The 57,671-nt window shown below is 71.3% G+C and carries 49 protein-coding genes and 1 pseudogene (1 of these 50 running past the window's edge); 30 read left to right on the top strand and 20 right to left on the bottom strand.

Annotated features, from left to right (window positions below; genetic code table 11):
• Positions 1-4,105: the 5' portion of an NACHT and WD repeat domain-containing protein gene (locus IQ251_RS15715; protein ID WP_193929342.1), read on the bottom strand. The gene continues 188 nt to the left of window position 1, outside the view; 4,105 of the gene's 4,293 nt are visible here — the first part of the coding sequence; it begins with the start codon at positions 4,103-4,105; its stop codon lies off the left edge, out of view.
• Positions 4,106-4,521: 416 nt separating this feature from the next.
• Between IQ251_RS15715 and IQ251_RS15710 the strand changes: the two genes are divergently transcribed.
• The 12 genes from IQ251_RS15710 (at position 4,522) to IQ251_RS15655 (ending at position 14,650) form a co-directional block, all read left to right on the top strand.
• Positions 4,522-5,337, top strand: coding sequence for an SGNH/GDSL hydrolase family protein (locus IQ251_RS15710; protein ID WP_193929341.1), 816 nt, complete (start codon positions 4,522-4,524; stop codon positions 5,335-5,337).
• A gap of 364 nt (positions 5,338-5,701) precedes the next feature.
• Positions 5,702-6,031, top strand: a complete 330-nt coding sequence (locus tag IQ251_RS15705; RefSeq protein WP_193929340.1) for a hypothetical protein — start codon at positions 5,702-5,704, stop codon at positions 6,029-6,031.
• Positions 6,032-6,136: 105 nt separating this feature from the next.
• Entirely contained in the window at positions 6,137-7,210 is a 1,074-nt protein-coding gene (locus tag IQ251_RS15700; RefSeq protein ID WP_193929339.1) for a J domain-containing protein, read from the top strand.
• Positions 7,211-7,302: 92 nt separating this feature from the next.
• Complete coding sequence (locus IQ251_RS15695; protein WP_193929338.1) at positions 7,303-7,704, top strand: VOC family protein; 402 nt, start codon at positions 7,303-7,305, stop codon at positions 7,702-7,704.
• Positions 7,705-7,825: 121 nt separating this feature from the next.
• Positions 7,826-8,524 (top strand): dienelactone hydrolase family protein, encoded by a 699-nt coding sequence (locus IQ251_RS15690; RefSeq protein WP_193929337.1) that lies wholly within the window; start codon positions 7,826-7,828, stop codon positions 8,522-8,524.
• A 165-nt stretch (positions 8,525-8,689) separates the two neighbouring features.
• Positions 8,690-9,847: a CaiB/BaiF CoA transferase family protein gene (locus IQ251_RS15685; protein WP_193929336.1), complete on the top strand. Its 1,158-nt coding sequence runs from the start codon at positions 8,690-8,692 to the stop codon at positions 9,845-9,847.
• Between the two features lie 571 nt (positions 9,848-10,418).
• Complete coding sequence (locus IQ251_RS15680) at positions 10,419-11,531, top strand: hypothetical protein (protein WP_193929335.1); 1,113 nt, start codon at positions 10,419-10,421, stop codon at positions 11,529-11,531.
• Positions 11,532-11,600: 69 nt separating this feature from the next.
• Complete coding sequence (locus tag IQ251_RS15675) at positions 11,601-11,900, top strand: hypothetical protein (RefSeq protein WP_441007487.1); 300 nt, start codon at positions 11,601-11,603, stop codon at positions 11,898-11,900.
• 2 nt (positions 11,901-11,902) lie between these two features.
• On the top strand, positions 11,903-12,712 hold the full coding sequence (locus IQ251_RS15670) for an ESX secretion-associated protein EspG (protein WP_193929383.1): 810 nt from the start codon (positions 11,903-11,905) through the stop codon (positions 12,710-12,712).
• A 56-nt stretch (positions 12,713-12,768) separates the two neighbouring features.
• Positions 12,769-13,155 carry a YbaB/EbfC family nucleoid-associated protein gene (locus tag IQ251_RS15665; protein ID WP_228047112.1) on the top strand — a complete coding sequence of 129 codons (387 nt, stop codon included), beginning with the start codon at positions 12,769-12,771 and terminating at the stop codon, positions 13,153-13,155.
• Positions 13,152-13,469, top strand: a complete 318-nt coding sequence (locus IQ251_RS15660) for a WXG100 family type VII secretion target (protein ID WP_193929332.1) — start codon at positions 13,152-13,154, stop codon at positions 13,467-13,469. Before IQ251_RS15665 ends, IQ251_RS15660 begins: the two co-directional genes overlap by 4 nt.
• Entirely contained in the window at positions 13,466-14,650 is a 1,185-nt protein-coding gene (locus IQ251_RS15655; protein WP_193929331.1) for a hypothetical protein, read from the top strand. Before IQ251_RS15660 ends, IQ251_RS15655 begins: the two co-directional genes overlap by 4 nt.
• A 107-nt stretch (positions 14,651-14,757) precedes the next feature.
• On the opposite strand, the gene fabG is transcribed toward IQ251_RS15655, so the two are convergent.
• The 6 genes from fabG to IQ251_RS15625 form a co-directional block, all read right to left on the bottom strand.
• Positions 14,758-15,492, bottom strand: a complete 735-nt coding sequence (fabG, locus tag IQ251_RS15650; protein WP_193929330.1) for a 3-oxoacyl-ACP reductase FabG — start codon at positions 15,490-15,492, stop codon at positions 14,758-14,760.
• A 155-nt stretch (positions 15,493-15,647) separates the two neighbouring features.
• The gene (locus IQ251_RS15645; protein ID WP_193929329.1) at positions 15,648-16,796 is read right to left on the bottom strand and encodes a thiolase family protein; all 1,149 of its coding nucleotides are present in this window, start codon (positions 16,794-16,796) and stop codon (positions 15,648-15,650) included.
• Positions 16,793-17,170, bottom strand: coding sequence for a Zn-ribbon domain-containing OB-fold protein (locus tag IQ251_RS15640; RefSeq protein ID WP_193929328.1), 378 nt, complete (start codon positions 17,168-17,170; stop codon positions 16,793-16,795). The genes IQ251_RS15645 and IQ251_RS15640 overlap by 4 nt, the downstream gene beginning before the upstream one ends.
• Before the next feature lie 34 nt (positions 17,171-17,204).
• Entirely contained in the window at positions 17,205-19,331 is a 2,127-nt protein-coding gene (locus IQ251_RS15635) for an acetate--CoA ligase family protein (protein WP_193929327.1), read from the bottom strand.
• A 21-nt stretch (positions 19,332-19,352) separates the two neighbouring features.
• The gene (locus tag IQ251_RS15630; RefSeq protein ID WP_193929326.1) at positions 19,353-20,495 is read right to left on the bottom strand and encodes an acyl-CoA dehydrogenase family protein; all 1,143 of its coding nucleotides are present in this window, start codon (positions 20,493-20,495) and stop codon (positions 19,353-19,355) included.
• Between the two features lie 13 nt (positions 20,496-20,508).
• Positions 20,509-21,810, bottom strand: a complete 1,302-nt coding sequence (locus tag IQ251_RS15625; protein WP_193929325.1) for an MFS transporter — start codon at positions 21,808-21,810, stop codon at positions 20,509-20,511.
• Positions 21,811-22,100: 290 nt separating this feature from the next.
• Here IQ251_RS15625 and IQ251_RS15620 point away from each other — a divergent pair, with 290 nt between their 5' ends.
• Both IQ251_RS15620 and IQ251_RS15615 read left to right on the top strand, forming a co-directional pair.
• Positions 22,101-22,997, top strand: coding sequence for a LysR substrate-binding domain-containing protein (locus IQ251_RS15620; RefSeq protein ID WP_193929324.1), 897 nt, complete (start codon positions 22,101-22,103; stop codon positions 22,995-22,997).
• Positions 22,998-23,136: 139 nt separating this feature from the next.
• Positions 23,137-24,456, top strand: coding sequence for an MFS transporter (locus IQ251_RS15615; RefSeq protein ID WP_193929323.1), 1,320 nt, complete (start codon positions 23,137-23,139; stop codon positions 24,454-24,456).
• Here the strand turns inward: IQ251_RS15615 and IQ251_RS15610 are convergent.
• Positions 24,408-25,952, bottom strand: a complete 1,545-nt coding sequence (locus tag IQ251_RS15610) for a UxaA family hydrolase (RefSeq protein ID WP_193929322.1) — start codon at positions 25,950-25,952, stop codon at positions 24,408-24,410. The two genes, IQ251_RS15615 and IQ251_RS15610, sit on opposite strands and share 49 nt — an antisense overlap.
• A 331-nt stretch (positions 25,953-26,283) precedes the next feature.
• Here IQ251_RS15610 and IQ251_RS15605 point away from each other — a divergent pair, with 331 nt between their 5' ends.
• Genes IQ251_RS15605 through IQ251_RS15595 form a run of 3 tightly spaced genes read left to right on the top strand, consistent with a single transcriptional unit; the run spans position 26,284 to position 28,994 of the window.
• Positions 26,284-27,600 (top strand): MFS transporter, encoded by a 1,317-nt coding sequence (locus IQ251_RS15605; protein WP_193929321.1) that lies wholly within the window; start codon positions 26,284-26,286, stop codon positions 27,598-27,600.
• Positions 27,597-28,550, top strand: coding sequence for a ribonucleotide-diphosphate reductase subunit beta (locus tag IQ251_RS15600; protein WP_193929320.1), 954 nt, complete (start codon positions 27,597-27,599; stop codon positions 28,548-28,550). Before IQ251_RS15605 ends, IQ251_RS15600 begins: the two co-directional genes overlap by 4 nt.
• A gap of 3 nt (positions 28,551-28,553) precedes the next feature.
• Positions 28,554-28,994, top strand: a complete 441-nt coding sequence (locus IQ251_RS15595; RefSeq protein ID WP_193929319.1) for a hypothetical protein — start codon at positions 28,554-28,556, stop codon at positions 28,992-28,994.
• Positions 28,995-29,003: 9 nt separating this feature from the next.
• Here IQ251_RS15595 and IQ251_RS15590 read toward each other — a convergent pair whose 3' ends face one another.
• Positions 29,004-30,488 (bottom strand): MFS transporter, encoded by a 1,485-nt coding sequence (locus IQ251_RS15590; protein ID WP_193929318.1) that lies wholly within the window; start codon positions 30,486-30,488, stop codon positions 29,004-29,006.
• 231 nt (positions 30,489-30,719) lie between these two features.
• Here IQ251_RS15590 and IQ251_RS15585 point away from each other — a divergent pair, with 231 nt between their 5' ends.
• Positions 30,720-31,631: an SDR family oxidoreductase gene (locus IQ251_RS15585; protein WP_193929317.1), complete on the top strand. Its 912-nt coding sequence runs from the start codon at positions 30,720-30,722 to the stop codon at positions 31,629-31,631.
• The gene (locus IQ251_RS15580; protein ID WP_193929316.1) at positions 31,628-32,290 is read left to right on the top strand and encodes a PHP domain-containing protein; all 663 of its coding nucleotides are present in this window, start codon (positions 31,628-31,630) and stop codon (positions 32,288-32,290) included. The genes IQ251_RS15585 and IQ251_RS15580 overlap by 4 nt, the downstream gene beginning before the upstream one ends.
• On the opposite strand, the gene IQ251_RS15575 is transcribed toward IQ251_RS15580, so the two are convergent.
• Together IQ251_RS15575 and IQ251_RS15570 are read right to left on the bottom strand one after the other, a co-directional pair.
• Positions 32,282-33,088, bottom strand: a complete 807-nt coding sequence (locus IQ251_RS15575; protein ID WP_370591428.1) for a thioesterase family protein — start codon at positions 33,086-33,088, stop codon at positions 32,282-32,284. The two genes, IQ251_RS15580 and IQ251_RS15575, sit on opposite strands and share 9 nt — an antisense overlap.
• Entirely contained in the window at positions 33,088-33,750 is a 663-nt protein-coding gene (locus IQ251_RS15570) for a TetR/AcrR family transcriptional regulator (RefSeq protein WP_228047110.1), read from the bottom strand. The genes IQ251_RS15575 and IQ251_RS15570 overlap by 1 nt, the downstream gene beginning before the upstream one ends.
• A 202-nt stretch (positions 33,751-33,952) precedes the next feature.
• Here IQ251_RS15570 and IQ251_RS15565 point away from each other — a divergent pair, with 202 nt between their 5' ends.
• From IQ251_RS15565 to IQ251_RS15555, 3 genes are read left to right on the top strand one after another with little or no spacing between them, the layout of a single operon-like run.
• Positions 33,953-35,101, top strand: a complete 1,149-nt coding sequence (locus tag IQ251_RS15565; RefSeq protein ID WP_193929315.1) for an acetyl-CoA acetyltransferase — start codon at positions 33,953-33,955, stop codon at positions 35,099-35,101.
• A 1-nt stretch (position 35,102) separates the two neighbouring features.
• Positions 35,103-35,495 (top strand): Zn-ribbon domain-containing OB-fold protein, encoded by a 393-nt coding sequence (locus tag IQ251_RS15560; RefSeq protein WP_193929314.1) that lies wholly within the window; start codon positions 35,103-35,105, stop codon positions 35,493-35,495.
• Positions 35,492-37,615 carry an acetate--CoA ligase family protein gene (locus tag IQ251_RS15555; RefSeq protein ID WP_193929313.1) on the top strand — a complete coding sequence of 708 codons (2,124 nt, stop codon included), beginning with the start codon at positions 35,492-35,494 and terminating at the stop codon, positions 37,613-37,615. Before IQ251_RS15560 ends, IQ251_RS15555 begins: the two co-directional genes overlap by 4 nt.
• Here the strand turns inward: IQ251_RS15555 and IQ251_RS15550 are convergent, their stop codons facing one another.
• Positions 37,616-38,125: a SixA phosphatase family protein gene (locus IQ251_RS15550; RefSeq protein WP_370591427.1), complete on the bottom strand. Its 510-nt coding sequence runs from the start codon at positions 38,123-38,125 to the stop codon at positions 37,616-37,618.
• A gap of 48 nt (positions 38,126-38,173) precedes the next feature.
• Entirely contained in the window at positions 38,174-38,398 is a 225-nt protein-coding gene (locus IQ251_RS15545; protein ID WP_193929312.1) for a hypothetical protein, read from the bottom strand.
• A 344-nt stretch (positions 38,399-38,742) separates the two neighbouring features.
• Between IQ251_RS15545 and IQ251_RS15540 the strand changes: the two genes are divergently transcribed.
• Together IQ251_RS15540 and IQ251_RS15535 are read left to right on the top strand one after the other, a co-directional pair.
• A complete protein-coding gene (locus IQ251_RS15540; protein ID WP_370591426.1) occupies positions 38,743-40,416 on the top strand; it encodes an acyl-CoA dehydrogenase family protein in 1,674 nt (557 codons plus the stop codon).
• A gap of 234 nt (positions 40,417-40,650) precedes the next feature.
• Positions 40,651-41,415: an SDR family NAD(P)-dependent oxidoreductase gene (locus IQ251_RS15535; protein ID WP_193929311.1), complete on the top strand. Its 765-nt coding sequence runs from the start codon at positions 40,651-40,653 to the stop codon at positions 41,413-41,415.
• 49 nt (positions 41,416-41,464) lie between these two features.
• Here IQ251_RS15535 and IQ251_RS15530 read toward each other — a convergent pair whose 3' ends face one another.
• Positions 41,465-42,865, bottom strand: a complete 1,401-nt coding sequence (locus tag IQ251_RS15530) for an Nramp family divalent metal transporter (protein ID WP_193929310.1) — start codon at positions 42,863-42,865, stop codon at positions 41,465-41,467.
• A gap of 208 nt (positions 42,866-43,073) precedes the next feature.
• Between IQ251_RS15530 and IQ251_RS15525 the strand changes: the two genes are divergently transcribed.
• Complete coding sequence (locus IQ251_RS15525) at positions 43,074-45,446, top strand: xanthine dehydrogenase family protein molybdopterin-binding subunit (RefSeq protein WP_193929309.1); 2,373 nt, start codon at positions 43,074-43,076, stop codon at positions 45,444-45,446.
• A gap of 93 nt (positions 45,447-45,539) precedes the next feature.
• Here IQ251_RS15525 and IQ251_RS15520 read toward each other — a convergent pair whose 3' ends face one another.
• Together IQ251_RS15520 and IQ251_RS15515 are read right to left on the bottom strand one after the other, a co-directional pair.
• Positions 45,540-46,910 (bottom strand): glycosyltransferase, encoded by a 1,371-nt coding sequence (locus IQ251_RS15520; RefSeq protein WP_193929308.1) that lies wholly within the window; start codon positions 46,908-46,910, stop codon positions 45,540-45,542.
• 69 nt (positions 46,911-46,979) lie between these two features.
• Entirely contained in the window at positions 46,980-47,231 is a 252-nt protein-coding gene (locus IQ251_RS15515) for a hypothetical protein (protein WP_193929307.1), read from the bottom strand.
• A gap of 697 nt (positions 47,232-47,928) precedes the next feature.
• Here IQ251_RS15515 and IQ251_RS15510 point away from each other — a divergent pair.
• Positions 47,929-48,746 (top strand): annotated as a pseudogene (locus IQ251_RS15510) (alpha/beta fold hydrolase).
• A 27-nt stretch (positions 48,747-48,773) separates the two neighbouring features.
• Here IQ251_RS15510 and IQ251_RS15505 read toward each other — a convergent pair.
• Complete coding sequence (locus tag IQ251_RS15505; RefSeq protein WP_193929306.1) at positions 48,774-49,142, bottom strand: VOC family protein; 369 nt, start codon at positions 49,140-49,142, stop codon at positions 48,774-48,776.
• A 312-nt stretch (positions 49,143-49,454) separates the two neighbouring features.
• Here IQ251_RS15505 and IQ251_RS15500 point away from each other — a divergent pair, with 312 nt between their 5' ends.
• On the top strand, positions 49,455-50,786 hold the full coding sequence (locus IQ251_RS15500; protein WP_193929305.1) for an MFS transporter: 1,332 nt from the start codon (positions 49,455-49,457) through the stop codon (positions 50,784-50,786).
• On the opposite strand, the gene IQ251_RS15495 is transcribed toward IQ251_RS15500, so the two are convergent.
• Positions 50,783-51,265 carry an NUDIX hydrolase gene (locus IQ251_RS15495; RefSeq protein ID WP_193929304.1) on the bottom strand — a complete coding sequence of 161 codons (483 nt, stop codon included), beginning with the start codon at positions 51,263-51,265 and terminating at the stop codon, positions 50,783-50,785. The genes IQ251_RS15500 and IQ251_RS15495 overlap by 4 nt on opposite strands.
• A gap of 45 nt (positions 51,266-51,310) precedes the next feature.
• Here IQ251_RS15495 and IQ251_RS15490 point away from each other — a divergent pair, with 45 nt between their 5' ends.
• A complete protein-coding gene (locus tag IQ251_RS15490; protein ID WP_193929378.1) occupies positions 51,311-52,342 on the top strand; it encodes a DNA polymerase IV in 1,032 nt (343 codons plus the stop codon).
• A 451-nt stretch (positions 52,343-52,793) separates the two neighbouring features.
• On the opposite strand, the gene IQ251_RS15485 is transcribed toward IQ251_RS15490, so the two are convergent.
• Positions 52,794-53,171: a VOC family protein gene (locus IQ251_RS15485; RefSeq protein WP_193929303.1), complete on the bottom strand. Its 378-nt coding sequence runs from the start codon at positions 53,169-53,171 to the stop codon at positions 52,794-52,796.
• Positions 53,172-53,432: 261 nt separating this feature from the next.
• Here IQ251_RS15485 and IQ251_RS15480 point away from each other — a divergent pair, with 261 nt between their 5' ends.
• Together IQ251_RS15480 and gad are read left to right on the top strand one after the other, a co-directional pair.
• Positions 53,433-54,929: a hypothetical protein gene (locus IQ251_RS15480; RefSeq protein WP_193929302.1), complete on the top strand. Its 1,497-nt coding sequence runs from the start codon at positions 53,433-53,435 to the stop codon at positions 54,927-54,929.
• Between the two features lie 45 nt (positions 54,930-54,974).
• Positions 54,975-56,384, top strand: coding sequence for a glutamate decarboxylase (gene gad / locus IQ251_RS15475; RefSeq protein WP_193929301.1), 1,410 nt, complete (start codon positions 54,975-54,977; stop codon positions 56,382-56,384).
• Between the two features lie 52 nt (positions 56,385-56,436).
• Here gad and IQ251_RS15470 read toward each other — a convergent pair.
• On the bottom strand, positions 56,437-57,671 hold a 1,235-nt coding region (locus IQ251_RS15470), incomplete at its 5' end, for a M20 family metallo-hydrolase (protein WP_228047108.1).

Here is a 57,671-nt window from a genome sequence, read left to right as displayed (position 1 = left end):
AGACGCTCGTGTTCTCCGCTCCGGGCAGGAAGTGCTGCAGGAATGGTGCGTTCGGGGTGGACACGTCCCAGATCTCGGGGCGAGTGGTGTAGCTCGGATCGCCGTCATGGTGGGCGACCAGCGCCAATCGCGTCCCGTCGGGGCTGAACACCGGTGCCTCGCCGCCGAAACCGTCGCCGATCTGCACCTTCACGGGGCTGCCGGACGGCTGGTGGCCCACGACCGGCCACAGCCGGAGCAGGCCCGTGTTGTCGTAGGCGGCGAAGAGCTTCCCGTCCGGCCGGTAGGCGAACGAGGCGCTCAGCCCGCCTGGTAGGGGAACCCTCCACTCCTCGGCCGGATGTGCGGGGTCGGTGATGTCCCACCCGCGCAACTGCTTCGGGGCATCCGGATCGTCGGCAGCCGTGGCGTCCGCACCGTGCAGCATGGCGGTGAGCGATCGTCCGTCCGGGGTGAAGTCGATCTGCCACGCTTCCACCGGGAGCTGAGCGATCTCTTCCGGGTGCGCGGGATCGGTGAGGTCGAACAACCGCACGGAGCTCGGAGCGGAGTTCATGGTGGCCAAACCGTGGTGGTCGGATACCGCCAGAATCGGCTTGGTGGGGTGGAAGGCCAGCGCACCGATGCCGTTGTCCAGGTCTTCGATCATGCCGAGCGGCTCGCCGGCGGGATGGGAGGTGCTGCGCAGGCTCACCCCGACCAGCCTGCCGTTGTCGTAGAGCTCGGGGGAGGCGAGGATCTCGCCGTCGGGGGCGAGTGCGATGGCCTCGCCGGTGAACATGTCCGGCGCCGGTGTGGTGGCCAGTTTTCGCGGCCGCGCGCGGTCGGTCACGTCCCACAGCGAGTTCGTGCCCACGTTGCGCATGGCGATGAGCTGCTTCTTCCCCGCTGCCCGGTACGCGAACTGGCTTCCCGTTCCGGGTGTTGCGGGCAGGAAACCGCTGGCTCCGGGCTCGCCGGGGCCGGCGACGTCCCAGACCTGGATGCCGCGATCAGTGGCTTGCCGCAGTCGTTGGCCGGTCGGGTCGAATACCGCTGATCCGCGGTCGTCGACTCCGTCGATCCACGCCGTCGCAGCAAGGGTCCCGGTGCCCGGCTCGGTCGGGTAGTCCACCAGGTGCCACTGGCCATCGCAGACCGCGGCGAGGTTGCCCCGCTTCGGGTTGAACGCCACGGAGGTCACGTCACCGCTAGTGCACGGGCCCGATGACGTGCCTTCGAGAGGCGTCTCGTCCGCGAAGGGAATCCGCCGCGGGACGCGGGGGTCCTCGATCCGCCACACGCTCGGCGCTCCACCGCCACTCACTCCGGGAGTCGCCAGCACTCGTCCGGTCGGGTCGAACGCCACCCGGTGCGGGGTGTGCTCGCCCCACGTTTCCACGTGGGGCGCGCCGTCGAACGTGGCCAGAGGAACGGGGTTCGCGGGGTTCCAGAGCACGACCTTCCCGTCGGCACTGGTGCTGGCGACCAGGTTTCGGCGCGGCGAGGTGGCGATCGAGTCGACACCCGCGTCGTGCGCGTCGAACGCAGGTCGGGGTTTCGGCGCATCGTGATCCGTGATGTCCCAGGCAAGAATGCTGCCCGAGGACGTGCCCGCGTGGAGCGTGGTCCCGTCCGCGCTGATGGCCAGCGCGGTGGCCTCGTTGGTCAACGGAGCGGCGGTGATCTTCCCCGGGTGCGCAGGATCCGTGACATCCCACAGGAGCAATGCGTCCCGCGTGTCGTTGTCGACCGCAGCGAGCAAGTTCCCGTCCGGGCTCACGGCGACCGGTCCGGCTCCCAAGCCGTTGATCCGCCCCGATCCGCTGGGGCCGCGCAATGTGACCCCGTCACCGGTGGAGATCGCGAGCGTCCGGCCATCGGCGCCGGATGCGACATCGACAGCGGGTTGCTGGTCGTTGATGCTCCCGGGGGTTTTCTGGCTGTCGAGCATCGCGCGGCGTCCGATGCCCTGGTCCATCTGGTAGGCGAGCAGGCTGAGCTGCTTGGCCAGACCAGGTCGGTGCGCGCGGAGCTCGTCCGCTTCGGAAGCCAGCAGTCGGGCCCGTTCGCGATCCTTCGCCTGCTGGGCCTCGTGGTGGAAGGCCATGGCGCCGGCCAAGCCGGCCGGTGCCAACAAGGCCAGGACCGCCAGGAAGACGACCGCCAGCTCGCGGCGACGGCGACGACGGTGTGCGCGTCGCCACGACGCGTCCACGAACGTCGCCGTCCCCGATTCGAGATCCGCGGCACGGGTCGGCGACTCGGCGGCCCGCGCAGTTGCTTCTCTCAATCGGGATGCCCCGTACAACAGGGCAGGATCGCGCTGGGCCTCCTGCCACGCGGCGGCGTCGTCGTCGAGTTGCCTGCGGGTGCGCTGCCAATTCCTGTCCGCCTCGATCCATTCCCGCAGCCGGGGCCAGTTGTGCTGCACCACCTCGTGGCTGATCCGCGCGGTGGCCCGGTCACGGGTCACCAGCCGCGCGTCGGTGAACGCCTCGATCGCGCGTTGCGCGGCAGCTGGGTCGGGCGCGCCGTCCAGCAGCTCCGCGAGCTCGACGGCGCGCACCATCCGGGGCAGCGCGCGCCGGGCGGCCTCGCGGGCGGATCCGTCCAGCGACAGGTACACCTGCTCGGCGGAGGTGGCGATGGCGCTCCGGATCCCGCCGGTGGCGAGATATCCGGAGATGGTCAGGCGCGTACCGGCGCGCCGGCCCCAGGTAGCCCGCAGCACGTGCGCCAGCAGGGGGAGCGAGCCGGCATCGCTCAGGTCGTGCACGATCAGCTCGGCCAGGCCCGCCTGCAGCTCCCACCCGGTCGCGGCCGCGGGCTCCTCGATCGCCGCTCGTTGCTCGTCCGGCGACATGGGCGAAACGATCACCTGGTTGTCGCGCAGCGCGGCGAACAGCTCCGGGTGGGCAGCGGCGTGACCGTAGAAGTCGGCCCGCAGCGCCAGCACGACCACCGCCTTGTCCGCCACGGCCGTGACCGCCCGCACGAATGCGGCGCGTTCCGCGGGATCCGGGCAGAGCGTGAACAACTCTTCGAGCTGGTCGATCAGCACGACCGAACACCGGTCGGGCACCATGTCGCCGGCTCTGCGCGGAACGTCGCGCAACAGCTCCGCGGCCTCCGGGGCGGCGAGGTGGGCGGCCAGATTCCGCAGCGGGCTCGCGCCAGGGGTCAGGGACACGTGCGTCCGGTCTGCTGATCCGTCCTCGTCGGGCCGGACGAGGAATGCCGCGTTGAGCAACGAGGTCTTCCCCGAACCCGCCGGTCCGACCAGGATGAGCGGGCCGGCGCCGCTCGTGGCCGCGCTGAGCAGCCGTTCGGTCATCCGCTCGCGCCCGAAGAACAGCTCGGCGTCGTCGGCACCGAACGCGGGGAGCCCGGGGTAGGGGCATGGGCCCGCCGCGGGGTCCTGCTGGCCAACTATGGCCGCGTACCCGGGATCTTCGGCGTTCAGCGCGACGACCGAGTTCCCGTCGCCGTCATCGGTGTACCGGCGGGGCAATGGCCCGTTGTGCTCCCGCATGGCGTGGAAGAGCGCCTCGTACACCGCGTCCAAGGTCAGGGCTCGTGGTTGTCGGGGGTCGCCGTGGCGCAGCAGGTCGATCAACGCCCCGGTGAGCGGGGTGCGGCTGCTGTCTGCGATCTGGCTTGCGGTCCCGATGACGTAGAACCCGCGCCCCGGCGCGACGGTGAACGCTCCGGTGACACCGACGTCGAGCAGGACCACAACCGAGGACGCCCGACTGATGCCCACTGCGCGCTGCAACGCGGACAGCGAAAGTGTCTGGTGCTCTGCTGCACCGGGAGCCGGTTCGTCGGTGCCACCGACGGCCAGGTGCAGCTCGCCGCCAGGACCGATCACGGCCTGCCCGATGAAGTGGACGAGCAGCACGGACCGCGCTTGTCGTGCCTGTTCGCGGATGGTCCGCGCCACGGTCTGCGCATCGGGCGGGTCGAGCAGGGAGCGCAATCGATCAGGACGTACGCCGCACCGATGAACCAGGACCGCCTGCAGGTCGTGGTAGCTCTCGGCCACTGGCGACAGCTGTTGACCGCGGTGGGCGGTGGTGGCGATGACCAGAACTCGCGCGCCCGCACCGGACAAGTCAGTCATCAGTATCGAGGCTCCCCGGATCAGCTGACCGTGGAAGGACTGTAGCGAGGCCGGTGCGTGTTCGGGGGCGAGTTCTGCCAACCGGCGCCTCGACGATCGAGTCCCGCGCCGCCCGGTCCGCTGGTCTGGACGGGTGGTGTTGTGGTGCGCGGGAATTTCCGCGACGCGCGGCCGTTCGGTGGCCGGTTCCGTGCTGCGGTGCGCCGTCCGGTCGAGTGCGCGGCGGTGGGTGCGCGGGTTCGCCGACCGAATGCAGCAGCCGGCGGTGTCCGCGCGCTGAACGTGCGGACGATGCGGGAAGAATCCGCGTGCGCGATGCCAATGCCGTTTCACCTGTCGGTTAGTCGCCATGCCGGCGGAGGTGCGGATGAATATTCCTTCAATGGGGGAGTTCTCGCTCTCCGATCGGAGGATGCATGCGCCGCAGACGCCCCCTCTCCGCCATGGTCGCGTTGACCGCGCTCGCGCTGTCCGGCACGGTGTTCGCCGCGCCCGGATCGGCTGCTCCGCCCGCGCAGCAGGTTTCGGATGATTACGTCGCGCTGGGCGATTCCTACTCGTCCGGGGTCGGCACCCGGGAGTACTTCGACGACAGCGGTGACTGCCGGCGCGGCCCGCACGCCTACCCGCAGCTCTACGCCGATGCCGCCGGTGTCACCGAGTTCGCGTTCGTGGCCTGCTCGGGGGCCGTCACCGACGACGTCGACGCCGAGCAGCTCGACGCGCTAGACGAGAGCACCACGCTGGTGACCGTCTCGATCGGCGGCAACGACGTCGGATTCGCCGATGTGATCCAGAGCTGCCTGCTCGGGGACGACGCCGGGTGCGACGAGGCGGTCAGCACTGCCGAGCAGGAGATGCGCTCCGAGTTGCCCGACAAGCTCGACGACACCTACGACGGCATCAGCGGGGCCGCTCCGGCGGCCGAGGTGGTGGTGCTGGGTTATCCGAAGCTCGCCGAGCTCGGCGACTGCGGTGTGCCCGGTTTCAGCGAGACCAAGCGCGAGCGGATCAACGCCGGTGCCGATGTGCTGGCCGGTGTGCTCCGGGAGCGGGCCGAGGCGGCCGGGTTCACCTTCGCCGATCCGCGCTCGCAGTTCGACGGGCACGGTGTCTGCGGCGAGGACGAGTGGGTCAACGGCCCCAGCGCGCCGCTGGTCGAGTCGTTCCACCCGAACATCGACGGGCACGCGGCGGGCTATCTGCGGGTGTTGGAGGACGCGCTCGCCTGATCTCGGGCCGGGGCGCGCGCCCGTTTCCCGATTCGTGACGAGCCGTTGGTCACGGTGTTGCCCGTCACCGCGGGTGCTCGGCTACGATGGGTGGCGACTTCGGTGGTCATCGTGGAGTGGTCCGGGCGCCCTGCCCGGTCGGCAATCCCGGTGGCCACTACCTGGAGAAACGAGCCGTGCCGATCCCGGGGGCGCCACCCGCGGTCGGACCGGCTGTCCCGGGTGGCCTCAAGGGAGGGACGGCTCGGTCGTCTCGGTCATCCGCGTGGAAGAGCCCGCTGGCCTCAGGTCAGCGGGTTTTTTCGTTTCGGGCGGGATGCAGCCCGGGCTGCGCGGGCGGACGAGCTCGGGCATAATAGAACGCGTGTTCGATAGCGTTGCCGCGCAGCCCCCGGACCGCCCGGACCACGGGGACCGGACCGTGCGCCCGCCGCGTCCGGTGTGGGTCGACCTGGCGCGCCTGTACCCGCTGGAGGTCTGGCCGCAGCGGTCGAACCCCGCGGGCTGGGACCTCCAGGACGAGGTGGCGGGGGAGCTGTCGGCGTGGCGCCGGGACACCGCGGGCCGGTGGCTGGCCCAGGTCCGGTTCCGGATCCGGCGCGGCGACGGGTCGCACGGCGTCTGGTTGACGAGCTGGTTGCCGCCTGCGGCGGTCCGCCCGCGTGAGGACGCGCCGGCCCGGCCGCCGGGGTGAGCTGCGGCGGATCCGGCGAGCGGGGCGAACCGGGCATGCGGTTGATCTTGGAACGCGGCCGCGTCTTATCATGTCCGCGCATCTGTGGGAGGTGGAGCGGTTCCTGTGCGCGGCATCGACTACTACCGGCTCCTCGGGGTCAGCCGGGAGGCAGGGACCGCCGAGATCAAGTCGGCATACCGCTCGCTCGCCCGCACCATGCATCCGGACGTCGGCGGGACCGCGCGCACGTTCCGCCTGCTGCGCGAGGCGTACGAAACGCTCAACGACCCGGTCCGCCGCGCCGCCTACGACCGGGAGAACGCCGCGCCGCCGCGTTCCTCGGCGCCGCAGCGCAAGCGCCGCAGGCAGTTCGGCGACGATCCGGATTTCGTGGTGCGGCTGCCGCGCCTGGGGCCGGACGACATCGCCTGGTGGGATGCGGTCGATCCGTCCGCGCGGGTGCGCTACCTGCCGCTGACCGGGCCGGAACGCCGGACGGTGCTGGCGCTGGTGACCGGCTGGTCCGGGCTGCTGGGTGCCGGGTTGACCGTGCAGCTGGGCACGCTGCTGCTGGGGATCTGGCTGTCGGTGCTGATCACCTCCGGTGCCGCGGTCGTCGTCGTGCTGCGCAGGCATCTGCTGGCCGGCCGCGCTGAGCGCACCTTCGTCGCCGAGTTCGACCGGCGGCGGGTCTTCGGGCTGCCCGGTGTGCACGACGAGCGTTCCCGCCAGCTCACCGCGGACCTGTGCGCCCGGTACCTCACCCGGCTGCCGGGGCTGCGGGTCTTCCACGGGTTGTCACGGCCGGATGCGCCGGATGAGGAGATCCACCACGCCGTGCTGTGCGGCAGGCGGCTGGTGCTGGTGGAGTCCAAGAGCTGGCTGCCCGGGCATTACACCACCGACGAGCGCGGCGAGCTCTGGCGCAACGGCCACCCGTTCCGCGGCGGGATCACGCGCCTGCCGGACGGCATCGCGGCCTTCGGCGAGTTGCTTCCGGACGTCGAGGTCTGCGGTGTGGTGCTGATCTACCCGAGCCGGTCGGGTGCGGTGACCACCGGTAGGCAGAGCGGCCCGGTCTTTCCGATGGAGCCGGCGCAGTTCGTCCGCGACGTGGGGACCTGGTTCGCGCAGGATCCCGCTTCGGTGGACCGCGAGGCGTTCACCGCGGTGCTGGAGCGGCTCGCCGCGGCGTGACCGCCGATGAGTGTGCCGCGCGCGGCGAGTCGGTACCGGTGACAATCCCGCTCGGGAGCGATGGGCTCCCCGACCGCGAGTGAGGCGCAACCATGAAGACGTTCATCAACCTTCCGGTCAGCGATCTGGACCGCAGCAAGCGGTTCTTCACCGAACTGGGCTTCGACTTCGACCCGGAGGTCACCGACGAGAACGCGTCCTGCGTGATCCTCGGCCAGGACAGTTACGTGATGCTGCTGACCGAGTCCTTCTTCGGCCGGTTCACCCGGCACGAGGTCGTCGACGCCACCCGGGCCACCGAGGTGATCATCGCGCTGAACGTGGACAGCCGCGGCGAGGTGGACGACCTGGTCGGCAGGGCGTTGGCCGCGGGGGCCGAGCTCGGCATCGACGCGATCGACGAGGGCCCGATGTACTCGCGCAACTTCCACGATCCGGACGGACACCTCTGGGAGGCCTTCTACATGGATCCCTCGGCATTCAGCGCCGACTGATACCGGCGGCTCCGCGGCCGTCCCGGTGTTGGCACTCCGGTGGTGCGCTGGATACGTTGATCTTCGGTCGGCGGGTGCTGCCGCACGACCGCGGCGGCGTCCGCGAGACGGGAGGAGCAGCGTGGCGGAGAAGGCGAACCCGCGGCAGAACGTGAGTTTCCCGAGCAGCGGGGGCCGCGCGCACGGCTATCTGGCGCTGCCCGCCGGGTCCGGACCCGGTGTCGTGGTGATCCAGGAGTGGTGGGGGCTCACCGACCACGTGGCCGAGGTCGCCGACCGGCTGGCTGCCGAGGGCTTCGTCGCGCTGGCCCCGGACCTCTACGGCGGGCCGACCACGCACGACGCGCAGGAAGCCGCGCGGATGATGCAGGAGTTGCCGGTCGAGCGGGCCGCGCGGGATCTGGGCGGTGCCGTCGACCACCTGCTCGGCCACGAAAAGTCCACCGGTTCGGCGGTGGGCGTGGTCGGCTTCTGCATGGGCGGCGGGTTCGCGATCGTGCTCGCCGCGCAGCAGGGCGATCGGGTCGGCGCCACGGTGCCGTTCTACGGGGTGCCGTCCGCGGACGGCACCGACTTCTCCGGGCTGACCTCGCCGATGCTGTGCCACTTCGGCGAGTACGACCGCACGATCAGCGTGGACGCGGTGGAGCAGCTGCGCGACGAGATCGTCCGGCAGTCGCCGGTGGCGCCGCAGGTGCACGTCTACCCGGCTGGGCACGCGTTCTTCAACGACCGCAATCCGGCCGCGTACCAGGAGGAGGCCGCCGAGCTGGCCTGGCGGCGCACGCTGACCTTCCTGCGCGGCAAGCTCGGTTCCTGACTCGCCGCCCGCGGCTCTTCCGGGTCGTGAACCGCCGCGAGATATGTACGGCCAAAGCACCCTCTATGCCCTGTCGCCCGCATTGACAATGCGATGCCGAACGGCAATATTGGTCCGCAATTGGCCGTACAAATCGGCCGGAGGGTTGCGGGAAGGAGCTGCACGATGCTTCCGCTGGACGGTGTGACCGTGGTGTCCCTGGAGCAGGCGGTGGCCGCGCCGTTCGCCACCCGGCAGCTGGCCGATCTGGGCGCCCGGGTGATCAAGATCGAGCGGGACGCCGGGGACTTCGCCCGCGGTTACGACACCGCGGTGCACGGCATGGCCAGCCATTTCGTCTGGCTCAACCGCAGCAAGGAGAGCGTCGTCCTCGACCTCAAGGACCCGGACGGGCAGCGCGCCATGGCCGAGCTGCTCGACCGGGCCGACGTCTTCGTGCAGAACCTGGCCCCCGGGGCGACCGAGCGGCTCGGGTTCGGCGCCGACGCGCTGCGCGCGCGCAACCCGCGGCTCATCGTCTGCGACCTGTCCGGTTACGGCAGTTCCGGGCCGTACCGGGACAAGAAGGCCTACGACCTGCTGATCCAGTGCGAGACGGGGCTCGTGTCCATCACCGGGAGCGAGGACGAGCCCGCCAAGACCGGGATCTCGGCGGCCGACATCGCCGGCGGGATGTACGCCTACAGCGGGGTACTCACCGCGCTCTACGAACGCGAGCGCACCGGCGAGGGGGCCGCGTTCGAGGTCTCGCTGTTCGACGCGCTGGGCGAGTGGATGGGCTACCCGTACTACTACGCCGACTACGGCGGGACCGCGCCGCCGCGCGCGGGAGCCCGGCACGCGGCGATCGCGCCGTACGGGCCGTTCGCCGCCGGGGACGGTGCGCAGGTGTTCCTCGGTGTGCAGAACGAGCGGGAGTGGGCGGTGTTCTGCGCGCAGGTCCTGGGCCAGCCGGATCTGGCCGCCGATGAGCGCTTCGACGCCAACCCGAAGCGGGTGCACAACCAGGAGCAGCTGCGCGCGGTCATCGAGCACGAGTTCGCCGCGCTGAGCAGCGCTGAGATCGTGCAGCGCCTGGAGGGAGCCGGTATCGCCAACGCCCGGATGCGCACCATGGGCGAATTCGCCGAGCACCCGCAGCTGGAGTCCCGCCAGCGGTGGCGGGAGGTGGGTTCGCCCGTCGGTCCGCTGCGCGCCCTGCTGCCGCCGGTGACGGTGGCCGGGCGGGAGCCGCGGATGGATCCGGTCCCGGCGATCGGGGAGCACACCGAATCCGTGCTGGCCGAACTGGATTCGCGCCCGGACGAGACCGCGTCGGCCTGATCGGGCCGGTGTTCCTCGATGGCGTGAGCGCGGCTGTGCGAGAGCAACAGCGGACGGAGACTTCGGCGAAGCGACCGCTGAAGGGAGTCCACTGTGCACAATCGGCCAGCCGCTGCGCTGTCGATCGCCCGCCGGGGATCTCCAGGGCGCAGTCGTCGGTAGACGGGCAGGGTCGATGCCGACGAGCGTGCCGCGGGACCGGCTCTGCTCGCCGGTTTTCCGCGCCGGACCCTGTGCGAGTCGGTCTTTTGCCCGGAGAGTCCGATTCGCCGTCGTGCATTTCCGGGGTGGTGCGGTTTTCACGTCGAGCACGTCGGGCGATAACGAAAAAGTAACGTCGATGGCGTTGTGTTGATCCGCTGACATCGTTCTGGTCCTCTTACTAGGCACCGCCATGGGGGGCGGTTGCGACATCGGAACTGGGGAACCACATGCATGCCCTCCCGACGAGCGCGTTCATCGCCGCCCTATCGGCCCTGGTCGCAGCACATCTCATCCCGCGCGGTCCCGTCATGCCGGCCGGTCGCGCATCGGTGCACCGCGCGCCCGCTGAGGAGGCTGAAGACCGGCGATGACCAACGATTTCGAAGCGACGCACGCGGTCGACATCGCCTCCGCAGGCGTGCAGGAGTTGGCCGCGGCGGCCACTTCCGCACTGGGGCAGGCAGGGCCGGTCGGCGAGCTGGCGCAGCCCGTGGTGGATGCGTTGCGCAATGTGTGGGAGGGCTACTTCGGTTCGCCGATCCCGCCGGACAGCACGAACTGGAACGCCTACAGCCACGAGCAGTTGCACCAGATGCTGTGGGACAACGCCGACGTCGATGACATGAGTGCGCGGGCCACCGAGCTGGGGCGGCACAGCACCGAATTGACCGACCACGCGGACTCGATGCGCCACCAACGCAGTGCCATGCAGGCCAACTGGCACAGCAGCGCCTCCGAGCTGGCGTCGAACCGCCTCGGCATGCTGGAAGAACGAACCACGGATGTCAGCAGTCGGGCGGGGACCGCTCAACAAGCCACCCAGGACGCCGGTGACGCGCTGTCGGTCGCTCGCAACGCGATGCCGCCACCACCCGGTGACCCGATCGGTCCCGCTGTGTCCAGCGCAGCGGCCGGTGCCGGGGCGGGTGCCGTCGTGGGCGGTGTGCTCGGGGCGGGTGCAGGTGGGGTCGGCGCCGGGCCCGGTGCGGCGATGGGGGCCGCCGTCGGCGCCGTGGCCGCGGGCGGGGGAAGCCTGTTCCTGGCCGACGCCAACGCCGCGGAGAAGAAGGCGCAAGCGGTGCACGTGATGCAGCGTTACGAGGCGGCGCTGAGCAACAGCAGCCATGCGCTAGCACCGGGCGGTGCGCGACCCCCCGGGGACGGTGCTCCTGCGGCGACCACGGCTGCCGGGATGGCCGGCGGAGCCGGGGGAGCTGCGGGCGGCGGTGGCGCGCCGTGGGGGCAGCTCATCGGTGCCGACCATCCCGGGGAACGCGGCGGGGTGCCGGGTCGCGGTGGGGTGGTGCCCGCATTCGCCGCACGCGCCGGGGGCGGTACTGGGATGGTGCAGGGCGGCGCGCCCATGGGCAGGCGGGGCGAGGACGAAGAAGAAGTCGTGCACGAAAACCGCCTTCCCACCGTCGACCAGGATCTCTTCGGTGATGAGGGACCGGCCAGCGTTCCGGTCATCGGGCAGTGAGACGATGGGAGCCGAACCTTGGGTGCTGAACCGAATTCCGCATCGGGATACCAGGTCGCGCCGGAAGATCTGACCGCGCAGGTGGCCGCGCTGGGCGAGATCGGCGAGCAGATCAACGGCTTGGTCGGCTCGGTGAGCAGGCTGGCCGAGTCGATGCCGATGCTCGGCACCGCGCCGCCCGCCATGCACCTGGCGATGCGGTTGCGCGAAGCCGCCGGGGAGGCCGGGCTCACCGCGGAGATCGGCACGGCCGACACCGAGCTGAACGGTTTCCACTCGGCGCTGCAGGCGGCCGTGACCGACTACGTGGCCACCGATGAGACCGCTGCGCGAGGTCTGCACAACACCGGTGGCGCGCAGTCGTGCTGACCATGGCGGCGCGTACCGGAGGCACAATCGTCCCCTTCGGACAAATCGAGCTCGACCTGATCGCCACCCACGCGGGAACACCGTTTCCGTACCCGCTCCGGATTCCGTCCTTCGGGCGCATCGCCGGCGAGCGCGAGGTGTTGCTCGCGGTCGCCGGGCAGACCCTGCAGGCTCGCGGGTTGGCTGATGAGGACGGGCCGGGCGGTGCCGCCGCCGAAGTGGTCACCGCATTGCGCAGGCACCGCAGCGCGGTCGATGTCGTGCAGGTGGACGAGGACGGCCCGAAAGCCCTCGTTGCGATGGTCTACGGGGCCTCAGCTCTGATCTGCGCGCAGCGGTTGGACGATGACCCCGCAGGCCAGGTGGAGATCCGCCGGGTGCCCGCTGATGCTGTGTCCGCGGCGCTGTCGGCGGAGATTCCCGATGTGGGACCGGCCAAGGCGATGCCCATCGTGCTGCCCGAGTACGCGATCGACACCGCGTCCCGCGTTCTTGACGGTGTCGAGGACGATGCGGCGAAGATGCGGCTGTTGCGCGACCTCGTCCGGGACTGCGGCGGAAACCCCTCCGCACTCGACGAGCTCGCCGGTTTGCTTCCGGAACTGACCGGCCGCGGGCAGCTCGGTGCCACCCGGCGAACCGGATCCGGTCACGACCGGATGGGCGGTGAACTGTCCTGGTTGGATGGACCTCGCGGGCGCCTCCGGGTGGCACGTGCGGGAAACGGATGGGTGAGCGTGAACCCGCTTCGGCGCGCGGATTTCCGGATCGCAGTGGATGAACTGGCCGCGTTGGCACGCGATCCCCGGTAAGCGGGAACGAGCGACGCCGTCTTCGGGAGGGAAACGTGGAAGCAGCAGCACAGTGGTTGGCGGACTACGACCGCGCGCTCGCGGATGCGGCGGACAACGCCAAGGCAGCCGACGAGACCCTGCAGCGGCTGAGCGCAGGCGCGAGCTCACCACGCGGCGAGGTCACCCTGCGCGTCGGCCCCGGCGGCGCGTTGCAGGACATCACGCTGACGCCCGCCGCTCGCGCGTTGGAAGCCGAGCAGCTCGCCCAGCTCATCCTGACCACCGCCCAGGACGCGCAGCGTTCGATCGGCAACCAGGTGGTCGGGATCATGACCGATTACGTCGGCGATGGCCCCGTGCTCGACTTCGTCAAGCAGAATCTGCCGGAGGCGGCCGATGCCGAGGAGCCTGCGCGCAGCGACGACGACTACTTCGCGAACCCGCCGACGGTGTTCGGATGAGCACCGCGGGAGGTTTCCACGTCGACCCGGCGCAGATCCGGGCACACGCGGACACGGTGGCGGGAATCGCCGACGGGCTGTCCGCGGCCACGAGCGGCCTGCCGGGTGAGCTGGCCGAGAACGCGCTCGGCACGTTCGTCGAGTTCGTCAGCGCCGGGCTGAGCACCACGATGTCCCAAGCCGGTGAGTCCTTGTCCCAGGCGGTGTCCACGGTGCACGAGGTCAGTGCCGCGCTCGCGCAGATCGCCGAGGACTACGAAACCGCAGACGACGCCAACGGTGCACTGCTGCAGAAGGGCTGTGATCCGCGGTGACCCCACCGGGCAGCACATCAGCGGCGAGCACCGGCGGGTCCGGTACCGCTCAGCTGGTCGAGGAGCTGAAGGCGACCACCGAGGCCGTGCGCGGCCGCGGATGGCTCTCCGCGGATCTCGGCAGCGCGGGGGCGGAGCTATCGGCCGCGGTGCCTGATCCGCTGTCTGCCCTCTCCAGCGCCGGATTCGGCTTCATCACCGAGGCCGTGTCGTTCTTGGTCGAACCGCTCCAGCAGCTGACCGCCGATCCGGGCGCGGTGTCCAGCGGCACGCAGTCCTTCCTGGACGCCGGGCAGGCGATCTTCTCGACCGCTGCGTCCTACCAGCAGGCGGCCGCGTCGGAGACCGGTGGCTGGTCCGGCGCGGCGGCGACGGGGTATCTGCAGACCGGTGCTGAGCTGGTGCACAGCCTCAACGGGCTCGGGCAAGCCAGCCAGGCGCTGGCCGAGTCCGCGGCAGGTGCCGGCGAGGCCGTCGCGAAGACGCACGCCGAGGTCACGGTGCTGATCAACGAGGCCGTCGGGCGGATCATCATGATCCTCAACCAGGCGGTCGCCGCGGCACAGGCGACCGGCGGCGCGAGCATCGCGGCGGCGATCCCGCAGAGCGTGCAGGTCGCCACCGACTACGGCGGGCGGATCGCGCAGAAGATGCAGGAGCTGCTTTCCAGCCTGCAGGGACTCATGCAGCACGTGGACTCGGCGGCGACAGCGCTGGCGAGGTTGACCGGGACGATCGCGGCGATCGGACAACAGGCCTCGGGCGGCGGCGGTGCACCGAGCGGGACGGCGAGCACCTCGTCGTTGCGCACCGGTTCCGGCGATTCTTCGCGGGACGGCGTCGGCGAGGCACAGCAGGTGAGCCCGTCGAGCACCGGCGCCGCGTCCTACGCGGGTATCGGAAGTACCGGTGCGTCAACCGGTCTCGCCGCCGGCGCCTACACCGGCACGGGCGGGGTGGCCGCTGCGGGGCACAGCACCGGCGGTGGCATGAGCTCCGCATCGCCGGGTGCGGCCGGTGGCGCGGTCCCGTTCTACGGGGGCGGCGCGGGAGGTCGACGTCCGGCAGACGGTCCCGACTCCACCCACGAGTCACAGGTGGGCAAGCGGTACGACGCCGAGGCAGCCTGGCGGTCTCGCGAGGAATCCGACCAGGCGGGCTACGACTACCCGGCTCGGTGACCGGCGGTTCCGGTGCGCGACGTCCTCGCTGATGGCGCACCGCCCGATGACCGCGGGGGCGGGCCCCGGGGTGCGGCGTGCCTCGCCTCGCCCGGGGCCGCTGCCCGTCAGAGGTGCCGGCCGCCGGTGATCTCCAGGACGCAGCCGGTCATGTAGGACGACAGGTCCGAGGCCAAGAACAGCACCACGTTGCCGACCTCCTCGGCCTCGCCGGCGCGCTGCATCGGGATCTCGTCGAGCTTGGCCTGCCAGACGTCCTCGCGCAGCGCGGCGGTCATGTCGGTGCGGATCAGTCCCGGCTGCACCGCGTTGACCCGGACTCCCTTGTGCGCGACCTCTTTGGCCGACGCCTTGGTCAGGCCGACGATGCCGGCCTTGGCCGCGCTGTAGTTGGTCTGGCCGACCATCCCGACCTTGCCGGAGATGGACGAGATGTTCACGATCGAACCGCTGCCCTGCTCGCGCATCACGTCCGCGGCGGCCTGGGTGCCCAGCCACGCGCCCTTGACGTGCACGTCCAGCACGGCTTCGAAGTCGGCGACCGGCATCTTGCGCATGGTCGAATCCCGGGTGATCCCGGCGTTGTTGACCATGACGTCCAGCGAACCGAACTCCTCGGCGGCGGCGTGCACCGCAGCGCGCACGGCGTCCGGGTCGGTGACGTCGCAGGCCACGCCGAGCGCCGTTCCCGAACCCCCGAGTTTGGCGGCGGATTCGCGCGCCTGATCCCCGTCGACGTCGGCCAGCACCACGCGGGCCCCTGCGGCGGTGAACGTCTCGGCGATCGCCAGGCCGATCCCCTTGGCTCCGCCGGTGATGACGGCGGTCTTGTCCTGCAGCATCTGTCCCTCTTTCCGGGTCGGTGGTGCGGTCGGCGCCGCTGCGGGGTGTGTCGATCCGCCCCCGCCGTCCGCACCTGCGCGAGGATGCCGGTGCGGACGCGGTCGGGTTCGTGGGGGTCCGGTGCCGAGTCGGCGGCACCGGACCCCTGTTCGCGTCAGAGCGTCGCTGCGGTGCCGAACACGGCGGTGACCTGGCTGGAGAGCACGCCGCCGTTGCCGTGGGCCACCGCGGTCTCCGCGCCCGGAACCTGGCGCTCGCCGCAGGTTCCGCGCAGCTGGCGCACCGCCTCGATGATGGTGAAGATCCCGTACATGCCGGGATGGCAGTAGGACAGCCCGCCGCCGTTGGTGTTGACCGGTAGCTTGCCGCCCGGCGCGATCATGCCCTCGGCGACGAACGGGCCGCCTTCGCCCTTGGCGCAGAAGCCGAGGTCTTCCAGGAACAGCACCGGGTTGATGGTGAAGGCGTCGTAGAGCTCGACGACATCGATGTCCTGCGGGCCCAGTCCGGCCATCGCGAACGCGCGCCGTCCGGAGTCGCGCGCGGCGGTGGTGGTCAGGTCCGGCATCTCGGAGATGTTGCGGTGCCAAGTGGCCTCGCCCGCACCGAGCAGATACGCCGGCGTGGCGGCCAGGTCGCGCGCTCGTTCGGCGCTGGTGAGCACCACGGCGCCGCCGCCGTCGGTGACCAGGCAGCAGTCCCGCGTGGTCAGCGGATCGCTGATCATCCGGGCGTCGAGCACGTCCTGGCGGCTGAGCGGGCCGCGCTCGAACGCGGCCGGGTTCAGCTGCGCCCACTGCCGCGCGGCCACCGCCACATCGGCCAGCTGCTCGCGGGTGGTGCCGTACTCGTGCATGTGCCGGGCCGCGGCCATGGCGTACATGCTGATCGGGTAGCGCGGCTTGTACGGCGCCTCGTACGGGTTCGGCTTGGACGGGGAGACCAGCCTGCCGCCGTCCGAGCGCTGGGTGCTGCCGTAGACGATCAGCGCCGTGCTGCACAGGCCGGCTTCGATGGCCGCCGCGGCGTGCAGCAGGTGCGAGACGAACGAGCTGCCACCTATGGTAGAACCGTCCACATAGGACGGATGGATTCCGAGGTATTCGGCGGTGTCCATACCGGACATCGGGTAGTACGAGGACGCTGTGAACAATCCATCCACATCGGACTTCGGAATGCCGGCGTCCGCGAGCGCCCGGGTGGTGGCCTGCCCGACCAGGTCGAGCGGGGTCAGACCGGGGGCCACCTCGCCGAGGTCGGATTCGGCGACCCCGGCCACCGCCGTCGTGCCGCGCAGTGTCATGCCGATCCCTTCCGGAACACCGCCACCGGGTCCCCGTTGTCCTCGACGGTGGTGAACGCCACCCGCATTCCGATCCCGACCGACCCGGGATCGATATCGTCCACTCTGGACATCATCCGGAACCCCTCGTCCAGGTCCACCAGCGCGACGTTGTGCGCGCCGCCGCGCCCGCGCACCGCGGTGGTGGAGTAAACGGTCCCGCGACCGCTGCTGCGTTCCCAGGACAGGTCGTCGCTGCCGCAGCCGGTGCACAGCACGCGCGGTTGGAACACCGCCGTCGAACACGCGCGGCAGCGCTGGTAGCGCAGTTCTCCTTCGGCCAGCCCGTCCCGGAACACGACTTCCGGTGCTCCGGCGGGATCGATCTCGGCCATCCCGGCTTCTCCCTTCGAATGCGTTGCCGCTGCTTCAGCCGTCCGCGAGCACCGCGAGGCAGTCCACCGCCACCGCGCCCGAGTCGGACACCAGCAGCGGGTTCACGTCCAGTTCGGCGATCTCCGCACCGAGGTCGGCGGCCAGCCAGGACAGCCGGGCCAGGACCTCCGCGGCGGCGTCCACGTCCAACGGCGGCTTGCCGCGCACCCCCTCGAACAGCGGTGCACCGCGCAGCGACAGCAGCAGCCGCCGCGCCGAGGCGATGTCCAGCGGGGCGATGCCCACCTGGCTGTCGGCGAGCACGTCCACCAGCACCCCGCCGAATCCGACCACGACCACCGGGCCGAACGCCGGATCGTGCTTGATCCCGGCGATGAGCTCGGCATCCCCGGAACTCATCCGCTGCACCAACACCCGGGCGGACGGATCCCCCGCGTCGCGGGCGATGCGCAGCAGGTCCTCGGTCGCGGTACGGACCTCCTCCTCGGCGCGCAGTCCCAGCCGCACCCCGCCGATATCGCTCTTGTGCCCGATCTCGGTGGACAGCAGCTTCACCGCCACCGGACCACCCAGTTCGACGGCTGCGGCCGCGGCCGCAGCGGCGTCGGAGGCCGGCAGGGCCCCGGCGCAGGCGATGCCGTAAGCGGCGATGAGCCTGCTGGACTCGTGCTCGTCGAGCTGGGTGCGCCCGGCGTCGCGGGCCTCCTGCAGCACCGCCCGGGCGACCCGCTCGTCGGTGTCCTGCGGGCGGACCGGGCGCGGCAGCGGGGGCCGCAGGCTGTGCTCGGCCAGCGCGGCCAGGGCGTCGGCGGCGCGCCCGGGATCGGTGTAGCAGGGGATGCCCCGCTCGCGCAGCAGCTCCCGCGGGCGCCCGCTGCCGCCGGTCCAAACCACGACCAGCGGCCGGTCGGTGCTGCGGTGCGCCCGGTCGATCGCGTCGATGAGCTGCTCGGAGCCTTTGTCGGCGTTGCCGAGCATGACCACCACGATGTCGGTGTCCGGGTGCTCGACCGTGACCTCCAGCGCGCGGCGCAGCATGTCCGGTTCGCTGATCAGCGTCGCGGTCAGGTCGACCGGGTTGCGCGGCGAACCGAAATCCGGGATGACCGCAGCCATCCGCTGCTGCCAGCGCTCGTCCCACGGCTGGACGGTCAGCCCGTGCCTGCTGGCCTCGTCGGCCATGAGCACCCCGGCGCCGCCGGACAGCGACAGCGTGGTCATCCGTCTGCCGCGGGTGCGCCTGCCGGTGGCGAACAGCTGGGCGGCGTCCAGCAGCGGTTCCGTCCCGTTGCGCCGGATCAGCCCGAACTGGCGGCACGCCCCGTCGAACACGGCGTCGGCGCCGGCCAGCGAGGCGGTGTGCGAGGCCGCGGCGCGGGCACCGGCCTCCGACCGGCCGACCTTGACCGTGAGCAGCGGTTTGTCCAGCTCACCGGCCCGCCGGGCGACGTCGAGCAGCCGCCGCCCGTCGCTGACGCCTTCCAGGTAGGCCAGCAGCACCCCGGTCTGCTCGGACTCGACCAGACCGCCCAGCACTTCGGCCACCGACAGGTCGACCTCGTTGCCGGTGTTGAGGAAGTGCGAGATGCCGATGCCGGAGCGCTGCGCCTCGCTGAAGATGAACGTGCCGAACGCCCCGCTCTGGCTGACGAAGGCCACCGGGCCGTCCAGCAGCCGGACGTCCTCGTCCAGCGCCGAGGTGAACGACGGCAGCGCCCGCTCGCGCACCCCGAGCATGCCCAAGCAGTTCGGCCCGAGCACCCGGATCCCCGTTTCGGCGATCACCTCGGCGAGCTGCTGCTGCAACACCTGTCCCCGCTCGCCGGATTCGGCGAAACCGGCCGCGGCCACGATCGCGGCGGGGATCCCGCGTTTGGCGCAGGCGCGGACGCCCTCGACCACCTGCTCGGCCGAGACCATCACCATCGCCAGGTCGATCTCCCCGTCGACGTCGTCGAGGCTGCGGTGCGCGGGAAGGCCCTGCACTTCCGCGCGGCGCGCGTTGATCGGCAGGATGCGCCCGGCGTAGTCGAAGCGCTTGAGCAGGTCCAACGGCCTGCCGGAGAGCTTGATCGGGTTGTCCGAGGCACCCAGGATCGCGATGGAGCGCGGGTGCAGCAGCCGGTGCACGGCCTCGTCGGCGGCGTTGCCTTCGGGCATGGAATCCTCCTGGTCGCGGGATCAGACGCTGCGCAGCAGCTGCTTGGCGATGATCAGCTTCTGCACCTCGCTGGTGCCCTCGTAGATGCGGAACACCCGCGCGTCCCGGTAGAACCGCTCGGCGGGCACCCCGCGCATGTAGCCGGAGCCGCCGTGTACCTGCACCGCCCGGTCGGCCACCCGGGAGACCATCTCGCTGCAGAACAGCTTCGCCGAGGACGGCGCGAGCCGGGTGTCGGTGCCGGCGTCGTACTCGCGGGCGGCCTCCAGCACCATCGAGCGGCCCGCGTAGTACTCGGCCTGCGATTCGGCCAGCAGGGCCTGGACCAGCTGGAACCGGCTGATCGGCGCACCGCCCTGCTCGGATTCGGCCGCGGCGCGCACCGATTCGTCGAGCACGCGCCCGGCCAGGCCCACGCAGATCGCGGCGATGTGCAGTCGGCCGCGGGTCAGCGAGGACATCGCCGCGGTGAACCCGCTGCCTTCCCGGCCGCCGACGATCGCCGTGGCGGGCACCCGCACCTCGTCGAAGTGCACCTCGGCGGTGTGCGCCCCGGACTGGCCCATTTTCGCGTCCGGCGGGCCGATGGTCAGGCCCGGCAGGCCGGTCGGCACCAGGAACACCGAAATGCCCTTGTTCGGCTCGGCCTGTTCGTCGGTGCGCGCGAAGACGACCAGCAGGTCGGCGTGCGGGGCGTTGGTGATGAACCGCTTGGCGCCGGAGATCAGGTAGTCCGCCCCGTCGCGCACCGCGCGGGTGCGCACCCGGCTCGGGTCGGACCCGGCGCCGTCCTCGGTCAGCGCGAACGAGGCCACGGCCTGGCCGGAAGCCAAGCGCGGCAACCACTCCCGGCGCTGCTCATCGGTGCCGTTGCGCACGATCACCTGGCCGGCGATGCCGTTGTTGGTGCCGAACATCGAGCGGAACGCGGGCACCGCGTACCCGAGTTCCATGGCCAGGCGCACGTCCTCGGAGGTGGTCAGCCCCAGCCCGCCGTATTCCTCGGGCAGGGCGAAGCCGAACAGTCCCATGTCGGCTGCCTTGCTGCGCAGCCGCTCCGGGATGGCGTCGGTCTCCTCGATCTCGTCCTCGCTGGGCACGACCTCGGTGCGCACGAAATCACGCACGGTGCGCAGTACGTCGTCGAACACGGTGCTGTCCACGGGATTCCTCACTTCACTTCTCGTCGGATCCGGCGAGCGCGGTCTGCCGCTCGGGCTCGTCGTCGTCGGGGCCCGGTGCGCGGGCCAGCAGTGCGCGCACGCCGAACAGCGACATCAGCACGGTCGCCAGCGCCCAGCCGATGACCGGGACGATCGAGCCGGACGCGGTCAGCAGCGCCTGGCCGATCATGGGGGTGGTGCCGCCGAGCAGCGTTCCGGCCAGCCCGTAGGACAGCGAGATGGCCGTGTAGCGCACTCGTGCGGGGAAGGATTGCGCCAGGACACCGGCCACGACCGCGTAGAACATCACGTGCGGGATGGTGGCCACGATCATGCCGACGACCGACCACGCGAAGCTGCCGGTGCTGATCAGTACGAACATCAGCGGCATGGCGGGCAGTTCGGCCAGCAGCAGCACCGTCACCACGCGGCGCACGTCGAACTTGCTGGCCAGGACCGCGCCGAACGGTTGCACCACGAACTGGGTGATGCTGGCGACGAGCACGACCGTCATGAACGTCTCGCGGTCGAAGCCGACTTCGTTGGTGGCCCAGGACACCGCGAAGGTGTTCTTGAAGTAGGCCGCGGAGAAGGCGATCGAGCAGGCGAACACGCCGAGCACGACGAGCAGCGTGTGGCTGCGCAGCACGTCCAGCAGCGGGAACCGCGCCGTGTTGCCGGATTTGCGCACCTGCTCCAGCGCGGGCGGTTCGGTGACGCTGAGCCGGATGACCAGGCCGAGCACCACCAGCACCGCCGAGGCCAGGAACGGCACGCGCCAGCCCCAGGAGTAGAAGTCCTCGTCGGGCAACTGCGCGGCGATGGTGAACGCGAGCGAGGACAGGATCTGCCCGGACGGCGACCCCTGCTGGGCCCAGGCACCGGAGAGGATCCCGCGGTTCTTCGGGGCGTGTTCGGTGGCGATGAGCACCGCTCCGCCCCATTCGCCGCCGACGGCCAGCCCCTGCACCACGCGCAGCAGCACCAGCAGCAGCGGCGCCCACAGGCCGATGCTGGCGTAGGTGGGCAGCAGGCCGATGGCGACGGTGGTCACGCCCATCAGCAGCAGCGTGGTGACCAGCGTTTTCTTTCGGCCGATCCGGTCGCCGAGGTGGCCGAACAGGATGCCGCCGAGCGGTCGGGCCAGGAAGCCGACCCAGAACGTCGCGAACGACACCAGGATGCCGACAGCGGGGGTGGCGACCGGGAAGAACAGCTGCCCGAACACCAGCGCGGAGGCGGTGCCGTAGATGTAGAAGTCGTACCACTCGACGCTGGTGCCGATGAACGAGGCGATCCCGGCTCTTCGGCCCATCCTTCCGTCGGCCGTGGCGGTTCTCGTGCGCAAAGGGGCTCTCCGTGGTTTCCGGCGGCGGTTGCCGCCCGCGTGGTTCCACCGGCTGCCGCCGATCGTGCGGCCTTGCGGTGCAAGCTGTTTCGCGCAGCAGCCGGTGTCGTCTCCAGCGCCGCGCCGCGTCCCGGGTGCTGTGACGCTATGCCCGCCCGGTGTGTTCCGTCTAACACCAAGTTCGTGTAGCTTTGATTCGCTCGGCGAAACAATCGTCGGTGACCAGGGAAAAGGCGCCCGTGCTTCAGGAGGTCGGTGTGGAGCTGCGGCACCTGCAGGCGTTCGTCGCCGTGGCCGAGGAGCTGAACTTCCGGCGTGCAGCCGTGCGGTTGCACATGTCGCAGCCGCCGCTGTCCCAGCAGATCAAGCGGCTGGAGGGTGAGGTCGGGGTCGCGCTGCTGCGCCGGACGACCCGGCGGGTGGCGCTCACGGCGGCGGGGGAGGCGTTCCTCGACGAGGCCCGCCGCACGCTGAGCTCGGCCGAGGCGGCCCCGCGCGCGGCGCGGCAGGCGGCGGCGGGGGAGATCGGCACCCTGCGGCTGGGCTTCAGCGGGCAGACCTCGTACCAGGTGATGCTGCTGATCGTGCGCAAGTTCCGCGAGCGCTACCCGCGCGTGCGGTTCGACATCGTCAGCCCGCTGCTCGGTGGGGAGCTGGTGGACCAGATCAACCAGCAGGAGGTCGACGTCGGGTTGTTGCGGCTGCCGGTGCCCTCGGCGGGGCTGCAGCTGCGCGAACTGCAGCGCCATCCGCTCGCGGCCGCGGTCTCGGCCGACCATCCGCTCGCGGAGCGGGACTTGATCGGTCTGGACGACTTGCGCCCGGAGACGTTCATCAGCTACACGGCCAACCGGGGTTCGGTGGTCAACCAGGTGGTCCGCGAGGCGTGCGCCGATCTGGGTTTCGTGCCGGACTTCGGGCAGGAGGCCCCGGACACGCACACGATCCTGTCCCTGGTCGGCGCCGGTGCCGGGATCGGCATGGTGCCGCTGACCGCGGGGCACTTGAAACTGCCCGGTGTGGTGCTGGTTCCGGTGACCGACGCACCGCTGCTGCCGCTGGCGCTGGCCTGGCGCGAGGACGACCCGAACCCGGCGCTGGCCGGTCTGGTGGGCCTGCTCGACGAGATCGCCGCCGAGCTGGACGCGGTCTGACCCGAATCGTCCACTGAGGACGCTGGCGTTCCCGTCTTCCGGGAATGTGGCCGACGGCATGCTGCTTTTCCGTCCGCCGGGCGAGACGATGGACGTGCGGCGGATCGTGCCGCGACATCGAGAGCGGAAGGGGCGGGCGGTGACTGCCGACCGGTCGGCACGGCGGGCGTGGTGGATCTGGTCGGTGGCGGTGGTCGCCTATGTCGCCGCGGTGTTCCACCGGGGAAGCCTCGGCGTGGCCGGACCGCTGGCCCTGGACCGCTTCGCCGTCGGACCGGCTGCGCTCAGCGCGTTCACCGTCCTGCAGGTCGGCATCTACGCGAGCATGCAGGTGCCCACCGGGCTGCTCGTCGACCGGTTCGGCGCGCGCCGGATCCTCACCCTGGCCGTACTGCTGCTGGGTACCGGGCAGGTGCTGTTCGCCGTGGCGACGTCGTACCCGTTCGGGCTGCTGGGCCGCGCCGTGCTCGGCACCGGGGACGCGCTGATGTGGGTGAGCTTGCTGCGCCTGGTGGCCACCGGGTTCAGCGCCCGCCGGTACGCGCTGGTGGCCACCACGTCCAGCGCGCTGGGTGCTCTCGGCGGAGTGGCCGCGACCTTCCCGCTGGCCGCGGTGCTCGACCGGATCGGCTGGGTCCCGACGTTCCTGGCCGCCGGGCTCGGCACCCTCGCCTACGCGGCGCTGACCGCGGCCTTCGTCCGGGAAGGCGCCGCACCGCGCGCCGATCGCGGCCGGCGGCCCCCGCTGCGCAGCCAGGTCCGCGCGGCCTGGGCCCGGCCGAGCACCCGGCTGGCGTTCTGGGTGCACTTCGCGACCATGTTCGCCTCCGGGGCGCTGTCCCTGCTGTGGGGCTATCCCTACCTGGTCGATGGGCTGGGCATGGCCGAGGGCACCGCCGGTGTCGTGCTCAGCGTGCTCATCATCGGCCAGGTCGTGGGCGGGCCGGTGGTCGGTGCGCTGGCCGGATCCCGCCCGGCGGCCCGGATCCCGCTGGTGCTGGGCTACCTCACCGCCAACGCGGGGTGCTGGCTGGTGCTGCTGACCTGGTCTCCCGCTCCGCCGATCGGGATCGTGGTGGCGGCGTTCGCGGTGTTCGCCTTCGGTGGCCCGGTCTCCACCGTGGCGTTCGCGATCGTGCGCGAGCACGCGCCCGCCGAGGGGGTGGGCACCGCCACCGGCATCGTCAACGCGGCCGGGCACTCGGCGACCGCGCTCGGTGCGCTCGGGGTGGGCGTGCTGCTCGAACTGGCCGCAGGCCTCGAACCGGCCGACCGGTACCGGGCGGCGATGCTCGCGCTGGTGGCCCTGCTGCTCGTCGGGGCCTGGCGCACGATCCGGTGGACGCGCCGGGTGTCCGGCGCAACCGGGGCGGTGACGCTGCTGCGCCGCCGCCCGCTGCCGCCCGCCGATCACAGCACCGTGGACAGGTGCCAGGGCACGAACTCCTCCTCGCCGTAGCCCAGTTCCTCGCTGCAGGTCTGCTCGCCGGAGGCCACGCGCAGCACGTGCTCGAAGATCTCGCGGCCCATCTCCTCCACGCTGCGTGCCCCGTCGGCCACGGCTCCGCAGTTGATGTCCATGTCGTCGGGCATGCGCTCGTACAGCGGCGTGTTCGTGGCCAGCTTGATGCTCGGCGCGGGCTTGCACCCGAACGCCGAACCGCGCCCGGTGGTGAAGCACATCAGCTGCGCCCCGCCGGCGATCAGCCCGGTCGCGTTGACCGGGTCGTATCCCGGGGTGTCCATGAACACCAGGCCGCGGGTGCTGATCGGCTCGGCGTAGCCGACCACGTCGCAGAGGTTCGTCGTCCCGCCCTTGGCCGCCGCGCCCAGCGACTTCTCCAGGATCGTGGTCAACCCGCCGTCCTTGTTGCCGGGGGAGGGGTTGTTGTTGATCGAGCTGCCGTCCCGCTGCACGTGCTGCTCCCACCAGCGGATGCGGTCCACGAGCGCGCGGCCGACCTCCGGGCTGACCGCGCGGGAGGTCAGCAGGTGCTCGGCGCCGTAGATCTCGGTCGTCTCGCCGAAGGCGGCCGCGCCGCCGTTGCGGATCAGCAGGTCGGCGGCCGCACCCAGCGCGGGATTGGCCGTGATGCCGGAATAGCCGTCCGAACCACCGCATTCCATGGCCAGCACCAGCTCGGACGCGGGCACCTCGGTGCGCCGGTGCGCATCGGCCACCGGCAGCATCTCCTCGATACGGCGCACCCCTTCGGCCACCGTTTTCTTGGTGCCGCCGAGCTCCTGGATCGTCATCGCGTGCACCGGCAGGCCCGGCGGCAGCCGGAGGTCGTCGGTGAGCGCGCGCACCTGGTTGACCTCGCAGCCCAGCCCGACGACGAGCAGGCCCGCGATGTTCGGGTGCCCGGCGTATCCGCGCAGCGCGCGGCGCAGCACCTCGAAGCCCTCGTTGCCGGTCCCGCTGTGCCCGCAGCCGAGGGTATGCGTCAGCGGGCAGATCCCGTCCACGTGCGGGTAGTCGTCGAGCACGCCGGAGGTCTCCACCCGGCGCGCGATCATCTTGGCGGCGGTGGCCGAGCAGTTCACGGTGGTGAGCACGGCCAGGTAGTTGCGGGTGCCGACGCGGCCGTCCGGACGCCGGAAACCGCGGAACGTCGCCCGCTGCGCCGCGGGCACGTAGTCGGTGGGGCGGGCCGCGGCGCCGAAGTCGTGGCTGCGGTCGAACTCGCGGTAGGTGACGTTGTGCGTGTGCACGTGCTCGCCCGCGCGGATCGCGCGCGCGGCGAAACCGATGACCTGGCCGTACTTGCGGATCGGTGCGCCTGCGGCCAGGTCGGTCAGCGCGAGTTTGTGCCCGGTGGGCACGGGATCGGCCGCGGTCAGCTCCGCGGCTCCGTCGCGGTAGGTGCCGGGTGCGATGTCGGTGCGCGCGATGAGGACGGAATCGTCCTCGTGCAACCGAAAACCGACCTGGCCGAGTTCTGGGGACGCCAACCGGATCACCCTCCGGACTTCGCCGTCGTGCAGGGGGTTCCCACGTGCCGGGCCCGATGCTAGACCCGGCGGGCCCGGCCTGTCATCGCACGAATCGGCTGCGCTCCGCGGTGCTTGCGCCGAGCGGGCGTTCTCGGCGCCGGTGCTTGACACCCGGGTGCGCGTCCGGTGACCCTGAGCTGCCGGGCAATTCTGGAGCGCGGTTCGGGATGCAGTGCCCCGGTCCGCACGATCACGAAAATCGTTGCGGCGCCGAGGTGCTCACGGGAAGTGCCGCAGCGGCGGACAACGTCGGGCGGTGCACCGCCGACCCCGCAGAAGGGCGGGAGCAATGGGGCTCTCCTACCTGCGCGAACTCACCGAGTATCCGACCGGGCGCCGGCGGATGCGGATCCTGACCATGGCCGTGCTGGCCAGCCTCATCGTTTCCTACGAGGGCCAGATCGCCCCGGCGGTCCCGCTGCTGCTCGACGATCTGGACCTGAGCCTGGTCACCTACGGCACCATCTCGGCGGTCGGACTCGTCGCCGGTGCGTTGGCCGGAATGCTCGGCGGCAGGCTCACCGACACTGTCGGCCGGGTGCGGCTGCTCGTCCCGTTGCTGCTGGTCACCGCGCTCATGTGCTACGGGATGACCCTGGTCGGCACTGCCGCGGAACTGCTGGTGGCCCGGGCGGCGTTGGCGGTGGTGGACGGGATGGCCGTGGCCGCCACCGCGGGACTGGTGCGCGACTTCTCCCCGCGGATGGGCAGGGCGCAAGCGTTCGCGTTCTGGACCTGGGGGCCGGTCGGCGCCAACTTCCTGGCCGCTGCGGTCGCCGGGATGACGCTGCAGTTGTTCGACAACTCGTGGCGCTCCCAGTTCGTCATCATGGGCACGATCTCGCTGGTGGTGTCCCTGGTCATCGCCGCGAACATCGCCGATCTGGCCCCGCAGCTGCGCGCGCGGATCCAGCAGACCGAGCAGCACGCGCTCACCGCCGCGCAGCAAGCGGGTCCGGTGCGCATGCGCGTGCTGTTCCAGCACCGCGTGGTGTGGGCGCACGTGGTGGGCATCTCGGTGTGGCTGGTGCTGTACCTGACGCTGTCGCTGTTCGGCCAGACCATGCTCGTGCAGACCTTCGGGCTCAGCGCTGCCGCGGCGTCCGGGGTGATGAGCTGCTTCTGGATCGTGAACCTGGCCACGGTCGTGCTGGTGGGCCGGATGTCGGATCGGCTGCAGGTGCGCAAACCGTTCGCGGTGGGCGGCACGCTGTTGGCCGCGCTGCTGACCGGGGTGCTGGTCGTGCTCATGGGCGGTGGCGGGATCGCGCTGTGGCAGCTGGTGGGCATCGGCGCGCTGCTGGGTGCGGGCATGGGTGCCGCCTACGCGCCGTGGATGGCCAACTTCTCGGAGAACACCGAGGACATCGACCCGCGGCTGCAGGGCAGTGCCTGGGGCGTGTTCTCGTTCCTGACCCGCATCGTGGCGATGCTCGTGGTCCTGGCGCTGCCCCGGGTGGTGGCCACGTCTGGCTGGTCGGCGTGGCTGGTGGTGGCGCTGCTGTGCCTGCTGGTGTTCCTTCCGATGACGGTCCTGTTCCGCGGGCCGTGGCGCCGCGCGGCGCCGGTCGGCGGACCCGCTGCAGAACGAGAGGTGCAATCGTGACGCGAACCCGACCGCACACCGTCGACGCGGCAGACTTGAGCGCGATCGGCGGTATCGATATCGACGACGTGCTCGCCTACGTGCACCGCGATCTCAAGAAGTTGCCCGGCTACCTCGACCTCTACCGCCGGTATCTGCGGCAGCGTTGGGACGTCTACGAACTCGACTTCACCGCCGACGCGGCGGACTGGGCCGAGCGGATGACACAGGAGGAGCGCGACGCGTTCGTGTCGATCTCCTCTGGCTTCCACCACGGCGAGCGGCAGGTGGAGGTGGAGCTGCCGGTGTTCATGCTCGGCGGCGGCGAGGAGTCGAAGATCTTCATGTCCAGCCAGATCGAGGACGAGGCCCGGCACACCGTGTTCTTCGACCGGTTCTACCGCGAAGTGGTGGGCCTGCCCGGTGATTCGATCCAGGACGTGCTCGACGCGTCGTTCGAGCACGTCTCGGAGACGTTCATCGGCCCGTTCGGGCTGTTGGCCTACCAGGCCGAGGAGCTGCGCCGGGATCCGGAGAACCCGGTGCTGCGGGTGCGCTACGGCACCAACTACTTCCTCTGGATCGAGGGCGTGCTGGCGCTGTCGGTCATGAAGATCACGTTGAGCTACTGCCGCAACCGCGGGTTCCTGCCGGGGTATTACGCCGGTTTCACCGCCACCTGTCGCGACGAGGCCCGGCACGTGCAGGGTGGGATGCGCTTCCTGCGCGAGTCGGTGGACGCCGATCCGCGGTTGCTGCTGGAGGTACACGACACGCTGCGCACCATCCTGTCCATCAACAGCGCCACGAGCCGCAGGCTGGCGCTGGAATCGCTGGGCTGGACACCGGAGGAGGTGCGGGCGCTGATGATCCGCCAGCTGCGGATGAAGCTCTCCGACGTCGGGATCGGGCTGGCGCCGGACGTGGAGGCGATGGTCAGCCGGATCGAACCCGAACTCGCCGGAGGATGACCGATGAGCGTGGAACTGTTCACCCCGCGATGGGCTGGCCTGGCGCGCGAGGCCGTGCAGCGCGGACCGGACGAGACCGTGCGCGCGGGCAAGCTCGACACGTACTGGGACTGGATCGAGCGGGTGCGCGGGGAGCACTCGGCGTCCTGGGCGCTGGGCATGCACCGGGCCACCGGGACGTCCTACCTGCGGTTGCAGTGGAAGAGCGGCACGTGCACCAGCGGGGAGATCCGGCGCAGCCCGGCGGCCGACTACGTGCTGGCGGCCGAGCCCGCCGTGTGGCGGGAACTGCTGGACGGTGCCGATCCGGGGCGGTTGCTGATGTATCGCAGGATGCGGCTGGTCGAGGGGGACGTGCTGCTGTTCTTCCGCGCGGTGTACTTCGTCGTGGAATCACTGGCCGCCGTCGCCCGGATCCCGGCCGTGCTGCCCGAGCAGGAGTGACCGCCGCGCTCAGCTGCGCTCGCCGGTGCCGGCCCCGGTCAGCGCCGGGGATCGACGCAGCGCGCGGGCCGCCCCCGCGCAGGCGGCCACGCCGCACAGCGCCAGGACGGCCATGCTCAGCAGCGCGATCCGGTAGCCGAACACCAGCTGCTGCACGGCGGCGTCGGAGATCCCGTGCACGGTGCCGTCGAAGACGGCCGCGCGCAGCGCTTCCGGCAGCGGCGCGGTGATGATGGTCAACGACAGCGCGGTGGAGAGCATGACGCCGACGTTCTGCACCGCCAGCCGCATCGCGTTGCCGATGCCGATCCGACCCGGCGGGATGCGGTCGAGCACCTCGGTGGCGTTGGCGGGCATGAACATCCCCGATCCGATGCCGAGCACCACGAGCCCGACCGCGATCGGCGGGTAGTGCGCCTGCGGGGTCACCGCCAGAGCCAACACCACGAGTCCGGCCGCGCTGAGCGCGGAGCCGGTCGTGGCGATGGTGCGCGCCCGCCACCTGCTCTGCAGCATCCCGGCCACCGCGGAGGCCACCATCGTCGTCAGTGGCAGCAGCAGAACCTTCATCCCCGCGCTGACCGGGTCCTCGGCCAGCACCGCCTGGTAGAACAGGGCGATCAGCAGCACCACGGCCATCCGGGCGATGGTGTTGAACAGCGCGGCGGCCAGGCCGAAGGAGAATCCCCCTTCGGCGAACAGCGCCAGGTCCACCGCGGGCCGGCGGGTGCGCCGCTCGACGACGGCGAACACCGGGGCCAGCACGGCGAAGACGGCGAACGAACCGAGCACCAGCGGGTGGTCCCAGCCGTACTGGCCGACCTGTGCCAAGCCCAGTAGGAAGCTGCCCAGGCAGGCCAGCACGAGCAGGTTGCCCAGTGCGTCGATCCCGCGATCGGGGTCCGCGGGCGGAGACGGACGCAGCACCGCCGCGCCCCACAGCAGGCAGCACAGTCCGACGGGCACGTTGCTCCAGAACACCCATTCCCAGCCGAACCGGTGGCTGAGGAACCCGCCGAGCACCGGTCCGAGCAGCTGGGCCACGGAAAACGACGCCAGGTATATGCCCATACCCCGGCCGAGGTGCTCGCGCGGGAACGCCGCGGTCACCAGCGCGGCGCTGTTGGTCAGCAGCAGCGTCGCACCGGCGGCCTGCACCACGCGCAGTCCGATGAGGACCCATTCGTGCGGGGAGAACCCCAGCAGCAGGCTCGCCGCGGCGTACACGGCCAGGCCGCACAGGTACATGCTGCGCCTGCCGAACAGATCCGTGAGCCTGCCGAACAACACCATCAGCGAGGTGGTGGTGAGCATGAACGACAGCAGCATCCAGCTCGCGGCGGTGGCGCTGGCGTCGAAATGCCCGGCCACCTGCGGCAGTGCCACGTTCAGCGAACTCGTGCCCAATCCGGTGAGCACGCTGGCGAGGCTGACCACCGACAGCACCCGCCAGGCATATGCCGACTGCGGCTCGGACCGGTTGCGAGAACCCATGTGCGGCAGACCCACTTGAACGACGCGGGCCCGCCCGGTGTTGCGCCAGCCCGCCGGGCGGACTCGGCGGAGACCGGGATGCGGTAACCCCGCCGACAATTTTGGAATCTTATTCGGTTCGGCGCCGCGCCCGCAGCGGCCATTCGGGCAAGAGGACTTGACACCCGTCGGCGCGGCTCGGCACGTTGCCCGCAGGTGCGCGGACATCCGCGCCTGTCGGGAGGAGAGCCCATGGCCGGTATCGCCGCAGGGCGGATCGTCGTCGTGACCGGAGCTGCGCGCGGCATCGGCCGCGCTCACGCGCTGGAGTTCGCCCGCCAGGGCGCGAAGGTGGTGGTCAACGATCTCGGTGCCGAGGTGGACGGCAGCGGTTCTTCCCCGGACGCGGCGGGCGAGGTGGTCGAGACGATCCGCGCGGAAGGCGGGCAGGCCGTCGCCAACGGCGACGACGTGGCCGATTTCGCCGGTGCGCAACGATTGGTCGAGTCCACTGTGGATCAGTTCGGTGGGTTGGACGTGCTGGTCAACAACGCGGGGATCCTGCGCGACCGGATGCTGTTCAACATGACCGAGCAGGAGTGGGATGACGTCGTGCGGGTGCACCTCAAGGGAACGTTCGCCCCGCTGCGGCATGCGGCGACCTACTGGCGCGGCAAGGCCAAGCGGGACGGCGCCGTGGACGCGCGCGTCATCAACACGACCTCGTCCTCGGGCATCTACGGCAACCCCGGGCAGGGCAACTACGGTGCCGCCAAGGCGGGCATCGCCGGCCTGACGGTGATCGCCGCCCGCGAGATGCAGCGCTACGGCATTGCGGTCAACGCCATCGCACCCGCTGCGCTGACCCGGATGACCGACCTACTCGGCAGGCAGGTGCGCGCCGAGCAGGGCGAGTTCGACGCCGCCGACCCGGACAACATCGCCCCCCTGGTGGTCTGGCTGGCAGGTCCGAAAGCCCAGGGCATCACCGGCCGGGTGTTCAACGTGCGCGGTGGCACGATCAGCGTCGCCGAGGGCTGGATCGCCGGACCCGGCGTGCAGCGCGACCAGCGGTGGGACCCCGCCGAACTCGATGACATCGTCCCCGACCTCGTCGCGCACGCCCGGGACAACGCCGGCACGGACGGCCGAATCCCGCAATGACCTGGCAGCTGCCCGATCCCGGTCCGCTGCCGCCGGGATGGGTGCGGGTGGATTGCCACCTGCATACCGTGCACTCCGGCGACGCCGTGACCACGATCGAGCAGCTCGCCGAGCGGGTCGCCGCCCACCGGCTGGACGTGGTGTGCGTGACCGACCACCACACGCTGGACGGGGCGTGGGCGGCACTGCAGCGCGGCATCGGCGCGCGGGTCGTGGTCGGCGAGGAGATCCGCACCCGGTGCGGTGAGGTCATCGGGCTGTTCCTGACCGAACGGATCCCGTACGTCCTCGGGCTCGACGAGGTGGCCGACCGCATCCGCGCCCAGGGCGGGCTCGTCAGCGCCCCGCATCCGATGGACCCCGACCGGCGCGGGCTCGGCGCTCCGGGCCTGTGCCACCTGCACGAGACCGGCCTGCTCGACGTGGTGGAGGTGTGCAACGCGAAGGTGCGCGACTCCGCGCACAACACCGCCGCCGCCGAATTCGCCGCGGAACGCGGCATCCCCGTCGTAGCGGGGTCCGACGCGCACGATCCGCACGGTGTGGGGGCGGCGGTGGTGCAGATGCCCGACTTCGACGGCCCGCGGGAGTTTCTGCGCCGGCTCCCGCGGGCCCGCCTTGCCGGGCGGTTCCGCGACCACGTCGGCTGGCTAGTGTGACGACGCGTTCGAGACCGCGGTGACCGTGCAGAAGCCGATCGGGCCCGCCGTGTCGTGCATGGTGCACTCGGCTGCGGCTACGCCGTCGTCGCTGACGTGCCCGGTGGACTCCAGCCCGATCTCCTCGCTGATCGGCAGCCTGCTCAGCGTCAGCGTGTAGTCGGCGTTGATGTACTCCAGCCCGTCGGCACCGTAGTTGGCCAGCGGGCTGGCGAAATCCGCGGCCAGCGCGGCCCGCACGAACGGCGAGACCGGCTCGCCGGCCAGCAGCGGGTGCCGGTCGCGCAGCCAGGCGCGCCGCGCGGTGCCGGCGCCCAGGTCGGCGCAGGGCTCGTTGTGCGCGTCCAGCATCCAGGTGTCGAACGGCGGGATCCAGCCCTGGGTGCGTTCCCGCGGACCGGGCAGGTCCTCGGGCCGCGGTGCGTCCCACGGCTGCGTTTCGACGACGGTGCCCGCCGGATGCGCACCCCGGCGCAGCAGGACCGCGCTGGCCCGGGCCACGACCGAGTCCCCGGCACGCACCTCGGCGTCGGCGACGCGGATGCGCCGCCCGTCGCGCACCCGGGTGCTGGTGGTGCGCACCGGATCCAGCCGGGCGCTGCGGAACAGGTCGACGGTGAGCCGGGCGAAGTGGAACTGCTCGTCGCCGTGCTCGGTCTCCAGTTCCCGGGCCAGCAGGCCGCCGAACAGCCTGCCGTGCATCATGTTCGGCGCCCACGGGCTGTCGGCGTGCCCGGCGGGCAGCAGCTGCTCGCCGGAGCGGGTGAAGAACGGCTGGGCACCGGTCGCGTCGGCCACTACGTCTCCTCGTCTGCCACGTCCAACGGGTCCAGGCGGCGGATCAGCCGCAGCGCGGCCTCCAGGACCTCGTTGGCCTCTCGTTTCGTCGAGCAGGTCGCCACTTCCCTGCTCGCTTCGCCGATGGCGGTGGTCAGCACCGCCACGGTCACCCGATCCACCGGGTCGCTGCCTGCACCGAGCAGGACCGCGTTCTGCCGCACCCATTCCCGGCCCCGGGTGCGCCGGACCAGCTCGAACCCGGGTGGTGCGTCGCCGTCCATGAACAGCCGCACCAGATCGCGGTGCTGCCACGAGCCTTCCAGGAACGCGCGGGCGCCGAGGTTGAACAGGGCCAACCCGTCCTGCTCACCGTCGCCACGCGCGGAGGCCACCGCCGCGATCGCGCTCTGCTCCTGCGCGGCCTGGTAGTCCTCCCACAGCGCGAGGAACAGGCCCGCCTTGCCGCCGAAGTGGTGGTAGAGGCTGCCCACGCTGGATCCCGCGCGCCCGACGACCTCGGCGACCCCGGACTCGGAGTAGCCGTGCTCGCCGAACACCTCGCGGGCGGCCTGCAGCAGCACACCGCGGGTGTGCGCGGTCCGGCCCCACTGCCAGGCGTGGCCGCCCGTCCTGCCGCTGCCCATGCGCCACCGCCCGGATCCGTCGTCGTGCAACGGCATTCTAGAACCATCCGGCCGCCCGGCGGTGCACTGTCGCCGAGATGTGCGCATCCGCGGCCGGTTCCGGCGTTACTCGTCCGGCCGATAGGCGGACGCGGCCGGTGTGCCTAGAGTGCGATTCGGAGGAAGTCCCGTCCGTCACCACGATCCGCAGCACTCCCACACCTGTATCGGGCCGCACCGCGGCCGGAGGGAGTCGGCAGTGAGCGCACGACGTCGTGCCGCCATCGTCGGGGTGGCCGAATCCGAGCAGGGCAAGACACCGCATCTGACCGCGCTGTCCCAGCAGGCGATGGCCGTGTCCGCCGCGCTGGGCGAGGCCGGGCTCGGCCGCGAGGACGTGGACGCCCTGTTCACCGCGGGCGGCTGGTCCTGGTCCCCGGCGCTGACGCTGGCCGAATACCTGGGCATGCGCCCGACGATGCTGGACGGCACCAACATCGGCGGCTCGTCGTTCGAAGCGCACCTCGGTCACGCGGCGGCGGCCGTGCAGGCCGGGCAGATCGACGTGGCCGTGCTCGCCTACGGCAGCACCCAGCGCACCGACCGCTCGCGCAACCAGCCGCGCGCAGCCCGGCTCACCGAGCAGTTCGAGGCGCCGTTCGGCCTGCCCACCCCGGTCGGTGCTTACGCGTTGGCCGCGACCCGCTACCTGCACGAATACGCCGCCACCTCCGCGCAGCTGGCCGAGGTGGCGGTGGCCGCCCGCGCATGGTCGGCGTTGAATCCGCTGGCCCAGCGCCGAGAACCGCTCACCGTCGACGACGTGCTCGCCTCGCCGCTGGTGTGCGAACCGCTGCACGCGCTGGATTGCTGCCTGGTCACCGACGGCGGTGGTGCGGTCGTGGTGGCCGCCGAGGACCGCTGGGCCGATGTGGCCACCCGCCCGGTGCACGTGCTCGGGCACGCCGAGGCCACCACGCACAGCACGATCGCGAACATGCCCGACCTGACCACCACCGCGGCCGCGAGCACCGGACCGGCGGCGCTGCGGATGGCCGGGGTCGAGCGCGACGACATCGATGTGCTGGAGATCTACGACTCGTTCACCATCACCGTGCTGCTGAGCCTGGAATCCCTCGGGTTCTGCGCCCCCGGGCAGGCCGGTGCCCTGGTCGCCTCCGGCCGCACCGCCCCGGGTGGGTCGCTGCCGATGAACACCAACGGCGGCGGGCTCGCGCACACCCATCCCGGTATGTACGGCATCTACCTGCTCATCGAGGCGACCCGGCAGCTGCGCGGCGATTTCGCCGGCACGCAGCGGCAGGTGCCCGGAGCGGAACTCGCCCTCGCCCACGGAACCGGCGGGGTGCTGTCGTCCACGTCCACCATCGTGCTGGGAAGGGGCTGACATGGTCGGGATCGAGGCGGATGCCGAGACGCGCCCGTTCTGGGACGGCGTCGAACGAGGTGAACTGCGGTTGCAGCGGTGCGCGGACTGCGGGCGTGCGGTGTTCTACCCGCGGTCGGTGTGCCCGGGCTGCTTCGGGCAGCGGCTGGACTGGTTCACCGCGCGCGGTACCGGCACCGTGCACAGCTGGACCGTCGCGCACCGCGCGTTCGGCGCGTTCGCCGGGCAGGCCCCGTTCACCGTGGCGCTGGTCGACGTCGACGAGGGGGTGCGGATGATGACCCGGATCGTGGAGTCGGCGCAGGTGGACATCGGCGACCGGGTCGAGCTGCGGGTCACCCGCCTCGGCGGTGCCGACGCCCCGGCGCTGCCGTGCTTCCGGGTGACCCGATGACCGCCGTCACCACCGATCGCGCGCAACGGGTGGGGGCGCTGTTCAACCCGCGCTCGATTGCGCTGGTCGGGGCCACCGACAAGTCCGGCTGGTCGGCGACGGCGTTCCAGAACCTGCGCGAGCACGGGTTCCCCGGACCGGTCCACCTGGTCAACCCGCACGCGAGCACGGTGCACGGGCAGCCGGCCCACCCGAGCCTGTCCGCGATCCCGGAACCGGTCGACCTGGCCTACGTGATGGTGCCGACCGCGGCGGTGCTCGACGTGCTGCGCGACGGATCCGCCTGCGGGGTGCGGAGTTTCGTGGTGCTCACCGCGGGATTCGGCGAGGCGGGGGAGGAGGGTGCGCGACGGGAGCGCGAGATCGCCGAGTTCGCCGCTGCGCACGGGCTGACCGTGCTGGGGCCCAACGGCAACGGGTACATCAACGCCGCGACCCGGGCGATCCCGTACGGCCTGCCGGTGCCGCACCCGCTGCGCGCGGGTTCGGTCGGGATCGTGCTGCACAGCGGCGCGCTGGCCAGTGCGGTGCTGAACTTCTGCCAGGCCCGCGACCTGGGATTCGGGCTGCTGGCGGTGATGGGCAACGAAACCGACGTCACGGTCACCGATGTGCTGGAGCACCTCATCGACGATCCGGACACCCGGGTCATCGCCCTGTTCCTGGAGCAGATCCGGCGCCCGGAGGAGTTCGTCCGGGCCGCGCGGCGTGCCGCGGACGCGGGCAAGCCGATCGTGGCGCTGAAGGTCGGTACTAGTGAGCAGGCGGTGCGCACGGCGCAGGCGCACACCGGTGCGCTCGTCGGCGACGACCGGGTCGCGGATGCGGCGCTGCGCCGCTGCGGTGTGATCCGGGTGCACTCGCTGGAAGACCTCATCATCACCGCCGGGATGCTCGCCGAGGTCGGGCCCGTGCGCGGCGACCGCATCGGGGTGGTGACGCCGTCCGGCGGTGCTTCGGAGATCCTCGCCGATCGCGCCGCCGACGAGGGGTTGCAGCTGCCCGAGTTCAGCGCGGCGACCCGGACCGCGCTGGCCGAGCTGCTGCCGGATTTCGCCGCGGCCAACAATCCGCTGGACGTCACCGGCTACGTGGTGCTCGATCGCAGCCTGCTGGGGCGTGCGCTGGAGGTCGTGGCCGAGGATCCGGGCATCGACGCGGTGCTGCTGCTGGCCGACCTGCCGCGCGCCGAACCGCCGCAGCCGGAGGTGGCGCTGGAGGTGTTCCGCGCCAACGCCGAGCGGATCCGCCGGGCGCCCGTTCCGGTGGCCGTGGTGTCCAACGTGTGCACCGATGTCGGCGAGTTCGCCCGGAGACTGCACCGCGAGGCCGGTTTCCCGCACGTGGCGGGCGGTATGGAGCACGGGATGAGCGCGTTGGGCGCCCTGGTGCGCTGGTCGGCGGCCGTGCGCGAGCCCCCGAAGGTTCCCGCGCCGCGGTCGCCGGTGGCCGTGCCGGCCGGTGCGTCCGGGACCTGGAGCGAGTACCGGGCGGCCGGGTTGCTGGCCGAGCACGGAATCCCGGTGGTGCCCGCGCGGCGGGCCGCCGACGAGGACACGGCGGTGTCCGCGGCCGAGGCGATCGGCTACCCGGTGGTGCTCAAGGCGGTCGCCGATGGGCTCGGGCACAAGAGCGATATCGGCGGGGTGCGGTTGGACCTGGCGGATGCCGAGGCCGTGCGCACCGCGTACCGCGAGGTCGCCGCGGTGCTGCACGAGCAGCGGCGCACCGGGGAGGGCGTGCTGCTGCAGCCGCAGCGCACCGGCGGGGTGGAGCTGCTGGTGGGCGTGCTGCGCGATCCGGTGTGGGGACCGGTACTGGCCGTGGGACTGGGCGGGATCTGGGTAGAGGTGCTCGCCGACACCGAGCTGTGCCTGCTGCCGGCCGGGCGCGCCGAGGTGCGCGCGGCGTTCGACAGGCTGCGCGGGGCGGGACTGCTGCACGGTGCCCGCGGACAGCGGCCCGCCGATCTCGACGCGCTGGTCGACGTGGTGCTGCAGATCGGAGACCTGGCCGACGGGCTGGGCCCGGATCTGGAGTCGCTGGAGGTCAACCCGCTGCTGGTGGACGGATCGCGGGTGGAGGCGCTGGATGCGCTGATCACCTGGCGCGGCAGGTGATCAGCCGCGTGGTTTGGCGAACTCGGCGGCCCCGGCGCGGGTGAGCCCGCTCCAGTGCGCATCGGCGGTCAGCGCGGCGATTCCCGCGGTCTTGAGTTCGGTGGGCTCGCCGGTGAGCTGCCCGACCAGCTCCTCCAGGCCCGGGTTGTGCGCGATGAGCAGGATGGTCAGCACGGTCGAGGGCGCCCCGCGCACCACGTCGAGCAGCTGCGCCCCGGATGCTGCGTAGAGCCGTGGTTCGTAGCGCACGGTCGGCGCGGCGGGGATCTGGCCGGCGGCGAGTTCCCAGGTGCGGCGGGCGCGCAACGCCGATGAGCACAGCACCAGCTCGATGCCCGGCCGGTGTGTGCCCAACCAGCGGCCCGCGGCGGCGGCATCGCGCTCGCCGCGGTCGTTGAGCGGGCGGTCGAAGTCCTCGGTGTCCTGCGGCCACGCCGATTTCGCGTGCCGCAGCAGGACCAGGGTGCGTTTGCCGCGCATCGCGGGGTCGTTGCGCTCGTCGTCGGTCACCGTTCCACCGTAGGACGTGCTGCGGCGCGCCGCTGGCGGTCGGGCCGATCAGCTGGCGGTGTCCGGCCCGTCCCCGTTCGGCAATCCGGCACGCGGTTCATCGGCGTAGCGGCGGATGGCCGCGGCCAGCTGCACGAGACCGTCGGCGACGCGGTGGCATTCGCGCGGGCTCGGCTCGCCGCGCGGGAGCGCGAAGGCGAACTCGTCCAGGGCCCACTGCGCGGTGCGCACCCACACGGCCAGCCGGGCGGCGTGGCCACGGGTGGCCGACATCAGAGCTGGACCCGGACGCGTCTGCGCTGCATGGCCTTGTCCTGGCGGCGCCGCGACCAGCGGTGCCGGAGCCGAGCCCACATGGTCCTCCTCGTCGGTATCGGCGGCCGTCCCCGGTGGGCGGTCCGCGGACCACGCATACTACCGAACGTGATCACGCCATCGCGGTGCGCATCCGGATTCCGGATCGCGCGGCGGGACCGCCGCTGCTGGAACCGGACGAATCGTCGCCGAGCGGGTCCGCATCCGGTCTCCGGGTCGAAAGGCCGCCCCGCGGCGGAGTTTGGTTCGCCGGGACGACACAGTGGGCGGCCGGATCGGTATTGGACACCACCACCGGCCCGGTGGAAGCGTTCGCAGATATGAGCTTCGCCGATACCGATCCCGCCCTGCGCCCGCTGCTGAACCGCTACGCCGCGGACGAGATGCCGCTGACCGAACCGGTGCTGCGCGACGTCGGCGAGGTGGCCTCCGGTGAACTCGACGAGCTCGCCGCCGCGGCCGAGGCCAACCCCCCGCAGCTGCGCCAGTACTCCCCGGACGGCGAACGCATCGACCGGGTCGAGTTCCATCCCGCCTACCGGCAGATGTCGCGGCTGGCCTTCGAACGCTTCGGCTTCGCGGCCATGTCGCACCGCTCCGGGGTGCACGGCTGGACCGGGCGGGTCCCGCACGTGGTCAAGTACGCGCTGTCCTACGTGTTCGTGCAGTCCGAGTTCGGTCTGTTCTGCCCGGTTTCCATGACCGATTCCGCGGCGCGGGTGCTGCGCCGGTTCGGCGATCCGCAGCTGTTCGACGAGCACATCGGCGCGCTGACCGCCACTCGGTGGGAGCAGCTGAGCACCGGGGCAATGTTCATGACCGAGCAGCAGGGCGGTAGCGATGTGGGTAGCACCGCCACCGAGGCGGTGGAGTCCGGCGGCCGGTGGCGGCTGACCGGTCGCAAGTGGTTCGCCTCCAACGTCGATGCCGGGGTGGTGCTCACCCTGGCCCGGGTTCCCGGTGGCGGAGCGGGCACCCGGGGGCTGGGCATGTTCCTGGTCCCGCGCGCGCTGCCGGACGGCCGGCGCAACGGCTACCGGATCGACCGGCTCAAGGACAAGATGGGCAGCAGGTCGATGGCCAGCGGCGAGGTGACGCTGGAGGGTGCCGAGGCGCTGCCGGTCGGTGAGCTGTCCCGCGGATTCCGGCAGATGGCCGAGATGGTCAACGTCTCCCGGCTGTCCAACGCGATGCGCGCCGCGGCGCTGATGCGCCGGGCGGTGCACGAATCGCTGGTGCACACCCGGCAGCGCACGGCGTTCGGCTCGCTGCTGTTCGACCAGCCGCTGATGCGGCGCACCCTGCTGCCGATGCTGCTGCACGCCGAGGCCGGGCTGGGTTTCGTGCTCGAAGCCGCGGCCGCGCTGGACCGCGCCGATGCCGGGGACGAGACCGCCCGCACGCTGGTGCGGGTGCTCACCCCGCTGGGCAAGTACCACCTGTGCAAGCTGGCCCGCCAGGTCACCGGGGAGGCGATGGAGATCCGCGGCGGCAACGGCTACATCGAGGACTGGATCAACCCGCGCCTCGTGCGCGATGCGCACCTCGGTTCGATCTGGGAGGGCTCCAGCAACGTCATCGCGCTGGACGTGCTGCGCTGCGTGCGCAAGGAGTCCGCACAGGAACTGCTGGCCGACGACCTGCTCGCTCGGCTCGGTGGCCTGCGCGATCCGGAGGTCGCCGCCGCGGCCGAACCGGTCGCTGCCGCGGCCGAGGGGCTGCGCGAGCAAGGTACCGCGCTGCTGGCCGCGCCCGATGAGCAGGCCCAGGCCGCCGCCGGCGACTTCTCCTGGCACGCCGCCCAGGTGGTGCAGGCGGCGCTGCTGTTCGAGCAGGCCGACCACGAAGCCGGCGGGCCCGGCGGTGCGCGCAAGCTGCTGGTGGCCGAGTCCTACCTGCAGCACGTCGTGCACGGCGGCCCGCCGCCGCAGCGCGCCCTCGCCGAACTGGACGTGCTGGCCGGTCCCGCGCGCTGACGGACGGACCCGCCGTCGCACCGGTCCCGGCGTTGCATGGGCGGGTGCTGCCGCAATAGGCCCGGGTGCTGCCGCAATAGGCCCGGGTTCTGTCGCAATAGGCCGGGTGCTGCCGCAAGGGGCCCGGGTTCTGTCGCATAGGCACCGCCTACGGATCCGTTCGCGAACGGGACTTTGACCCCCCGCGGGTGGCCCGCCTTGAATGTGCCCAGGACACGGAGAAAGGATCTGCGCATGCGCCTGGAAGGAATCTCGGCAGCGGTCACCGGCGGCGCCTCCGGACTCGGGCTGGCCACGGCCCGCAAGATGGTCAAGGCAGGTGCCACGGTCACGCTCATCGACCTGCCGACCTCGCAGGGCGAGGAATCCGCGCGCGAACTCGGCGACGCGGCGAGGTTCGTGCCCGCCGACGTCACCGACGAGCAGCAGTTCGCCGCGGCCCTGGACGCCGCCGAGGAGGCCGGGCCGCTGCGCGCGCTGGTGCACTGCGCGGGGCGCGGGGCGCGGATCCGGCTGGTGGAGAAGGACGGTTCGCCGGGTGAGCTGTCGGCGTTCGAGGACGTCATCCAGCTCAACCTCATCGGCTCCTACAACGCGCTCCGGCTGGGCGCCGCGCGGATGGCTCGGCACGAGGACGTCGACGGCGAGCGCGGAGCCGTGGTGCTCACCGCCTCGGTCGCCGCCTTCGACGGCCAGATCGGCCAGATCGCCTACACCGCGTCGAAATCGGCGATCGTCGGGATGACGCTGTGCTCGGCGCGCGATCTGGCCAGCAAGAACATCCGGGTCTGCACGATCGCGCCCGGCATCATGGACACCCCGTTGCTGGGCCGGTTGCGCGAGGACGTGCGCCAGGGGCTGGAGCAGTCGGTGCCGAGCCCGCAGCGGCTCGGGGATCCGGCCGAATTCGGTGCGCTGGCCTGCAACATCGTCGAGAACCCTTACCTCAACGGGGAGACGATCCGGCTGGACGGCGGGATCCGGATGGCGCCGCGCTGACGGCTGCGGGGTGCGGGATCCGGCGCTCGGGCCCCGCACCCGCCCGCGATCAGCCGGTACCGATGCCGAAGACGTTGAGTACCGTGTAGATGCCGAGCGCGACGATGGCGACGCTGCTGGCCACCAGCAGCACGGTGAACGCCGTGCCGCCGTGCAGCCTGCGGTCGACCTGCTTGCCGCGCAGGTACCAGGTCGCCAGCACGACTGCGGGCAGGAAGATGCCCGTCACCGTGCCGCCGATCTGCACCATGACCACCGGTTCGCTGACGAACAGGTAGGTCGCTCCCCACAGCACCGGCAGCACGACGGTGAACGCGCGCACCGAGCGCTGCCGCGAGCGCGGGTCGTCCCAGTCGACCCAGCCCAGCACCGCCAGCAGGTTGGTGTACATCCGCGACCAGCTCGGGATCGAGGCCCACAGCGTGGAGCCGAGCACCGCTACCGCGCCGATGAGGAAGGCGATCGCGACCCATTCGCCGAGCACGCCGGTGTACATCGCCGAGAGCGTGGTGATCATGTCGTTGCCGTCCAGCACCAGGCCCTGCGGGTGCAGCACGGCCGCGCCCATGATGTAGAACGCCAGGGTGGCGAAGGTGTAGATCAGCCAGGACAGCAGGACGTCCTTGTACATGACCCGGATCCACCCGCGCGCCCGCGCGGCCCATTCGGCGCTGCCGTCCGGCGGTCCGGCCCAGCGCGCGTAGCCCTTCTCCACGCACCAGTAGGTGTAGAAGGTGATCTCATCGGCGCCGACGCCGGTGATGCCGAACATGGCGATGGCCGCGCCGAGCGCCCCGGCCGGGATGGTCAGGCTCAGCCCGGTGAGCAGTTCGGCGGTGCCGTAGTGGAACGGCGTGAACGGCAGGCCCAACGCGATCAGCACGGTGACCACGGAGAACACCGCCACCAGTGCGAAGGCGCCGCGTTCGACGAGGCGGTATCCGCTGGAGTACAGCAGCGCGATGCTGCCCACCACGACGATGACCGTCCACGCGGTCAGCGAGGTACCGCCCAGCGGGTCGCCGCCGACCGGGATGAGGATGCTCAGCGCCACGGCGACGCCGCCGACGATCCCGCCGATCTGCAGCAGTTTGGACAGCGCCATGACCGTCCAGAGCACGTTGATCCAGCCGAGCCGGCCGATCTTGGGCGGGACGTCGTTGAAGCCGGTCAGCGCCGGATTGCCGGTGCAGATGGTCCAGCGGGCGAGTTCGGCTTGCACCGCGACCTTGACCGCGGTGGACAGCACCACCAGCCACAGCAGCGCGAATCCCGCTTCCGCGCCGAGGGCGGTGGTGGCGATGAGCTCGCCGGAGCCGACGATGGAGGCGCTGACGATGAGTCCGGGGCCCAGGTAGCGCATGCTGGCGCGCCACCCGGTAGGCGGTTCCTTGATGCCGTCTGCGGTGAGAACGTACGGATCACCGCCGGTCGTGACGGGTGTTCCCATATCGAGCACTCCTTCGTGCCGACTGCCGGGTTTGCCCACTGCCAACCGCTGTTTTCAGCTGTGTGCCGGTGTCGATCACCGGAGAGGGGGACGCTACCGGCGGCGTCCGGGCCGGTCAACGGCGCGCTCCCGACGCACGAACCGTCTACAATGGACTCACGTCTCGCGTCGCGCACCGCGGGTGCCGCGGAACGGATAGGATCTCGGCATGGTGGGATCGATGCTCGGCAACGAGGTCCAGCGGATCGAGGATCCGGAATTGCTGCGCGGTGCGGGCAGCTACGTCGGCAACTACGCGCCGCCCGGCGTGCTGCACCTGGGGTTCGTGCGCGCACCGCTGGCGCACGCGCGGATCGAGTCGATCGATCTCGCCGCCGCGACGGCCGCACCCGGGATCGTCGCCGCCTACACCGCCGCCGAGCTGGACGCGCCGACGCCGCCGCCGTTCGTCGTGCTCAACGACGACTGCGCCCGCCCCGCCCTGGCCACCGACCGCGTGCGGTTCGCCGGTGAACCGGTCGCGGTCGTGCTCGGCAAGAGCCGGGCCGCGGTCGAGGACGCCATCGAGCTGGTGGACGTGGATTACGCCGAACTGCCCGCGGTCGCCGATCCGGAGCGGGCGCTGCGGCCCGGCGCCGAGCTGCAGTTCCCGGAGCTGGGCACCAACGTGGCCGGCGGCTACCGGGACGCGGCCGGCGCCGAGGTGCTCGACGGTGCGGACGTGGTGGTGCGCGCGCGGATCGAGAACCAGCGCGTGGCCGTCGTCCCGCTGGAGGGCAACGCGATCGTGGCCGAGCCGGGCGGTGCCGACCGCGACCACGACATCACCGCGCACGTGTCGACCCAGATGCCGCACGGCGTGCGCTCCGGCCTCGCCACCGCGTTCGGCCTCGACCCGCAGCGGGTCCGGGTCGTCGCCCCGCACGTGGGCGGCGCGTTCGGCGGCAAGGCCGGGCTGGCGCCCGAGCACGCGGTGGCCGTCGCCCTGGCGTTGCGCTGGGAAAACCCGGTGAAGTGGGTGGAGTCGCGCGCGGAGAACATGCAAGCCATGCCGCACGGGCGCGGCCAAGTCCAATACGCGGAGCTCGGGCTGACCCGCCAAGGGGAGATCCGCGGCCTGCGCTGCAGGGTGCTCGGCGATTCCGGCGCCTACGCGGGATTCGGCGGCTCGTTGGCGATGGGGCCCACCCGCACCATGTCGCAGGGCGTGTACCGCATCCCGGCGATCAGCTACTCCGCGGCCGCAGTGCTGACCAACACCACCCCGGTCGGCGCTTTTCGCGGCGCCGGGCGCCCGGAAGCGGCGGCGATGCTGGAACGCATGATGGATCTGGCCGCCGCCGAGCTCGACATGGACCCGGTGGCACTGCGCCGCAAGAACTTCCTTTCCCAGCAGGACTTTCCGCTGACCACGCTGGTCGGTGCGCAGTACGACAGCGGGGACTACGACCTGGCGCTGACCGAGGCGCTGCGGCTGGCCGATTACGAGGGGTTGCGCGTCGAGCAGGACCGCCGCATCCGGGACGGCGAGGACCGGCTGCTGGGCATCGGCGTGGCCAGTTACGTGGAGATCACCGGCGGCGGTACCGGCGACTACGGCGAGGTCGAGGTGCACGAGGACGGCGTCCGGATCACCGTGGGGACCTCGGCGCACGGGCAGGGCCACGCCACCTCGTTCGCCATGATCGTCGCCGATCTGCTCGGCATCCCGCTCGACGACATCGAATTCGTGCAGTCCGACACGGCCCGCGTCCCGCGCGGCGGCGGCACCGGCGGATCGCGTTCGCTGCAGATCGGCGGCAGCGCGCTGCGCCGCGCCGGGGAGCAGGTGCTGCAGCGGGCGCGCGAGATCGCGGCGGCCGAACTGGAAGCGGCACCGGAGGACATCGTGGTCACCGGATCCGGCGGGCTGGGCGTGGCCGGGGTCCCTGCCGCGGAGATCAGCTGGCCGAAGCTGGCCCGCACCGCCGACGAGCACGGCACCCCGCTGACCGAGCACGCCGATTTCCAGCCCGGCGGCGCGAGCTTCCCGTTCGGCGCGCACGTGTCGGTGGTCGAGGTCGATGCCGAAACGGGCGCGGTGCGGCCGGTCCGGCACATCGCGGTGGACGACTGCGGGCGGGTGCTCAACCCGCTGATCGTGCGCGGGCAGCAGCACGGTGGGGCCGCGCAGGGCATCGCGCAGGCGCTGTGGGAGCACATGGCCTACGACGAGGACGGCAACCCGCTCAACGCGACCCTGGCCGACTACGGCATCCCGTCGGCCGCCGAGCTGCCCTCGTTGGAGGTGGCGGGCACCGAGACGCCCTCGCCGCACAACCCGTTGGGCGCCAAGGGAATCGGGGAATCCGCGACCGTGGGATCCACCCCGGCGGTGCAGAACGCGGTGGTCGATGCGCTGCGCCACCTCGGCGTGCGGCACGTGGACATGCCGGCCACCCCGGAGCGGGTCTGGCGAGCGATCCGCGCGGCCGAGACCGGGAACGGGGCCGAAACCTGGCAGGAACCGCCCGCGGTTTTCGACGAGCTGCCGGTGCGCGGCGGAGCGCGCACCCGCGACGAGGACGAAGCGGTGGTGTGACCGCGCGGTCGGCACGTACCGCGCTGCCCCGGGGGAGTCGGTCCGCGCGGAAGCTCCGGCAGAGCGCGTCGCAGCACGTTCCGGGCGCTCGGGTCATCCTCGGACGAGGCCGTGGCGGGTGCGTTCCCAGTAGTACCTGGTTCCGGGGCGGAGCAGCTGGAGGAGGCCCTTGTAGGTCGCGATGCTGAGCAGCGTCCAGTAGGCGGGAACGGTCAGCGCCAGCAGTGCGGCGCGGAGCCGTCCTTGCGGTGCGGCGGTGATGGCCAGTTGTGCGGCGTTGACGAGGTATCCGGTGGTCAGCAGCGCCGCCAACTGGTGGTATTCGACGATCCAGCTCGTGCCGAGTTCCGAAGCCGGCCCCAGCGGTGACACGCAGAGCAGGAGCGCCACGCACAACGGGCTGATGAGTGCGCACAGTACCGGGCCGCCGAGCACGAGGTGCACTGCGGCGAACCCACCGGGGCCGAGTTCGCGCAGCAGGCCGAGTGGGTTGCGCGTGTGCACGAGCCAGGTCTGGGTGTGGCCCTTTACCCACCTGCTGCGTTGCCGGAGCCAGTTTCCCACCTTCGCGTTGGCTTCCTCGTCGGTCGTCGAGTCGAGGGTGCGGACCGTCCACCCGTGGCGGGCGATGCGGATGCCTAGGTCAGCGTCTTCGGTGAGGTTGTGCGGGTCCCACGCGCCGAGCCGGCACAGTGCGGGGGTGCGGAAGTGGTTCGAGTTCCCGCCCAGTGGAATGGGCCAGGACAGGGCGTTCAACGCGGGCAGGATGGCTCCGTAGCGCAAGGCGTATTCGGCCGACATCGAGGCGGCGAGCCAGTTCGTGTTCGGGTTCCAGTGCCGCAAGCGCGCCTGCAGGCATACGACGTGCTCGGGCGAGGCGTGAAACATCGCCGCTGCTGTGCGCAGCTGGCCGGGGTCGGGGCGGTCTTCGGCGTCGTAGATCGTGCACAGCTCACCTCGGACGTGGCGGAGCGCCAGGTTGCACGCTTTCGCCTTCGTCCGGGGCATGGTCTGTTCGATCAGCAGAACTTCGATGTGGTCGGGAAGTGCGTGCTTGGCCAGTTCTGTTCTGGTTTCGTCGTCGCCGGCCTCTACGATCACCAGGATCTGCAGCAGCGCGGTGGGGTAGTCCAGGCCGATCAGTTCGTCCAGCAGTCGAGGCAGGACCTCGGCCTCGCGGTACAACGGCACCAGCACCGAGTAGTGCGGGAGCTCCTCGTCGCTCAGTGGCGTCCTGGCGTTTTCGGGTCGGCGCGTCGTGCGCAGACCGGTGAGGGCGAGTACCAGATGGAGGAGTGCGGTGCCGAGTTGCACCGCGACCATGATCGCTATCGCGGTCATGGCGACAGCCGCGGTCGACCACCAGCCCATCCAGGAGGCGATCGGCGGCGTGCTCAGCAGCCCGCAGGCCGCGACTGTCGCCGTGCTGACGGTGCGTCGGCGAGTGGTGTCGGAACGGAGCACGGCCCATCGTTGCGGGAGTGGCGCGATGTCGGTCCGCTGTTCCACCGCCAACCGTCCTTCCGCGGGGGATCAGGTACCCGGGAGTACCTCTCCGACCGTGCCGACGAGATCGTTTGCCTGTCCCAAGCTGTCGCTCAGCGTGGAGCGGAGCGTTCCTGCCACGCCGTTGGCCTTGTCCGCTGCTTCGGCCACAGTCGCGCCGGTCGTCCCGACGATGCTGTTAGTTTGCTCAAGCACTCCCTCCACCGACTCGGTGTCCGCCGAGGCGGTACCGGGCAGGGCGAGCATGGTCAGCGATGCGAATGCCGCCGCCGAGACCACACGACGTCTCCTGGGTAACGGTGCTCTGCGCACTGGTGCTCTCCTTTTCGTGGGGACCCGTCCCGGAGGGCTGCGCGCCGGTGGTTCATCCCCGACGAAGCCTGACTCCGGGTCATGGCCCGGAAGCGCTGAAGTGTGGACATTCCGGGACACGCGATGGGTTCCTGGTCCGACTGCTGACTTTCTCGGATCCCGATCGGGAACAGGGATTCGGGTCGCTCCCTTCGCGTCGTGGACGATCGTGCCGAATCCTGGAAGAGACGTCAGCAGTGAATGTGCACTCAAGCAGATACCGCGTCCCGCGGCGGGCGTCAGCCCGCCCAGCCGAGATTCACTGGATCAGGCGCCATACATCGTCGGTACGACCTGCTGATCCGTCCGGTCCAGGAAGCATCGTGCGGTTGCCGCAAGGGTGTTGGTATAGCGGAACGTGGAATATACCGGCGATTTCGGTGGCACCATGCGGTCACGTGCCGATCGATGTCGACAATGATGCCGCTTTCATTTCTGCGCCCGGCCGGGAACGACTGCCGATGCCGGAAGAACGGCGCCCGCAGCGGTGTTCGGCCGGCTGTCGGTGCGCGTCGCGCACGCACTCGCGGCGAGGATGCAGCGGTAGTGTGTCCGCGCACGTGACCGACCCGAGGGCTCGCGCTCGCCGCTCGGGGGCCGGTCAGCGCAGAACGAGGTGGTGGTGATGGGTCCGGAACTGTCCGAGGAGTTCGCGTCCAGCACGGGGACCGTGCGCTGGGGCAGGGCCGGTGCCGGCCCGCCGGTGGTGCTGCTGCACGGCACGCCGTTTTCCGCCCGGGTGTGGCGCGAGGTCGCCGAGGTGCTGAGTCGGTCGCACGAGGTCTTCGTGTGGGACATGCCCGGCTACGGCAGGTCGGCCCAACATGCGGGCCAGGACGTGACGTTGGCCGCGCAGCAGCGGGTGTTCGGCGAGCTGCTCGCACACTGGGGACTGGACCGCCCGGCGGTGGTGGCGCACGATTTCGGCGGTGCGGTCGCGTTGCGCCACGCGTTGCTGGACGGCGCGGACTACCGCAGCCTGGCGCTGCTGGACGTGGTGGCGCTGCGGCCGTGGGGATCGGAATTCTTCCGGATGGTGCGCGACCACGCCGACGTGTTCGCCGCGCTTCCCGAGCACCTGCACGAAGCGCTGGTGCGCAGGCACATCCGCACCGCCGCGCAGCAGCAGCTGCGCGAGGACGTGCTCGCCGAGCTGACCGAACCGTGGCTCGGCGCGGACGGCAGGCCGGCGTTCTACCGGCAGATCGCGCAGAACGAGGAGCGGTTCACGGTCGAGTTCGAGGACGGCTGGACGAGCTGTCCTGCCCGGTGCTGGTCGCCTGGGGCGAGCAGGACCGCTGGTTGCCACCGGAACACGCCCGCCGGCTCGCCGCGAGCATTCCGCAGTCCCGGCTGGAATGGATCCCGGACGCCGGTCACCTCGTCCAGCTGGATTCCCCGGCGCTGGTGACCGCGCTGCTCGCCGGGCACGTCGCGGTCTGATCCGGCCCGGCTTTCCAGGCACGGTGGTCAGCTCTCGGCTCCGAGGTTGATGACGAGCCCGTCGGGGTCGTGCACTTGGGCAACCCGTTCTCCCCAGGGCATGTCGGTCGGTTCGCGCTGGCCGGTGGCCCCTGCGTCGAGGGCGCGGCGATATGCGTCGTCGACGTCGTCGACGTAGAACCACAGCGCTGTCCGGTCATGCGTGCTGCCCATCCCCGCGTCCCCGCGGCCGATGCCCAGCGAGGTCCCGCCGACGGTCAGCGTGACGTACTCGTCCGCGCCGTCCTCGCCGGCGAACCCGTAGGCCCGCTCGGCGTCGAACGCAGCTCGGTAGAAGTCCACGAGGCGACCAAGATCACCGGTGGTCAGGATCGGGAAGCCGCTACGAACCGCCATCGCATCAGCGTACGTGCGGCCGTGGACGCCGGGCACGATCAGACCGCGGCGTTCGGGCTCGGTTCGGGTGGTGACGAGCTCTTCGCGGCCGCAGCCCCGGGTGCCGCCGCTCGCCGCCGTGCGCGCAGCGCGTTCACTCCGACGTGCCCGGTAGCGCGTCCCACTATTCGGACGCCTATCCGTCTTGGTCGCCGCGAGCTGGCCTCCCGGCTTGGTGACCGTGCCCACGATGCGGGAACCCGTGGGCCGCCGGGTTCGGGGGCGCCGATAAGGTGCGCTGGTCCGTTCGGGTCACGAGGGAGGAATCGGGCTATGGCTGTCGACCGCGCCCAGGCACCGGAAGTGCCGGGCTCCGAGGGATCGGGCGGGTCCCGCAACTCGACGCGGCAGGTCCTGACCGCCAGCCTCGTGGGCACCTCGATCGAGTTCTACGACTTCTACGTCTACGCCACCGCGGCGGTCCTGGTGTTCCCGCACCTGTTCTTCCCGCCCGGCGACGACACCGCGGCGACCCTGCAGTCGCTGGCCACCTTCGCCATCGCCTTCATCGCCCGCCCGGTCGGCTCGGCGATGTTCGGGCACTTCGGCGACCGCATCGGGCGCAAGGCCACCCTGGTCGCCTCGCTGCTGACCATGGGCATCTCCACGCTGGTCATCGGCCTGTTGCCCGGCTACGCGCAGATCGGCGTGCTCGCCCCGCTGCTGCTGGCGCTGTGCCGGTTCGGGCAGGGCATCGGCCTCGGCGGCGAATGGGGTGGTGCCGCGCTGCTGGCCACCGAGAACGCCCCGGCGCACAAGCGCGGGCTGTTCGGCACGTTCCCGCAGCTCGGCGCACCCATCGGCTTCTTCCTGGCCAACGGGCTGTTCCTCGTGCTGTCCGGGGTGATGGACGACGAGGCGTTCCTCAGCTGGGGCTGGCGGATCCCGTTCCTGCTCTCGGCCGTGCTCGTCGTGGTCGGCCTGTGGGTGCGGCTGAGCCTGCACGAGACCCCGGCCTTCAGCAAGGTCGTCGCCTCCGACCAGCGCGCCAAGGTCCCGTTCACCCAGGTGTTCCGGTACGACTCCAAGGCGCTGGTGCTGGGCACCTTCATCATGCTGGCCACCTACGTGCTGTTCTACCTGATGACGGTGTTCTCGCTGTCGTACGGCACCGCCGAGGAGGGCCTGGGCTACGACCGCTCGCACTTCCTGGTGCTGCTGCTGATCGGCGTCGTCTTCTTCGGGCTGATGACCCCGCTGTCCGGCTGGCTGGCCGACCGGTTCGGCCGCCGTCCCACGCTCATCGTCACCACGCTGGCGATCATCGTGTTCGGCCTCGCGCTGGGGCCCTGGTTCGGCACCGGCAGCGATGCTTCCTCGCTGTCCTTCCTCATCGTCGGGCTGAGCCTGATGGGGCTGACGTTCGGGCCGATGGGCGCGGTGCTGCCGGAGCTGTTCCCCACCGCGGTGCGCTACACGGGTGCCTCGATCTCCTACAACATGGCCAGCCTGCTGGGCGCGTCGGTCGCGCCCTACATCGCCACCTGGCTGGCGAGCTCGCACGGTCTGGGCTGGGTCGGCGTCTACCTCGCGGCGATGGGCGCGCTGACGCTGATCGCCCTGCTGGCTAGCCGGGAAACCCGCGAGAAGTCCCTGGAGTCCTAGGAACCGCCCCGGCCGTCCGCGGCCAGGTGCTGCTGCAAGCGGTCCACGAACACCGCCTGCGCCGGGTTGAGCTTGGTGCGGGCGGTGTCCGGATCGCACCATAGCGCCCGGTCCACCTCGGGGAAGCGCTGCGCGCGGCCGGATTTCGGCGGCCAGGTCACCTCGAACTCGTTGCTGCGCAACTCCTGCTCGTCGAACTCGCCTTCGACCGCGAACGCCGTCACCACCTTGCCGCTGCGCAGCGTGCTGCGGCCCAGGTCGAGCAGCGCCGGATCGCCGAGGTCGGCCCCCGTTTCCTCGGTGAATTCACGTAGAGCGGCGGCACGTGCGTCCTCGTCCGGATCGTGCTCGCCCTTGGGCAGTGACCAGGCGCCCGCGTCCTTGTTGCGCCAGAACGGTCCGCCAGGGTGCACCACCAGGACCTGCAGCGCGCCGCCGCGCAGCCGGAACAGCAGGATCCCTGCGCTGTGCTGGCTCATCCGGCCAGTGTGGCGCACGCGCTGCCCGCCCCGCGCGGGTGCGGGATGCTCGGCGGCGTGGAGCGGGTGGTGCTGCACGTGGACCTCGACCAGTTCATCGTGGCCGTCGAACTGCTGCGCCGTCCGGAGCTGCGCGGACTGCCGGTCCTGGTGGGCGGTTCCGGTGATCCGACCGAGCGCGGCGTGGTGGCCGGTGCCTCCTACGAGGCGCGCGAGCACCGCGTCGTGTCCGGGACGCCGCTGCGCACCGCCGCCGCCCGGTGTCCGGAGGCGGTGTTCCTGCCCGCGGATCGGGAGACCTACCTCGCGGCCTCGGTCGAGGTCATGGACGCGCTGCGCGAGTTCGGCGCGATCGTGGAAGAGGCCGGTTGGGACGAGGCGTTCCTGCTCGCCGACACCGACGACGCCCGGGAGTTCGCCCGCGCGATCCAGCGGCGAGTGCTGCAGCGCAGCGGGCTGAACTGCTCGGTGGGCATCGGGGACAACAAGCTGCGCGCCAAGCTCGCCTCCGGGATGGCCAAGCCCGCCGGGGTGTTCCGGCTGGACGTGACCGACTGGGTCGCGGTGATGGCCGAGCGGCCCGCGGAGGCGCTGCTGGGCGTCGGACCCAAGACCGCGCGGAAGCTGTCCGCGCTGGGCATCGACACCGTCGGCGGGCTCGCTGCGGCCGATCCGGGCGAACTGGCCGCGGCGTTCGGCCCGGCGACCGGACCGTGGTTGGTGGCGCTCGCCCACGGCTTCGACTCCTCGCCGGTCAGCGACGAGCCGCGCCGGCCGCGTTCCCGCGGGCGGGAGGTCACCTTCCAGCAGGACGTGCGCGATCCGGACCGGGTGCGTGCCGAACTCGCGCAGGTGGCCGGCACGGTCAGCGATGACCTGGCCGCCGGTGGGGACGTGGCGCGCCGGGTGGTGGTCAAGATCCGGGATTCGCGGTTCGCCACGCACACCCACGGGGTCGCCCTGCCGGAACCGACCCGGGACGCGGCCGAGATCGAGCGCGCTGCGCTGCGGGCGTTGGAATCGTTCGCGTTGCAGCGCCCGATTCGCCTCGTCGGGGTCCGTGCCGAGCTCGGTTGACCGCTCGTCCCGCGGCCGTCGACGCCCACCGACGCCGCGATCGCTGGATCGAGTGGAGGTCCCGGCACTCCTCTGTTCGCGCCTGTTGATCTCCTGAGACGGTTCTCCCGCTCGCGATCAACGGATCCCCGCCGAAGTCGCGAGTTCCCTTCCGGCACAACGAGAAAGGAGTCAATGTAGATGGACCTGGAGCACGAGGGCGAGATCATCAATCCCGAGGCCGCTGAGGAGGAGACCGAGGTGGACGACGAGGAGTAGCCAGGCTGCTCTTCCCGCCCGGCTGCGGGGCGTTCCCGGTCGATGTGGTGTGTGGGTGACCGGAGCGCCCCGCAACCGCGGTGCCTGCCCAGGCGGGGCCGCCCCGGATCCTGTCCCCGGGGCGGCCCTCCGCGCCGAACCCCCGTCCCGATCGCCCTGAATCCCCCGAACGGGAGCCGCGTCGCTCGCCGATTCAGCCGTTCCAGTCGACCAGCTGCACGATCACCCCGTTCGGATCGCGGACCTGGAACGCGCGCTCGCCCCATTCCTCGGTGGTCAGCGGCATGGTGATCGCCACGGCCTCGTGCTGCAGCCGTGCGAGCTCGCCCTCCAGGTCGTCGACGACGAAGGCGAGGATCAGCCCCGCTGCGTGCTCGTCGCGCTGGTCCGCGGGCAGGGTGGTCAGCCCGAGCTGCAGGAACACGACGTTCATCCCGGAATCCGGTCTGGTCAGCGAAGCGAAACCCGGAGCGGAGGCCGCTTCGGTGAATCCGAAGTGTCGGACGAGGAATCCCGCGGAGGCGGCCGGATCCGCGACGTTCAGCGAGACGGCCGAGCCGGTGATGCGCATGGTGAGGCCCTTCGACGATCTGCGGCGTGCCGCGCAGCGTACCGCCCTCCGGTTCCGGCCGGCGCCTGATGAAACGTGGTCTGCTGCGCGAGAAGCACGCGGCAGCAGCGGATGGGTCTGCGATCACTCGACCCGGTGATCTTGTGGATGTCGGTTCTGTGGCGCCGTGCCCGTCTCCGCCGCGCTCTTACGATCACGGCGGCCGGTGTGCAGCCGAACGCAGCGCACCGAAGGTGCAGCGCGCAACTCGGGAGCGGACGCATGCAGCTGGCGGTCGAGCAGCAGTCGGACGTGGTGCCGCGGCCGGCGGGGCGGGCGCGGTCCCGAACGGGGGTGGCGCTGGTCGCGGCGACGGTGGTCGTGGCCGCGGCGGTGTTCTGGCTGGTGCACGACGCGCTGCTCGATGACAGCTACATCACGCTGAGCTATGCGAAGCGCCTGGCGTTGCACGGCGAGTGGGGGCTGGTGCCGGGCGAGTTCGCGAATTCGGCGACCTCTCCGCTCAACGTGGTGCTGCTGGCGGCGGGCACGACCGTGCTGCGTTCGCCGGTGCTGGCGCTGGGTGTCTTGTTCGTGGGCTGCGCCGTGCTGTCGGTGCTGGCGCTGCGCCGCGCGGCCGCCGACAGCGGCCTTCCGCGCTGGATCGCTCCGCTGGGCACGGCATCGATCGTGCTCAACCCGCTGGTGCTGTCGACTGTGGGCTTGGAGATGACGCTCGCCGGTGCGTTGCTGGCGGTGCTGCTGGCGTGCGCCACCGGGAACCGTCCCGTGCTGTTGGGCGTCGTCGGCGCGCTGCTGGCGCTCACCCGCCTCGACCTGGCGCTGTTCGTGCTCGTCGTGCTGGCCGGACAGCCGGCGGTGTGGCGGTCCTGGTGGAAGTGGTCGCTCAGCGGGCTGCTCACCGTGGCTCCCTGGTTGGTGTTCAGCTGGTACGCGTTCGGTTCGGCCATCCCGGACACGCTGGTGATCAAGCAGGTGCAGAAGGCCTGGGGCGAGCTCGGTTTCCACAACGGCTACGAGTGGTACGTGACCAACATGACCACCGCCACGCTGCTCGCCGCGGTCCCGGCCGTCGTCGGTGCGGTGTGCCTGGTGCTGCTGTGCTTGTTGCGCGGACGCGGTCGGACGGTGCGGTTGTGGCCGTGGGCACTGCTCGGTTTCGGCGGAATCGCGCACTACGCCGCGTATTCCGCGATGGAGGTTCCCCCCTACCACTGGTACTACGCCCCGGTTCTGATCGGCGCGGTCTTCCCGGTGTGCGCCTGCATCGGTGCGCTGGCACGGCAACCGCGGATGCTGCTGCCGGCCGCGGTCGCCGCGCTCGCCCTGGTGCTGCCGCAGTCGTGGTTCGCGCTGAACCAGGGCGTGCCCTGGCAGGTGGCGCCGGTGAGCACGAACTGGGCGACCGCGCAGGAGTACGCGCGGATCGGTGCCGAGGTGGGCAGGACCGTCGGCGATGCGACCGTGGCCGGGCACGGTGAGATCGGTGCGATGGCCTACTTCTGCGAGTGCCGGGTCATGGACGGGTTCTCCGATCGCGGTTACATCGGACCCGAGCTCGAACAGCGCATCGAGGAGGCGGGGCCGACGATGGCCGCGCTGCTGCGGTTCAACTACCGGCACTTCGAGCCGGCCGACCCCGAACCGGTCGATTACGTGCTGCGCCGCGAGCAGGGACCCGGTCCGGACCCGTTCTGGACGATCACCGCGCCGCTGGGCGAGCAGACCCACCTGGTGCTGGAGCCGGCGCAGGGCTGACCCGATGGACCTGCGCGGCCGGCAGTGCTCGCCTACGGTTGCCGCATGACCCTGACCGGCGGCGGTTCCGCGGACGGCGGGCGCGAGCACCTGTCGGTGAACCCGGTGTTCGCGGCCGAACCGGTGCAGGTCCCGCGGGACCGGTTCCCGCCCGGCGACCTGGATCCGGAGGTCGCTTACCAGATCGTGCACGACGAACTGATGCTCGACGGCAACGCGCGGCTGAACCTGGCCACGTTCGTCGGCAGCTGGATGGAACCCGCGGCCGCCCGGCTGATGGCCGAATCCTTCGACAAGAACGCCATCGACAAGGACGAATACCCGCGCACCGCCGAGTTGGAGCAGCGCTGCGTGCGGATGCTGGCCCGGCTGTGGCACGCGCCCGACCCGGCGGACACCGTCGGCTGCTCGACGACCGGGTCCAGCGAGGCGTGCATGCTGGCCGGGCTCGCGCTCAAGCGCCGCTGGCAGCACCGGCAGCGTGCCGCGGGCCGCCCGGCCGATCGGCCGAACATCGTGATGGGTGCCAACGTCCAGGTGTGCTGGGAGAAGTTCGCGAACTACTGGGACGTGCAGCCGCGCACCGTTCCGGTGTCCGGGGACCGGTTGCACCTGGAGGCCGAAGAGGCCGCGTCGCTCTGCGATGAGGGCACGATCGGCGTCGTGGCCGTTCTCGGTTCCACATTGGACGGAAGCTACGAGCCGGTGCACGAGATCTGCGCTGCGCTCGACGAACTGCAGCGCGAACACGGCATCGACGTCCCGGTGCACGTCGACGGTGCGTCCGGGGCGATGATCGCCCCGTTCTGCGATCCCGAACTCGTGTGGGACTTCCAGCTCGCCCGGGTGGCCTCGATCAACACCTCCGGGCACAAGTACGGGCTCGTCTACCCGGGCGTGGGCTGGGTGGTCTGGCGCGACACCGCCGCGCTGCCGGACGATCTCGTGTTCCGGGTCAACTACCTGGGCGGCACGCTGCCCACGTTCGCGCTGAACTTCTCCCGACCGGGCGCGCAGGTCATCGCGCAGTACTTCATGTTCCTGCGGCTGGGTTTCGCCGGATACCACCGGGTGCAGAGCACCGCGCGGGACGTGGCCACGACGCTGTCCGCCGAGATCGGCGCGCTCGGCCCGTTCCGGTTGATCACCCGCGGCGACGAGCTCCCGGTGTTCGCCTGCACCCTCGCCGAGAGCGTGGACCGGTTCTCAGTGTTCGACGTCTCCGCTCACCTGCGCCAGCGCGGCTGGCTCGTACCCGCCTATACCTTCCCGCCCAATCGCACCGATCTGGCGGTGCTGCGCATCGTGGTGCGCAACGGGATGAGCCACGACCTCGCCGACCTGCTGCTCGGCGATCTGCGCGGCGTCCTCGCCGAACTCGACCGGCAGCCCGGCCCGGTGCGCGGCCCGGAAGCCAGCTCGTTCGCCCACGGCAGCGGAACCCCGCGCAGCTGACCCCGGGTGTTCGGGAAGATTCGGCCGCCGCGACCGAGCACGTCGCGCGCCGTCAGGGCTGCCCCTCACCGTGGCAGAGGCGGTCGGCGACGTCGGTGAGCACGTCGACGCCGGCGAGCATGTCGGCGTCGTCGGTGTGCTCGAACTCGTTGTGCGCCACACCGCCCGCGCTGGGTACGAACAGCATCACCGTGGGCACAACGTCTTTCATGTTCGTCGAATCGTGCCCGGCCAGGGTGAGCATCCTGCGGTGCGGCAGTCCCAGCTCCTCGACCGCAGCCTCGGCGAGCCGCACGCCCGCGGGCTGGTAGGGCTCGATGTCCCAGGCGTGCGCGGTACCCAGCGACACCGCCACGCCGGCCCGCTCGCGCACCTGCGCGAACACCTCGTGCAGCCGGGTGTCCGCGGTGCGCAGCACGTCGAGATCCGCTGAGCGCAGGTCCAGGTGCAGTTGCGCTTCGCGGGCCACGACGACCGGTGAGTTCGGCAGCACCGTCAGCTGGCCGACCGAGGTGTGCAGCACGCCCTCGGCGAACTCGTCGGCCAACTCGCGCACGGCCGTGACGATCTTCGCCGCCCCGTAGAGCGCGTCCCGGCGCTGGGTCATCGGGGTGGAGCCGGTGTGCGACTGCTCGCCGTGCACCGACACCCGGTACTTGCGCGCGGCCCAGTTGGACTCCACTAGGCCGATGGTGCGGCCCTCCTGCTCCAGGAAGCTGCCCTGCTCGACGTGGATTTCGGCGTAAGAAGCCAGTTCCGGGCACTCGTCGGTGCCGGCGAACCCGATGTCGGTCAGCGCTGCGCGCACGCTCGTGCCGCCCGCATCACAGGTGTCCAGCGCCGTGTCCGGATCGAGTTTGCCGGTGAACACCGCGCTGCCCATCATGCTCGGCTGGAAGCGCGAGCCCTCCTCGTTGAACCAGTTGACCACCGCGATGTTGAGCGGCGGCGGCGCATCCGCGCCGCGGAACCGGTCGCGCAGCCGTGCCGCGGTGTGCGCGGCGGCCAGCACCCCGTAGGCGCCGTCGAAGCGCCCGCCCGCGGGCTGGCTGTCCAGGTGCGATCCCAGCAGCACGTAGGGAGCTCCCGGTGTCCAGGTCAGCAGGCCGAACAGGTTGCCGATCCGGTCCACCCGGACTTCGAAACCACCCTGCTGCAGCCATTCCCGCAGCCATTGCTTGGTCGCGGCATCGGCGGGATCGGCGGCCTCGCGGTGCACCCCGCCGGATTCGGTGGCTCCGATGGCCGACATGGCGGCGAAATCGGTGAGGAATGCTGCTGCGGCGG

Source organism: Saccharopolyspora montiporae, from assembly GCF_015209505.1.
Lineage (GTDB): Bacteria > Actinomycetota > Actinomycetes > Mycobacteriales > Pseudonocardiaceae > Saccharopolyspora > Saccharopolyspora montiporae.
This window is presented reverse-complemented; position numbering and strand designations above follow the sequence as displayed.

What these genes read in the sequence shown, in the direction of transcription:
- fabG (WP_193929330.1), bottom strand. Translation starts at nt 15,492, where the DNA reads ATGCTGCAGGACAAGACCGCCGTCATCACCGGCGGAGCCAAGGGGATC.
- IQ251_RS15640 (WP_193929328.1), bottom strand. Translation starts at nt 17,170, where the DNA reads ATGGCCGAGATCGATCCCGCCGGAGCACCGGAAGTCGTGTTCCGGGAC.
- IQ251_RS15495 (WP_193929304.1), bottom strand. Translation starts at nt 51,265, where the DNA reads ATGAGCCAGCACAGCGCAGGGATCCTGCTGTTCCGGCTGCGCGGCGGC.
- IQ251_RS15500 (WP_193929305.1), top strand. Translation starts at nt 49,455, where the DNA reads ATGGCTGTCGACCGCGCCCAGGCACCGGAAGTGCCGGGCTCCGAGGGA.
- IQ251_RS15660 (WP_193929332.1), top strand. Translation starts at nt 13,152, where the DNA reads ATGAGCACCGCGGGAGGTTTCCACGTCGACCCGGCGCAGATCCGGGCA.
- IQ251_RS15580 (WP_193929316.1), top strand. Translation starts at nt 31,628, where the DNA reads ATGACCTGGCAGCTGCCCGATCCCGGTCCGCTGCCGCCGGGATGGGTG.
- IQ251_RS15695 (WP_193929338.1), top strand. Translation starts at nt 7,303, where the DNA reads ATGAAGACGTTCATCAACCTTCCGGTCAGCGATCTGGACCGCAGCAAG.
- IQ251_RS15605 (WP_193929321.1), top strand. Translation starts at nt 26,284, where the DNA reads ATGGGGCTCTCCTACCTGCGCGAACTCACCGAGTATCCGACCGGGCGC.
- IQ251_RS15535 (WP_193929311.1), top strand. Translation starts at nt 40,651, where the DNA reads ATGCGCCTGGAAGGAATCTCGGCAGCGGTCACCGGCGGCGCCTCCGGA.
- IQ251_RS15595 (WP_193929319.1), top strand. Translation starts at nt 28,554, where the DNA reads ATGAGCGTGGAACTGTTCACCCCGCGATGGGCTGGCCTGGCGCGCGAG.
- IQ251_RS15635 (WP_193929327.1), bottom strand. Translation starts at nt 19,331, where the DNA reads ATGCCCGAAGGCAACGCCGCCGACGAGGCCGTGCACCGGCTGCTGCAC.
- IQ251_RS15710 (WP_193929341.1), top strand. Translation starts at nt 4,522, where the DNA reads ATGCGCCGCAGACGCCCCCTCTCCGCCATGGTCGCGTTGACCGCGCTC.
- IQ251_RS15625 (WP_193929325.1), bottom strand. Translation starts at nt 21,810, where the DNA reads ATGGGCCGAAGAGCCGGGATCGCCTCGTTCATCGGCACCAGCGTCGAG.
- IQ251_RS15590 (WP_193929318.1), bottom strand. Translation starts at nt 30,488, where the DNA reads ATGGGTTCTCGCAACCGGTCCGAGCCGCAGTCGGCATATGCCTGGCGG.
- IQ251_RS15545 (WP_193929312.1), bottom strand. Translation starts at nt 38,398, where the DNA reads ATGTCGGCCACCCGTGGCCACGCCGCCCGGCTGGCCGTGTGGGTGCGC.
- IQ251_RS15645 (WP_193929329.1), bottom strand. Translation starts at nt 16,796, where the DNA reads ATGACACTGCGCGGCACGACGGCGGTGGCCGGGGTCGCCGAATCCGAC.
- IQ251_RS15480 (WP_193929302.1), top strand. Translation starts at nt 53,433, where the DNA reads ATGCAGCTGGCGGTCGAGCAGCAGTCGGACGTGGTGCCGCGGCCGGCG.
- IQ251_RS15505 (WP_193929306.1), bottom strand. Translation starts at nt 49,142, where the DNA reads ATGGCGGTTCGTAGCGGCTTCCCGATCCTGACCACCGGTGATCTTGGT.
- IQ251_RS15530 (WP_193929310.1), bottom strand. Translation starts at nt 42,865, where the DNA reads ATGGGAACACCCGTCACGACCGGCGGTGATCCGTACGTTCTCACCGCA.
- IQ251_RS15560 (WP_193929314.1), top strand. Translation starts at nt 35,103, where the DNA reads ATGGTCGGGATCGAGGCGGATGCCGAGACGCGCCCGTTCTGGGACGGC.
- IQ251_RS15525 (WP_193929309.1), top strand. Translation starts at nt 43,074, where the DNA reads ATGGTGGGATCGATGCTCGGCAACGAGGTCCAGCGGATCGAGGATCCG.
- gad (WP_193929301.1), top strand. Translation starts at nt 54,975, where the DNA reads ATGACCCTGACCGGCGGCGGTTCCGCGGACGGCGGGCGCGAGCACCTG.
- IQ251_RS15585 (WP_193929317.1), top strand. Translation starts at nt 30,720, where the DNA reads ATGGCCGGTATCGCCGCAGGGCGGATCGTCGTCGTGACCGGAGCTGCG.
- IQ251_RS15485 (WP_193929303.1), bottom strand. Translation starts at nt 53,171, where the DNA reads ATGCGCATCACCGGCTCGGCCGTCTCGCTGAACGTCGCGGATCCGGCC.
- IQ251_RS15685 (WP_193929336.1), top strand. Translation starts at nt 8,690, where the DNA reads ATGCTTCCGCTGGACGGTGTGACCGTGGTGTCCCTGGAGCAGGCGGTG.
- IQ251_RS15555 (WP_193929313.1), top strand. Translation starts at nt 35,492, where the DNA reads ATGACCGCCGTCACCACCGATCGCGCGCAACGGGTGGGGGCGCTGTTC.
- IQ251_RS15490 (WP_193929378.1), top strand. Translation starts at nt 51,311, where the DNA reads ATGCTCGGCGGCGTGGAGCGGGTGGTGCTGCACGTGGACCTCGACCAG.
- IQ251_RS15680 (WP_193929335.1), top strand. Translation starts at nt 10,419, where the DNA reads ATGACCAACGATTTCGAAGCGACGCACGCGGTCGACATCGCCTCCGCA.
- IQ251_RS15670 (WP_193929383.1), top strand. Translation starts at nt 11,903, where the DNA reads ATGGCGGCGCGTACCGGAGGCACAATCGTCCCCTTCGGACAAATCGAG.
- IQ251_RS15570 (WP_228047110.1), bottom strand. Translation starts at nt 33,750, where the DNA reads ATGCCGTTGCACGACGACGGATCCGGGCGGTGGCGCATGGGCAGCGGC.